At 34.9% G+C, this 57,671-nt stretch carries 47 protein-coding genes, 2 riboswitches and 1 other annotated feature (1 of these 50 running past the window's edge); of the genes, 12 read left to right on the forward strand and 35 right to left on the reverse strand.

Going from position 1 to position 57,671, the window contains the following annotated elements:
* Nucleotides 1-269: 269 nt before the first annotated feature.
* The gene (locus tag DFR80_RS09525; RefSeq protein ID WP_076546172.1) at nt 270-1,286 is read left to right on the forward strand and encodes a mechanosensitive ion channel family protein; all 1,017 of its coding nucleotides are present in this window, start codon (nt 270-272) and stop codon (nt 1,284-1,286) included.
* 53 nt (nt 1,287-1,339) lie between these two features.
* Here the strand turns inward: DFR80_RS09525 and DFR80_RS09530 are convergent, their stop codons facing one another.
* From DFR80_RS09530 to DFR80_RS09565, 8 genes are all read right to left on the reverse strand, one after another.
* On the reverse strand, nt 1,340-2,410 hold the full coding sequence (locus DFR80_RS09530; RefSeq protein ID WP_369862720.1) for a cyclopropane-fatty-acyl-phospholipid synthase family protein: 1,071 nt from the start codon (nt 2,408-2,410) through the stop codon (nt 1,340-1,342).
* 135 nt (nt 2,411-2,545) lie between these two features.
* The gene (gene recQ / locus DFR80_RS09535) at nt 2,546-4,321 is read right to left on the reverse strand and encodes a DNA helicase RecQ (RefSeq protein ID WP_114489863.1); all 1,776 of its coding nucleotides are present in this window, start codon (nt 4,319-4,321) and stop codon (nt 2,546-2,548) included.
* A gap of 32 nt (nt 4,322-4,353) precedes the next feature.
* Entirely contained in the window at nt 4,354-5,019 is a 666-nt protein-coding gene (locus DFR80_RS09540) for a hypothetical protein (RefSeq protein WP_199505801.1), read from the reverse strand.
* Between the two features lie 225 nt (nt 5,020-5,244).
* On the reverse strand, nt 5,245-5,973 hold the full coding sequence (gene pflA, locus DFR80_RS09545) for a pyruvate formate-lyase-activating protein (RefSeq protein ID WP_076545172.1): 729 nt from the start codon (nt 5,971-5,973) through the stop codon (nt 5,245-5,247).
* A gap of 72 nt (nt 5,974-6,045) precedes the next feature.
* On the reverse strand, nt 6,046-8,274 hold the full coding sequence (gene pflB, locus DFR80_RS09550) for a formate C-acetyltransferase (RefSeq protein WP_114489864.1): 2,229 nt from the start codon (nt 8,272-8,274) through the stop codon (nt 6,046-6,048).
* Nucleotides 8,275-8,545: 271 nt separating this feature from the next.
* Nucleotides 8,546-8,630, reverse strand: a riboswitch (ZMP/ZTP riboswitch).
* Between the two features lie 57 nt (nt 8,631-8,687).
* Nucleotides 8,688-9,305 (reverse strand): cyclase family protein, encoded by a 618-nt coding sequence (locus DFR80_RS09555; protein ID WP_076545175.1) that lies wholly within the window; start codon nt 9,303-9,305, stop codon nt 8,688-8,690.
* A 38-nt stretch (nt 9,306-9,343) separates the two neighbouring features.
* Nucleotides 9,344-9,850, reverse strand: a complete 507-nt coding sequence (locus tag DFR80_RS09560; protein ID WP_327077772.1) for an HAD hydrolase family protein — start codon at nt 9,848-9,850, stop codon at nt 9,344-9,346.
* An 18-nt stretch (nt 9,851-9,868) separates the two neighbouring features.
* The gene (locus DFR80_RS09565; RefSeq protein WP_114489865.1) at nt 9,869-10,405 is read right to left on the reverse strand and encodes a macro domain-containing protein; all 537 of its coding nucleotides are present in this window, start codon (nt 10,403-10,405) and stop codon (nt 9,869-9,871) included.
* A 400-nt stretch (nt 10,406-10,805) separates the two neighbouring features.
* On the opposite strand from DFR80_RS09565, the gene nadE (DFR80_RS09570) reads away from it, so the two are divergent.
* Nucleotides 10,806-11,600, forward strand: coding sequence for an NAD(+) synthase (nadE, locus tag DFR80_RS09570; protein ID WP_076545180.1), 795 nt, complete (start codon nt 10,806-10,808; stop codon nt 11,598-11,600).
* Nucleotides 11,601-11,777: 177 nt separating this feature from the next.
* Here the strand turns inward: nadE (DFR80_RS09570) and msrB are convergent, their stop codons facing one another.
* Nucleotides 11,778-12,977, reverse strand: coding sequence for a peptide-methionine (R)-S-oxide reductase MsrB (gene msrB / locus DFR80_RS09575; protein WP_114489866.1), 1,200 nt, complete (start codon nt 12,975-12,977; stop codon nt 11,778-11,780).
* Nucleotides 12,978-13,205: 228 nt separating this feature from the next.
* Here msrB and nhaC point away from each other — a divergent pair, with 228 nt between their 5' ends.
* Nucleotides 13,206-14,585, forward strand: a complete 1,380-nt coding sequence (gene nhaC, locus DFR80_RS09580) for a Na+/H+ antiporter NhaC (protein ID WP_114489867.1) — start codon at nt 13,206-13,208, stop codon at nt 14,583-14,585.
* Between the two features lie 80 nt (nt 14,586-14,665).
* Here the strand turns inward: nhaC and DFR80_RS09585 are convergent, their stop codons facing one another.
* The 4 genes from DFR80_RS09585 to DFR80_RS09600 all read right to left on the reverse strand — a co-directional run bounded on the left by DFR80_RS09585 (nt 14,666) and on the right by DFR80_RS09600 (nt 17,035).
* Nucleotides 14,666-14,917: a hypothetical protein gene (locus tag DFR80_RS09585; protein WP_114489868.1), complete on the reverse strand. Its 252-nt coding sequence runs from the start codon at nt 14,915-14,917 to the stop codon at nt 14,666-14,668.
* 2 nt (nt 14,918-14,919) lie between these two features.
* Nucleotides 14,920-15,315, reverse strand: a complete 396-nt coding sequence (locus DFR80_RS09590; RefSeq protein WP_114489869.1) for a metallophosphoesterase — start codon at nt 15,313-15,315, stop codon at nt 14,920-14,922.
* A gap of 76 nt (nt 15,316-15,391) precedes the next feature.
* On the reverse strand, nt 15,392-16,156 hold the full coding sequence (locus tag DFR80_RS09595) for a Mut7-C RNAse domain-containing protein (protein ID WP_114489870.1): 765 nt from the start codon (nt 16,154-16,156) through the stop codon (nt 15,392-15,394).
* A 27-nt stretch (nt 16,157-16,183) separates the two neighbouring features.
* On the reverse strand, nt 16,184-17,035 hold the full coding sequence (locus tag DFR80_RS09600) for a GGDEF domain-containing protein (RefSeq protein WP_114489871.1): 852 nt from the start codon (nt 17,033-17,035) through the stop codon (nt 16,184-16,186).
* A gap of 159 nt (nt 17,036-17,194) precedes the next feature.
* On the opposite strand from DFR80_RS09600, the gene DFR80_RS09605 reads away from it, so the two are divergent.
* Nucleotides 17,195-17,866 (forward strand): DUF3159 domain-containing protein, encoded by a 672-nt coding sequence (locus DFR80_RS09605; protein ID WP_114489872.1) that lies wholly within the window; start codon nt 17,195-17,197, stop codon nt 17,864-17,866.
* 75 nt (nt 17,867-17,941) lie between these two features.
* Here DFR80_RS09605 and DFR80_RS09610 read toward each other — a convergent pair whose 3' ends face one another.
* The 6 genes from DFR80_RS09610 to DFR80_RS09635 all read right to left on the reverse strand — a co-directional run bounded on the left by DFR80_RS09610 (nt 17,942) and on the right by DFR80_RS09635 (nt 27,561).
* On the reverse strand, nt 17,942-20,614 hold the full coding sequence (locus tag DFR80_RS09610; RefSeq protein WP_114489873.1) for a glycoside hydrolase family 31 protein: 2,673 nt from the start codon (nt 20,612-20,614) through the stop codon (nt 17,942-17,944).
* Between the two features lie 231 nt (nt 20,615-20,845).
* Nucleotides 20,846-21,124 (reverse strand): HPr family phosphocarrier protein, encoded by a 279-nt coding sequence (locus tag DFR80_RS09615; protein ID WP_076545190.1) that lies wholly within the window; start codon nt 21,122-21,124, stop codon nt 20,846-20,848.
* 51 nt (nt 21,125-21,175) lie between these two features.
* Nucleotides 21,176-22,435: a zinc-binding dehydrogenase gene (locus tag DFR80_RS09620; protein ID WP_076545191.1), complete on the reverse strand. Its 1,260-nt coding sequence runs from the start codon at nt 22,433-22,435 to the stop codon at nt 21,176-21,178.
* A gap of 90 nt (nt 22,436-22,525) precedes the next feature.
* Nucleotides 22,526-23,455 carry a 1-phosphofructokinase gene (gene pfkB, locus DFR80_RS09625; RefSeq protein ID WP_076545192.1) on the reverse strand — a complete coding sequence of 310 codons (930 nt, stop codon included), beginning with the start codon at nt 23,453-23,455 and terminating at the stop codon, nt 22,526-22,528.
* Between the two features lie 98 nt (nt 23,456-23,553).
* Nucleotides 23,554-25,446 (reverse strand): PTS mannitol transporter subunit IICBA, encoded by a 1,893-nt coding sequence (locus DFR80_RS09630; protein ID WP_114489874.1) that lies wholly within the window; start codon nt 25,444-25,446, stop codon nt 23,554-23,556.
* Nucleotides 25,447-27,561 (reverse strand): BglG family transcription antiterminator, encoded by a 2,115-nt coding sequence (locus DFR80_RS09635; RefSeq protein WP_076545194.1) that lies wholly within the window; start codon nt 27,559-27,561, stop codon nt 25,447-25,449.
* A gap of 496 nt (nt 27,562-28,057) precedes the next feature.
* Here DFR80_RS09635 and DFR80_RS09640 point away from each other — a divergent pair, with 496 nt between their 5' ends.
* Both DFR80_RS09640 and lipA read left to right on the forward strand, forming a co-directional pair.
* A complete protein-coding gene (locus DFR80_RS09640; RefSeq protein WP_199505802.1) occupies nt 28,058-28,876 on the forward strand; it encodes a biotin/lipoate A/B protein ligase family protein in 819 nt (272 codons plus the stop codon).
* A 25-nt stretch (nt 28,877-28,901) separates the two neighbouring features.
* Nucleotides 28,902-29,777, forward strand: a complete 876-nt coding sequence (gene lipA / locus DFR80_RS09645; RefSeq protein ID WP_114489875.1) for a lipoyl synthase — start codon at nt 28,902-28,904, stop codon at nt 29,775-29,777.
* Nucleotides 29,778-29,836: 59 nt separating this feature from the next.
* Here lipA and DFR80_RS09650 read toward each other — a convergent pair whose 3' ends face one another.
* The 3 genes from DFR80_RS09650 to thrC all read right to left on the reverse strand — a co-directional run bounded on the left by DFR80_RS09650 (nt 29,837) and on the right by thrC (nt 34,179).
* Nucleotides 29,837-31,792, reverse strand: coding sequence for a fructose-1,6-bisphosphatase (locus tag DFR80_RS09650; RefSeq protein ID WP_114489876.1), 1,956 nt, complete (start codon nt 31,790-31,792; stop codon nt 29,837-29,839).
* 3 nt (nt 31,793-31,795) lie between these two features.
* Nucleotides 31,796-32,305: a GNAT family N-acetyltransferase gene (locus DFR80_RS09655; protein ID WP_076545198.1), complete on the reverse strand. Its 510-nt coding sequence runs from the start codon at nt 32,303-32,305 to the stop codon at nt 31,796-31,798.
* 380 nt (nt 32,306-32,685) lie between these two features.
* Entirely contained in the window at nt 32,686-34,179 is a 1,494-nt protein-coding gene (thrC, locus tag DFR80_RS09660) for a threonine synthase (RefSeq protein ID WP_114489877.1), read from the reverse strand.
* A gap of 227 nt (nt 34,180-34,406) precedes the next feature.
* Here thrC and DFR80_RS09665 point away from each other — a divergent pair, with 227 nt between their 5' ends.
* Together DFR80_RS09665 and DFR80_RS09670 are read left to right on the forward strand one after the other, a co-directional pair.
* Entirely contained in the window at nt 34,407-35,102 is a 696-nt protein-coding gene (locus DFR80_RS09665) for a hypothetical protein (protein ID WP_114489878.1), read from the forward strand.
* Nucleotides 35,103-35,107: 5 nt separating this feature from the next.
* The gene (locus DFR80_RS09670) at nt 35,108-35,479 is read left to right on the forward strand and encodes a GerW family sporulation protein (RefSeq protein ID WP_114489879.1); all 372 of its coding nucleotides are present in this window, start codon (nt 35,108-35,110) and stop codon (nt 35,477-35,479) included.
* 77 nt (nt 35,480-35,556) lie between these two features.
* Here the strand turns inward: DFR80_RS09670 and DFR80_RS09675 are convergent, their stop codons facing one another.
* The 11 genes from DFR80_RS09675 to ilvB form a co-directional block, all read right to left on the reverse strand.
* Nucleotides 35,557-36,513 carry an aldo/keto reductase gene (locus tag DFR80_RS09675; RefSeq protein WP_114489880.1) on the reverse strand — a complete coding sequence of 319 codons (957 nt, stop codon included), beginning with the start codon at nt 36,511-36,513 and terminating at the stop codon, nt 35,557-35,559.
* Nucleotides 36,514-36,587: 74 nt separating this feature from the next.
* Nucleotides 36,588-38,114, reverse strand: coding sequence for a phosphomannomutase/phosphoglucomutase (locus DFR80_RS09680; protein WP_114489881.1), 1,527 nt, complete (start codon nt 38,112-38,114; stop codon nt 36,588-36,590).
* A gap of 107 nt (nt 38,115-38,221) precedes the next feature.
* Nucleotides 38,222-39,949, reverse strand: coding sequence for a bifunctional diguanylate cyclase/phosphodiesterase (locus DFR80_RS09685; RefSeq protein ID WP_114489882.1), 1,728 nt, complete (start codon nt 39,947-39,949; stop codon nt 38,222-38,224).
* Between the two features lie 205 nt (nt 39,950-40,154).
* Nucleotides 40,155-40,619, reverse strand: a complete 465-nt coding sequence (ribE, locus tag DFR80_RS09690) for a 6,7-dimethyl-8-ribityllumazine synthase (protein WP_114489883.1) — start codon at nt 40,617-40,619, stop codon at nt 40,155-40,157.
* Between the two features lie 54 nt (nt 40,620-40,673).
* Nucleotides 40,674-41,864, reverse strand: a complete 1,191-nt coding sequence (locus DFR80_RS09695) for a bifunctional 3,4-dihydroxy-2-butanone-4-phosphate synthase/GTP cyclohydrolase II (RefSeq protein WP_114489884.1) — start codon at nt 41,862-41,864, stop codon at nt 40,674-40,676.
* Nucleotides 41,865-41,958: 94 nt separating this feature from the next.
* Entirely contained in the window at nt 41,959-42,612 is a 654-nt protein-coding gene (gene ribE / locus DFR80_RS09700) for a riboflavin synthase (RefSeq protein WP_076545207.1), read from the reverse strand.
* A gap of 35 nt (nt 42,613-42,647) precedes the next feature.
* Nucleotides 42,648-43,802 carry a bifunctional diaminohydroxyphosphoribosylaminopyrimidine deaminase/5-amino-6-(5-phosphoribosylamino)uracil reductase RibD gene (ribD, locus tag DFR80_RS09705; RefSeq protein ID WP_114489885.1) on the reverse strand — a complete coding sequence of 385 codons (1,155 nt, stop codon included), beginning with the start codon at nt 43,800-43,802 and terminating at the stop codon, nt 42,648-42,650.
* Nucleotides 43,803-44,016: 214 nt separating this feature from the next.
* Nucleotides 44,017-44,133: riboswitch (FMN riboswitch) on the reverse strand.
* 54 nt (nt 44,134-44,187) lie between these two features.
* A complete protein-coding gene (locus DFR80_RS09710) occupies nt 44,188-45,579 on the reverse strand; it encodes a hypothetical protein (protein WP_114489886.1) in 1,392 nt (463 codons plus the stop codon).
* Nucleotides 45,580-45,699: 120 nt separating this feature from the next.
* On the reverse strand, nt 45,700-47,415 hold the full coding sequence (locus DFR80_RS09715) for an LTA synthase family protein (RefSeq protein WP_233493811.1): 1,716 nt from the start codon (nt 47,413-47,415) through the stop codon (nt 45,700-45,702).
* A 331-nt stretch (nt 47,416-47,746) separates the two neighbouring features.
* Nucleotides 47,747-48,217: a GNAT family N-acetyltransferase gene (locus DFR80_RS09720; protein WP_076545211.1), complete on the reverse strand. Its 471-nt coding sequence runs from the start codon at nt 48,215-48,217 to the stop codon at nt 47,747-47,749.
* A 14-nt stretch (nt 48,218-48,231) separates the two neighbouring features.
* Nucleotides 48,232-49,989, reverse strand: a complete 1,758-nt coding sequence (ilvB, locus tag DFR80_RS09725; protein WP_076545212.1) for a biosynthetic-type acetolactate synthase large subunit — start codon at nt 49,987-49,989, stop codon at nt 48,232-48,234.
* 100 nt (nt 49,990-50,089) lie between these two features.
* Nucleotides 50,090-50,357, reverse strand: a binding site (T-box leader).
* 242 nt (nt 50,358-50,599) lie between these two features.
* Here ilvB and glnA point away from each other — a divergent pair.
* From glnA to DFR80_RS09745, 4 genes are all read left to right on the forward strand, one after another.
* Complete coding sequence (glnA, locus tag DFR80_RS09730; RefSeq protein ID WP_076545213.1) at nt 50,600-51,934, forward strand: type I glutamate--ammonia ligase; 1,335 nt, start codon at nt 50,600-50,602, stop codon at nt 51,932-51,934.
* A gap of 243 nt (nt 51,935-52,177) precedes the next feature.
* Complete coding sequence (gene nadE, locus DFR80_RS09735) at nt 52,178-52,963, forward strand: NAD(+) synthase (RefSeq protein WP_076545214.1); 786 nt, start codon at nt 52,178-52,180, stop codon at nt 52,961-52,963.
* A gap of 110 nt (nt 52,964-53,073) precedes the next feature.
* A complete protein-coding gene (locus DFR80_RS09740; RefSeq protein WP_076545215.1) occupies nt 53,074-54,414 on the forward strand; it encodes an ammonium transporter in 1,341 nt (446 codons plus the stop codon).
* Nucleotides 54,415-54,428: 14 nt separating this feature from the next.
* Nucleotides 54,429-54,767, forward strand: a complete 339-nt coding sequence (locus DFR80_RS09745; RefSeq protein ID WP_076545216.1) for a P-II family nitrogen regulator — start codon at nt 54,429-54,431, stop codon at nt 54,765-54,767.
* Nucleotides 54,768-54,881: 114 nt separating this feature from the next.
* On the opposite strand, the gene DFR80_RS09750 is transcribed toward DFR80_RS09745, so the two are convergent.
* Nucleotides 54,882-56,780, reverse strand: coding sequence for an HD domain-containing phosphohydrolase (locus tag DFR80_RS09750; RefSeq protein WP_114489888.1), 1,899 nt, complete (start codon nt 56,778-56,780; stop codon nt 54,882-54,884).
* Between the two features lie 58 nt (nt 56,781-56,838).
* Nucleotides 56,839-57,671: the end of a ribosomal protection-like ABC-F family protein gene (abc-f, locus tag DFR80_RS09755; RefSeq protein ID WP_114489889.1), read on the reverse strand. The gene runs 1,102 nt beyond the window's last position; only the last 833 of its 1,935 coding nucleotides appear in the window; the start codon falls outside the window, past its right edge; it ends in the stop codon at nt 56,839-56,841.

The raw sequence follows: 57,671 nt of genomic DNA on the forward strand, positions 1-57,671 counted from the left end.
ATAGGGGTGTTTTTGTATTTTTTATGACTACTTTTTTGAGCTTCTTCCTATGTTTATCAAGGTTTTATTACTAAAACCTAACGCCGAAAGTTGAGTAAATAATATTATAACAAATTTAAATAAAAACTTTAATCTAAAATTAGGAAAATACAATATATTAGTAGAAAATAAAATGGGATTGTTAGTGTAAAATAAAAGTGGGATTTAAGAATTTGAATTTTATCCGTCTGGGATTTATAATTATAGTAATTGAAAGAGGTGGTGACTCAATGTATTTAAATTTTTTATTTTCGCTTGTGGCTTTTACAGTTATTTATTTTATTTTACTCTATTCAACCAGATTTATTTTAAAAGACTTAAGTGAAAAAAGATATAAACAGATCAGAGAAAATCTTAAAATTCCGCTGCTTTACCTATTTTTAAATGTTGCTCTTTTAATCCCATTTTATTACCTTAATCAGAGCAATGAAATTCTTGCTTTTTTAAATCATCTTTTACGAATAACAATTATATTTCTAATTAGCTGGTTTATTATTCGATTGATGCATTTAATCAGGCTTTATCTTGATGACACTCACAAAATTGATGTCAGCAATAATTTAAGAGCCCGCAAAATACATACTCAATACAGAATCTTAGAAAGAGTAATTAAAGTATTGATTATTTTTATTGCAGTTGCTGCTGCTTTAATGACCTTTGATTCGATTAGACAGGTTGGAATCAGCTTATTTGCTTCTGCCGGGGTGGCCAGTATTATTATTGGTTTTTCAGCTCAGAAAATAATTGCCTCAATAATTGCCGGGATTCAGCTTGCTATTGCCCAGCCAATTAGGGTTCAGGATGTAGTAATTGTCAATGGAGAGTGGGGTTGGATTGAAGAAATTAATTTAACCTATGTTGTAGTTAAGGTCTGGGATCGCAGAAGATTGGTTGTTCCCACCACCTATTTTATCGACAATATTTTTCAAAATTGGACTCGTAAATCCTCTTTCATTCTGGGAACAGTTTTTTTATACACAGATTACACAATTTCTGTTGATGCGGTTAGAGAAGAACTGGATCGCCTTTTAGAAGATAATAAACTCTGGGATGGCAAGGTTAAAGTGGTTCAGGTTACAGATGCCAGCGAAAAATCTATGGAATTAAGAATTCTGGTTAGTGCTGATGACTCTCCAACTGCCTGGGAATTAAGAGTCTTTTTGAGAGAAAAACTCATCAAATTTATTCAAGAAAATTATCCAGAAAGTCTGCCCAGAACCAGAGTTGAATTTCCCGAAGATAAATAAAAACCATACACAAATAAATATGTATGGGTACACTTTATTAATAGACACTACATTTATTTCTGGAATAAATAATGGCTAATAAACCACTCATCTCCACCATTGTAGCCAAAAAATTCAGCTGAAGACATGAAAAATAGCCGCCAGTAATTCCACCACTTCTCAGCTGCCTGAGCTCCATAGGTTGATTCTAAAATAGGATAAATAGACTGTTTTTTCTGATCCATAATTGCAAGCCAGGCCTCTAAAGTTTTTTGATAGTGAATACCTGATACTACCCACTGCTTTTCTAAGCTAAGATCACTGCTGAAATAATGGAGCAGATCCTGACTGGGCATTGTACCTCCACTGAAAAAATAACGGGCCATCCAGTCAGTATTTTTGCTGTCCTGATAGGTAAAGGGATAAAATTGATGCGTAAAAATATGAATAAATAGTTTGCCTTTATCAGTTAAAAAGCTGCTTACCTTCTGCATTAACTTCTGATAGTTACGCATATGTTCGAACATCTCTACCGATACTATCCGATCAAATCTGGCATCTGTAGTAAAATTATTGATATCTGCTTTAACTGCCCTTAGATTCTTAATTCTGTTTTTGGCCGCCAGCTGATTAATATAATTTATCTGCAGCTTTGAATTTGACATGGCAATAATCCTAGAATCAGGAAATTTCTTTGCCAGATAAAAAGAAAGTGAGCCCCAGCCGCAGCCAAGTTCTAAAATATTCTGTCCGTTTTCAATTTCTGCTCTTTCTGCTGTCAGTTTGAGCATCTCATCTTCAGCCTGATCAAGCCTCTGCTGCAGATCATCTTCTTTTTTTAACTTTTTATAACTTAAATCATCATTCCAGTAGCAGCAGCTGTACTTTAAATTTCTGCCCAGAATTTTCTCAAAAAACTCTGGTGGAAGTTCATAGTGCTGCTCATTGGCAGCTTCAGTCTGGACAGCAATCGGCTGTGTTTTTAAATTTTCTATAAAACTTTTTAAGTAATTAAAGCGAGCTTCAATTCCAATCTGATTCTGCTTTTTTATTCGCTTTTTAATAACCCTTCTAATTCCTCGCCTCAATAAAAAATCGGGTACTCTTCCTTTTGCCAGAATTTTATCTAAATCCAATTTTATCACCTCAATAAGTGATTTTTAATATTATTAGTAATATTATACAGTATTTTTATTAAAATTATATTAGCTGTAAGTTATTTTCTAATAAAATAAATTAAATTTTTCTTTGTTTTATCGGTCACTATGTCCACCCATTTATTAAGAAGTATTTTCTTTAATTTTATCTAAAAAATCCTGACCGTAGCGCTTAAACTTAACTTCGCCAACACCACTTACTTTAAGCATTTCTGCCTGATTCTGCGGTAGAATCCTGCACATATCCTTTAAGGTGCTGTCGTGGAAAATAATATAGGGAGGAACTCCCTCCTTCTGAGAAATTTCTTTACGCAGCTCTTTTAAGATCATAAAGAGTTCACTTTCCTCACTGACCTGTTTTTGTTCTGCTTCAACTCTTTTTTCCACTTCAAGCTCACCATTCATAATCTGATAAGATTTTTGATTTAATTTTAACAGCGGATATTTAGCTCCTGACTGACTCAAATAATCATCAGCCACCAGCAGATTAATCAGATTTTTAATCTCTTTAATTGTATAATCCGGCATGATTCCATAGGTTGAAAGCTGATCAAAATTTGACTCTAAAATTTTCTGGCTTTTTGAACCGGCCAAAACCTTTGCTGTAACTGTGATTCCCCAGCGCTGATTTAGTCTGTAAACACAGGATAAAATTTTCTGGGCTTCAACGGTTATATCCTTTAAATCACGCTGGTCGTTACAGCTGCTGCAGTTATTACAGCTTTTGGACACCTCTTGATCTCCAAAATATTCTAAAATATAAGCACGAAGACATTTACTGGTATGACAGTAATCAACCATCTGCTGCAGTTTTTTTAAATGTTCTTCTTTTCTTTCCGGGGAAGTTTCTACCTGATCAATTAAAAATTTCTGAATATGTTTATCTCCCGGTGAGTAGAGTAAAATACAATCTGCTGGTTCACCATCGCGACCGGCACGACCAGCTTCCTGATAATAGGATTCCATATTTTTGGGCATATTATAGTGGATTACAAAACGAACATTGGACTTGTCAATCCCCATCCCAAAGGCATTTGTGGCCACCACAATTTTAAGCTTGTCATAAATAAAATCCTCCTGGACTGCTGTCCGCTCCTCTTCGGTCAGACCGGCGTGATACCTGCCGACTTCATAATCCAGCTCAACCAGCAGCTTATAAATTCTGTTGACTTCTTTTCTAGTTGCAGCATATATAATTCCCGGCTGCTCTGAATTAACTTTTAGATAATCCTTCAAAAATTGATCCTTATCAATCCCTTTTCGAAGCTTAAAGCTCAGATTAGATCTATCAAAACCACCTGTATAGATATTGGGGTTTTCCATCTGGAGCTGACTGCTGATATCCTCTCTGACTGTCGGGGTAGCTGTGGCTGTAAAAGCACTCAGAATAGGCCGCGGACTAAGTTTATCAATTACCCGCGAAATATTTAAATAGCTGGGGCGAAAATCATGTCCCCACTGTGATACACAGTGAGCCTCATCAACTGCAATCATCTCGATCTTTATCTGCTGCAGAAGCTGCAAAAAACGAAATGAATTTAATCTCTCTGGAGCAATATAAAGCATTTTATATTCTCCCCTGGAGGCAGCATTAATTCTGGCCTCTAATTCCTGGTTTGAGATCGAGCTGTTGATAAATGCTGCCCTAATTCCCATTTCTTTTAAGGCATCAACCTGATCCTTCATCAGAGAAATCAAAGGAGAAATAACAACTGTAAGCCCTTCAAAAATAAGGGCTGGGATCTGGTAACAGAGTGATTTTCCTGAACCTGTAGGCATCACGGCAACTGTATCTCTGCCTTTAAGAATGTTTTCTATTAATTTCTGCTGACCTTTTCTAAAACTGCTGTAACCGTAATATTTATTTAAAATCTCTTTAATATCTGTATCTTTAGACATAAAAAATCCTTCCTGCAGATTAATTTTTTCCTTTAATCCTGGACAAATATTTCATAGTCCCTGCCAGCAACTTTCAAGCCGGAATAATAATAGTCATTCCAGTAAATAACAGCCGGATTATCCTGAAAAAGTATATAGGCATAACCAAGTTCTTTATTGGTAATAATGGCATCACGGTTAAAATCTCTTTCTTCTCTTTCTATATCATGGTTTGATAAAAAGTTAACCCTGTTTTCCTTGGAAACTCCTTCTAAACTCTGCACCGGAAAAAACGGGTCCATACACATCTCCTTGATGCTGTAATAAAGGGGAAAGTTAAATAAATTTATCTGACTGTGGTCTATAAATTCTTCCAGAATGCGGTCATCACCATGCCAGAATTCACCCACCATAAAGGTGTTATCCCTGAAATGATCAGCGAATTCCTTCGCAAAATCCCAGCGCATATCTTTGAGATTATCCAGCCTGAAGCTGTCAAAACCAATTTCATTTTTCAGCCATTCAGCCCAGTTGATCAGTTCATTTTTCATATAGTGATCATCTGAGTAATAACAGATTGTTTCCCCAAAGCTGTTGCGGCTGCTGCAGCCACCACATTCATGACAGAAGTGCTGATGATTTTTGGGGAATTTTTCTTCTTCAAACCTGGTAAAGGTTTTTTCCTCAAAGTAGGGATTCCATTCTTTATTTCCTCCCACCAGTCATCAAGACAATTCCAATAAAACGCCTGTAAAATAAGCATATATTTTTATCTCCTAATTTTATTAACTTTTATAATTTACTTTTATTTTAAAAATTATTATTTAAATTTAGTGTTAGATTATTATAACATAAATTTCGACATAAAAACAGAAAGACCCGATTAAGAATACTCTCAATCGGGGAATTTAGAAAATTTGACAAAATAGCTTATTTCAGGCTGTTCAGGCTATATTAATTTTATAGTTTTTAAAAATAGCATTCAGCTCTGCCATTTTCTTTTCAGAAGGTGGTTTTACAGCAGCCAGCTTATACTCCAGCCCTAAATTTTCCCACTTATATTTACCTAATTCGTGGTAGGGAAGCAGTTCAATTTTTTTTAAATATTCTTTTGGCTGCAGATATTCTGCAAATTTTTTCATTTTATTTAGATCATCTGTGATTCCAGGTACAATAACCTGTCTGACCCAGTAAGGCTGTTCTTCTTTCTCCAGAAACTCTACTAATTTAAGAGTCTTTTGATTGCTGACTCCGGTTAATTTTTGGTGAACCAGATCATCCATTGTCTTAATATCCAGGAGTACCAGATCCAGATAGGGCAGAAATTTCTTAAATTTTTCCGGGTCCACAAAACCAGATGTATCTATGGCCGTGTGCAGCCCCTCTTCCTTTGCCTTTTTTAAGAGATCAATAGTAAATTCTGGCTGCATTGTCGGCTCACCACCAGAAATTGTGAGGCCACCACCGGAGCGTTCAATATATGGTTTGATCTTTCTTATTTTCTCCATCAGTGCTTCTGTACTAACTTTTTTTCCTTCCTTTAACTTCCAGGTGTCAGGGTTATGGCAGTACTGACAGCGCAGGGGACAGCCCTGAGTAAAAACAACAAAGCGGATTCCCGGTCCATCAACAGTGCCCATACTTTCAGTGGAATGAATATATCCTTCAGCCATTTTAACCTCCTTTGTGGTTGATGGTACCGGGTGCTTGGAAATAATCTCCAAGTAACCGGTACCTATCTACCATTAAATACTTTTATGGAAAGTCCTCGCGATTACTTCCTGCTGCTGTTCAGCTGTCAGCTTAATAAAGTTAACTGCATAACCGGAAACTCGAATAGTGAGCTGTGGATACTCTTCCGGATGTTCAACCGCATCAAGCAGAGTTTCGCGCTTTAAAACATTTACATTTAAGTGATGTGCACCCTGACCAAAATAACCGTCCAGAATCGAAGTTAGATTCTTAACCTGGGCCACCTCAGATTTACCCAGTGCTTTTGGCACTATGGAAAAGGTATTAGAAATACCATCCTGGCAGTACTCATATGGAATTTTAGCCACAGAGTTTAGTGAGGCTAAAGCACCTGAAGTATCTCTGCCGTGCATTGGATTTGCTCCCGGAGCAAAGGCCTCTCCTGCCTCTCTACCATCTGGAGTAGCACCTGTTTTTTTACCATAAACTACATTTGAGGTAATAGTCAGCACTGACATTGAATGAATAGAATCACGATAAAGCTGATGCTGTTTTAATTTATTAATAAAGAGTTTAACTACTTCTACAGCCAGCTCATCAACCCGATCGTCATCATTACCATATTTAGGAAAATCACCGTTAATTTCAAAATCAATGATCATCCCTTCAGCATTTCTAATCGGCTTAACTTCTGCATATTTAATAGCACTTAAAGAGTCAGCAATTATTGAAAGTCCTGCCACTCCAAAGCCCATAATTCGCTGAACTTCTGTATCATGAAGGGCCATCTGAACCGCCTCATAGGCATATTTATCGTGCATATAGTGAATAATATTTAAGGCATCTACATATTTTTCGCTCAACCAGTCGAGGAAGCGGTCAAAGTTTTCCATCACCTGATCATATTCCAAAACCTCACCCTCATAGGGTTTGAATTCTGGTCCTACCTGAGCTCCTGTTTTCTCATCTTTACCACCATTGAGTGAGTAAAGTAAGGTTTTAGGCAGATTACAGCGAGCACCAAAGTACTGAATATCTTTACCCGGTGTCATTGCTGATACACAGCAGGCGATTCCGTAATCATCGGAAAAATTGCGGCGCATCAAATCATCATTTTCATACTGCAATGAGCTTGTATCTTTAGAAACCTTTGTACAGTAGTTTTTAAAACTCTCAGGCAGCTTATCTGACCAGAGAACAGTCAGGTTTGGTTCCGGTGCCGGACCGAGATTATAAAGGGTGTTTAAAATACGGTAGCTGGTCTTAGTAACTAAAGGTCTGGTATCAATTCCGATTCCACCAAGTACAATTGTCACCCAGAGTGGGTCACCACTAAAAAGCTCATTGTAGGCTGGAGTCCTCAGCTGGCGGGCAAGCCTCAGTTTAATCACAAAATCATCAATGATTTCCTGAGCCTCTTTTTCAGTCAGTCTACCAGCTTCAATATCTTGTTCAATGTAAATATCAAAGAATTCTGCCACCCGCCCAAAGGACATTGCAGCACCATTATTTTCCTGAATTGCAGCCAGATAGGCAAGATAGGTCCACTGTACCGCCTCTTCTGCATTTTCAGCCGGACGTGATAGATCACAGCCGTAGGTTTCCCCGAGCCCCTTTAACTTTTTCAGAGCTTTAATCTGATCACTAACCTCTTCCCGCAGACGAATAGTCTCTTCTGTCATCGGACTTTTTAAATTGGCTTTATCCTCTTTTTTGGCTTCAATCAGTCTATCGACTCCGTAAAGAGCTACCCTTCTATAATCACCAATTATTCTACCACGGCCATAAGCATCAGGGAGACCGGTAATTACCCCGGAACGTCTGATCTCTCTAATTTCTGGAGTATAGGCGTCATAAACTCCATCATTGTGGGTCTTTCTATATTTAGTAAAAATCTTATCTATTTCGGGATCTACCTTTTCCCCGTAAGCTTCTGCTGCCTGACGGGCCATTCTGATCCCACCATAGGTGTTTAAGGTTCTCTTTAAGGGTTGATCGGTCTGCAGTCCAACAATTATTTCTTTATCCCGGTCTATATAACCGGCATCATAGGCGTTGATATCTGCAACTATTTCTGTATCAATGGCCAGAACACCATCATTTTCTCTTTCTATTTTTAAAAGTTCGGAACTCTGCCGCCAGAGATCTTCAGTTCTTGAGGTTGGACCCTCTAAAAAATCTGATCCTCCTGTATAAGGAGTATAATTTTGCTGAACAAAATCTCTAACATCAATTTCTTCTTCCCATCTTTGACCCTTTAATTCCAAAGTATCAAAATCCATTAAAAATCCTCCTCTTTTAGTCTTATAATCTTATTGGCTGCTTAAAAGATATTTATGAGTAAGCAAATTTATCCGACCTTCCCAGTAAATTGATTTTCATCTTTTAAGCTGAATTTCATTCTAATCTTAGCAGAAAAAATTACCAACGTCAAATCCTGAGTATTTTACTATGCTTTGTTGTAGGAGCGTAATTGTAAATTAGATTACATTAGCTTTCTTTTAGTCTAAAATCTATATAAAAACAAAAAAATCGCCCCCCGGATAAAGAATTACTCAATATCCAGGCGGGCGATTTACTAAAGATTATATTCCCCTATGGTTAGATCCATATTTATCCGCCAGTCATATAATCCAATTATTTAAATTTAAAACTACATTTTATAGTTTAGCAGATTGTTTTTTGAGTGTCAAATCTAAATTTCTGCTGCAACTCGACAGGGAGCCGCTTCAGCTCTAACTTTAAGGGGAAAAACAAAAATTTTAAATGATTTTAATCCCAGCAGTTTTTCTAAATTACAGAGATTTTCGAGAATAAAAATATCATTTTCAAAAAATTTTTGATGTATTTTAAATGGGCTGTAATCAGGTGATGGCATATCAAAACCCAGCAGTTTTATTTCTTTTGCAATTAAAAAATCAGCAAATTCTTCGGAAATGATAGGATGCTTACTATAATATTGTTTATTTCCGTATTCCTTCTCCAGACCTGTATAAATAATAACAATATCATTTTTTTCTATAACAGATTTATATATATCCTTTAGATTAATAACCTCTTTACTTACAGCATAGATCATTTTCGCCTGACCAGAAATTGAATTAAGAGAAATATCAGCTGCATTACGAACATCTTCCAGCATATGAGCCGGTAAATCAAGATGGGTCCCGGCATGCATTCCAATTTTTAAATTATGATTACAGTAACCATCGCGGACAATTTTCTTATTATTAACTAGCTCAACTTCTATATCTCCTGGATATACAGGCATTCCGTTATAAATTTCATAACTTAAATCAATCAATTCTGACACAATTAACCTCCCTTTTATGCCGTCTTAAATTGGTCAAACTATTTTCTTAAAGTTGCCTTAATCCGGTCCGGATTAAAAATTAGATCAAAAACGTCATTAATCTCTCTACTAATTAATTCTGCTCCCAGGAGTGCAGCCCTGGCAGTACCCTCAGGACCGATAATTGCTATCCCAAGCTCAGCGTTTTTAAGCATCTGAGCATCATTATTGCCATTACCAACAGCTATAACCCGTTTTCTGCCCAGTTTTTCTACAAAATCAGCCTTAAATTTGCTGCCATCATTACCTTCAATTATTACCACTTCTGCCTTTAGATCCCGAAGCAAACTTTCTGCATTTCCAAGTGTATCTGCAGTTAGAATATAAATTTCAAATTCTTCTGACAGCCTGTTGATGCTCTCTTTTACCCCTGCTATTAGTTTACCATCACAGGCTAAAGTTCCATTAAGGTCGAAAACAATTTTTTCTACTTTTAGATTTTTACATCCTGGTATATTGAGATCTAGCATATATTCCTCCTTAGATAATTGAAGTGCGACCCCCACCCGTCTGCAAGTTTTATCTTATTGAGTTAAAATCTTATTCGCCTGACTTTCAAATGTTCTGAGATCATCTTTATTATAAAGTACAAATCTAATTATCTTAATATTTTTTAATTCTGATGTCATTTCTTTGACAGTTCTTATACTTACTTCAGCAGCCTCTTCTGTAGGATAGCCAAAAGCACCCGTAGAAATTGCAGGAAAAGCAATACTTTTAATTCTATTGGCTGCAGCAAGTTTCAAAGAATTTTTATAGCATCTGCCAAGTATATCAGCTTCTGGTTTATCACGACCATAAACAGGACCCAGAGTATGAATTACATACTGATTTGGCAGCTGAAAAGCCTCTGTTATAACTGCTTCTCCTGGATTTATTGGTGCCAGATTTCTGCAGGCTTTTTCGAGTTCGGGCCCAGCCGCTCTGTGAATAGCACCGGCAACTCCTCCTCCAATCTTTAACTGAGCATTTGCTGCATTGACTACAGCCTCAATGTCCTTCTGATCTGTTATATCTCCCTGAATCAGCTCCAGTAAAATTTCCTCAATTTGAAAGTTCATAAAAATCCTCCTTTCAAAATATAATTTAGAAACCTTAACTGTTTTACAATTATTAAAATATTAATAAATCTACAGGCTTCAAAATCTTTATTACCTGTTACTTATATAATTCTTTAACTGTTTATGATTTCCTTTTTAAACAGAACAAAAAGTTTGAATTCTTAATTTAAATTTTCTGATAATTATAAAAATAAATAAATATCATACAGTATCAATTTGCAAGTTAGATTAACTTAATGAGATTATTTTAGAGTATTAGTGCTTTAATAATAGCTAATAGTTTATAAATTTTATTTTTGAGTCTATATATTTTGACACAACTTCTAATCTTTCCTATAATCCATAGTGGAATTAATCTTAAAAGATAAAAAATTACTTTCTCTGGGAGGTAATAGTAAAAATGATTGATGAAAATTTAGCAGACGATATTCAGAAATGGATGCAGGAACAGGTTGAAGCAAGAAATGCTGATGGAGTTGTAGTTGGACTTAGTGGAGGGATCGATTCCTCTGTTGTTGGGGCTCTTGCTAAAAAGGCTTTTGGAGAAAATGTTCTGGGAGTTATGCTACCAGCAAATGGTACAATCACTAAAGATGTAGAATATGCTGAGCTGCTGGCTGATAAGTTTGATATAGAGACTCTTAAGGTAAATATGAAGGAAATTAATAAACCTCTTGAAAATACCTTAAAGAACATAGACATTGAAGAAAATGAACAGAATCACTGGCCTCAGACCAAAATTCCCACTCCAAATCCGGCAGAACAGAATATCCAAACAAGATTAAGAATGATGACTCTCTATTATATTGCTGAGAAAAAGAACTATGTAGTTATGGGAACCAGTAATAAAAGTGAAATTCTAACCGGATATTATACTCTTTATGGTGATGGTGGAACAGATATGAGACCAATTGGTGATTTAAATAAAACTCAAGTCTGGGAACTGGCAGAAGTTTTAGGAATTCCGAAAGAAATTATCAATAGACCCCCTACAGGTGGCTGCCGCGGAGATGAAAGTGATCGTGATGAAAAAGAATTTGGTATCAGTTATGAAAATTTTGATAAAATCTATGAATCAATCAACAATCATGATGATCTCTCCAAATTTGAAGAGGGAGATGTCAAACGGGTTAAAGAATTGATTGATGCTGCCAGGGAAAAAGAAAATGTTCCAACTTTTCAAATTGCTGAGTAATTTTAATACATTTAAAAATAATTTCAAATGACAAATAATCACAAAAACTGACAGGTACACGGCACCTGTCAGTTTTTGTAGCTTTTTATTTTATTTTGTTGAATTTAACGTGTTTTCGACAAAATAACTTATATATCGGGTTGTTCACGGTACCTGTACATACCTGTACATTAGTTTTTAGAATAAATCTTTATATTCTTCATAACCTTCTTCAGCCAGATCTTCAGCTGGAATGAATCTTAAAGCCGCAGAATTAATACAGTATCTCAAACCTGTTGGCCCCGGGCCATCTGCAAATACATGCCCTAGATGAGAATCTGCTTTTTTGGACCTTACTTCTATTCTGGTCATCCAGAGTGAGTTATCTTCAACTTCAACTAGATTATCTTCAACCAGCGGCTTGGTAAAACTGGGCCAACCAGAACCAGATTCAAATTTATCGGTTGAAGAAAAAAGAGGCTCACCTGAAACAACATCTACATAAATACCGGGCTCTTTGTTATCCCAGTACTGATTGTTAAAAGCAGGTTCTGTTGCATTAAGCTGAGTCACCTTATATTGAAGGTCAGTAAGGCGGGCTCTTAATTCCTGATCACTTTCTTCTTCATTAATTATTACATTTTCCGCATCTTCAGTCTTACAGAAAGTTACACATTCAGCTGGATCAATACTATTTTTTTCTAAAAGCCTTTCCTGAAGTTCAGAAGTTAAACCAAGTTCAGCAATATTTTTTATAATATTATCTCGCTCACCATTACCGGTAATATATCCGTTTACTTTCGTTACTGAAGGAGAGTTAATAAACTCTTTCATAGTCATTTGTTCTAAATAATGATCTCTAAAAGCTACCTGCTGTTGAAGTCTAAATTTCTGATGATAATCTTCAGCCAGATAGAATCGATCTAATTTTTTAATCTCAGTTTTTATTTCTTTTCCGCTTTCAGCCTCCAGTTTTTCTTTCATTTCCAGAGCTATTTGCTTCTGTTCTGAATTATGATAAAGAATCAAAGAAGCATACTGTCTGGAATAAGCCTGACTATAGGGGTCATGACTGTTAAAGAAAATCTGGAGCAGTTCTCTGTAAGATATAATCTCCGGATTATAATCAATTTCAATTGTTTCTGTGTGATCACCAATCATCTTATAACTTGGGTTCTCTGTAGTTCCACCGGCATAACCAACTCTTGTTCTAACAACACCTTCGAGAGCACCAAAAGACGCATCAGGTCCCCAGAAACAACCAAGAGCAAATGTAGCAGTTTTAGTATCTACCTGATTCATTTGCTGATCATAGGAAATTTCAGTCTGAGCCAACCCATTCAGCGTCATACCCAAAACACTTAGCAAAATAATGAAAACAACTAATAAATAATTCATCTAATCTACCTCCTGTATATAAAAAGATATAATATCCTGCCCTGCTAATGCTATAATAAGATTAATATTAATAAATTAATAGTAAGTAGATTACTCAAGATTAAATTTAAATTATTTGCCTTCTTAAAAATCCTAAAATAATTTGATTTTAATTAAAAAAATAGTTATGATATAAACAATGTGCATATTATAAATAAGATAAATACATAATAAGGAAGTTGATTAAAAATGAATAAAGCAAAAAGAAAAAAACCAGATTCCAAAATTGCAGTTATCATTCTACTGTCAGTAATTGCCGTTATTTTAATTTCGATTAGAACAGCTTTAGTTCTGGAGACAGCTTTAGTCCTGGGAACAATGACTGCTGCCCTGGCAGGGCTCTATCTTGGTTTAAGCTGGAATGAAATTGAAAATGGAATGATTAATGGAATAAAAAACGCACTCGGAGCCTCATTAATTTTAATAATTATTGGCATGGTAATTGGCAGCTGGATTTTATCAGGTACTATTCAGACTATGGTTTACTATGGGCTGGAACTTTTAAGTCCAGGCATCTTTTTACCGGCCGCCTTTCTTCTGGCAGCCATTACTTCCATTTTAATTGGGAGCTCTTTTGGAACAATTGCTACAATGGGGATTGTACTGCTGGGGGTTGCGGAAGGACTGGGAGTTCCAAAAGCAATTACTGTTGGAGCAATTGTCTCTGGAGCTATGCTGGGAGATAAAATTTCGCCAATGTCCGATTCTACAAATTTAACTGCTGCCATGAGCAGCACAGGACTTTTTGAACATATTAAATCTATGCTTTATGTCTCAGCCCCAGCCGCTCTGATCAGTTTAAGCTTATATGCTTTTCTTGGAACATCCTATCTGGAAAACGGTGCTAATCTGACTAATATTAATCAAATTTTAAACAGTCTGAGCCAAAATTTTAATATTTCTCTCTGGACTTTAATACCACCTGCTCTAATGCTCTTGCTTTCACTATTTAAGGTGCCTGCAATCGCTTCTCTTTCAATTAGCTTTCTTACAGCTTCTCTTTTTGCTATTTTAACTCAGGGGGCAAGCTTTGCAGAAATTTTACATGCAGCTGCCAGTGGTTATCAGGCTGATACTGGAATGGAACTTTTAGACAGCCTTTTAACTCAGGGCGGAATTAATAATATGATGAGTACAGTTGCTATTATTATGGCCGGAACCGCAATGGGAGGAATTTTAGAAAAAGCAAGAATTTTAGAATCAATTTTAGATTCACTGCTTAACTTTATTAAAAAACCAAGGGATTTAATTTTAATTTCTCTCACTTCAGCTTATATTATGCTGCTGGCTACGGGAGAAATGTTTGTTTCCATTGTTATCCCGGGGAGAACTCTAGCTCCAGCCTATCAGGAAATGAAGGTTAATAATAATGTTCTTTCACGTACTCTGGAGACTGCCTCAACTCTCGGTTGTGCTATCCTGCCCTGGGGAGTTGTTTCTGTTTATATTCAGAATGTAATGGATATCGGTTTTAGTTATATACCCTATACTTTCTTATCTTTTCTGGCACCAATTATTGCTGTATTTTATGCCTTTAGCGGTAATTTTATTTTTCAAAGTGAAGAATAATAGTTTAAAAATTTAAAACTGGCTCATTAACTATACTATTTTTGAGCCAGCTTCTTTATTAAAAGTTAATTTATTTTGTTTTAAAAGAGTAGTGAAGCAATTGGATTTTTTTCTGCAGAAGTATATACTTTTTTAGTTTTTAAATTAATGGCACTTAATATTCCACCTTTACCAGCCCCAGTATCCATTAGGATCTTATTTCCTTGAAATTTAACTTCTGCTACTGGAGTATGTCCGGCAACTATTGTTCTTTTCTCTTTAAAATTTTCTGCTTCTGCCTCCAGAAATTTATATCGAATCCAGACTAGATCGTGTTCTGACTGTTCTGTCAATTTTAGATCAGGTCGAATACCGGCATGAACAAATATATAATTCTCATCTGTATATTGATAAGGTAGAGAATCAAAAAATTAGCGGCCTCTTCCAGCTCTGAATAATTGGGAAAACTTCTTTCTGTTGCCCGGCCTCCATTATGATACCAGAGCCCCTTGTTATTTTTATTCAAAACTGCATCAATCATCATTTCTTCATGATTTCCTCTAATGAAAATATTGCTTCCATTATCAAGTTTTTTAATATATCGATAAACCTGGTAGGAATCAGAACCTCTATCTATATAGTCTCCAAGAAATATTAACTTATCCTCTGTCGAGTCATAATTAATTTTATTGATGATTGTTTTTAAAGCTTCTATTTCTCCGTGAATATCACCTATTACATATTCACCCATTTAAGCCACCTCCACTTACTACTTTCTTTTATTATAACACAGCTGTTTAAAATTATTAATCATTTAAAATTAGAAGTTAATCAGGAGCTATTTTTTCCAGCAGTTTTTCCGTTTTTTCATAATGTGAGCCTCTCCAGTAAATTTTGTCACATTTACTGCAGTATCTAAAGTCATTATAATATTTCTTTGTTTTTGGCTCCAGTCTTTCGACTATTTTCTTTTTATCAACTTTTTTTAATTCACCATTACAGTTAACACAGCGACTTTCTCCTTGATAATAATTAGATAAACTGTATCGATCAAATACCTCTTTTAGCTGTTTTTGGGGGTCATCATCCCGGATAAAACTGGCCCACTTGACTCTTTTTCTCATTAAAAGGCCGAGATCTCTGCTTAAAATAATTCTTTTTTCTTTAATTGAAATTTCTACAATCTGTCGATCCAGATAGTCATTTCTATATGCAGTATCAAAACCAAAACGCCTCAGATAGCGAGCAAGTCTACCTAAATGAACATCTAAAATAAATTTTGGTTTAGCAGGAGGATATTCAGGCTGCAGAGATTTTTCAGGAGAGAGATCGAAGTTATATAGATAAGGAAAGATTGAAAATGTATCATCCGGCTGAACCAGATAGGAAAAATCAACCGCTTCACCATTTTTTAAAATCAGGGCCACTTCCGGATGGGGTACACCAATACTTTCGATTCTATCTTTAATTGTCTGCCGGCCGCGGTAGTTATGAAGATAATAATGCTCATCTATAAGTTCAAGATTCTTGCTCTGATCTACACTAATAAAATCATTTAAATATCCATAAAATCTTAATTTGATTGTTTTCATTTAAAACACTTCCTTAAGAGCAGTTAATCACTCCCAGATCTCTTTTCTCTCTAAATCCAGATTCAGCCTCTTTTTTATTTTTTTCTTATTATGATACATTTTTCGATCAGCAGCATTAATCATCTCTTCCAGAGTATCATATTTATGACTTTCATATATATGACCAAAAGCAATGCTGAAAAATTTTTCTGGATGTCTTTTAACCTTTGTCTTAATTCTTTTTATAATTCTTTTACAGTCGTTTTTATAAGTATCCGGTAAAATAATGGCAAATTCGTCTCCACCAATTCTGCAGATAATATCCTTCTGCCTCAGCTCAGATTTTAAAAGCCCGGCAGCAGATTTGATATACTGATCTCCTTTTTTATGACCGTGATTATCATTAATTACCTTCAGATTATTAATATCAGCTATAATCACAGAGAGATTATGCTTTGCAGGATTATTTAAATCTTCAAGCTTGTTTTCAAAATATCTTCGGTTGTAGAGACCTGTCATTTCATCGTGAAAACTTAAGTATCTAATTTTTTTGTTCTGTTTTTTGAAAGTTTGAATCTGTTTACCACTTGATATAACCCCAAAAAGGACCTGAAAAAGAATAAAAAATTTAATAACTGTATAATATTCTAAAAACAAAAATATTACATATAATAATATCTGTAAGAGCCAGATTAAAAGATTCTTTAGGTCATCTGTATTTTTTAAGAAATTATCATAGATAATGAAAAAAATCAAAAAGTAAGAAAACGCAAATAGATAATCTATTCTATCATTAATACCCCCAGCATTAAATTTTGAAATTAATATTAGAACAATCATAAATAAAAAAAGATAAGTTAAGATGTTAATTATTTGATTTTTATTTGTTTTCAAGTCCATAACTCCTCACCCTTAAATCATTATAGTGATAAACCTTATTAAATAGTTCAAGATTAAATTACAAAACCCTTTTTATTTTGCCTAAGTAAAGATTTTTTTATATAATGATTTTAGAATAAATAACTTAAGTTTAAATAACTTATAAAGGGGCGATCAAAAATGGATGTAAATAAAGAAGAAATCCTGGAAGAATTACGCTCTGTTTTTTTAAATAAAACTTTTGATGCACTGTTGCCACCTCTGGTTTATGCTGTCAGCAACTCTATTTTTGGACTGCTGCCGGCAGTTATTTTGGCTGTAACTACAGCTTTATTTAATTTTACAAGAAGGCTCATCAAAAAAGAAAACTGGAAGTATTCTCTGGGAGGTCTTGTGGGGGTTATTTTTGCTTCTTCCCTGGCCTATCTGAGCAATAATGCCAGCAGTTATTTTATACCTGCCCTTACTTCTTCAAGCCTATTTTTGCTGACTGCTCTGATTACCCTTTTGGTCGGAAAACCCCTTGCAGCCTGGGCGAGTCATCTGAGTCGGGGCTGGCCTTTAGCTTGGTTCTGGCGGGATGATGTTAAACCTGCCTACAGAGAGGTCACAATTTTCTGGGCAATTTATTTTGGACTGAGGCTTACAATTCAGCTCAATCTATTTTTTAGTGAAGCTGTGCTCAACCTGGCCTGGGTTAATATTATACTTGGCTGGCCTGCGATTTCAGTGGTTTTAATAATCAGCTACATCTATGGAGTCTGGCGCCTGAATAATCTTGGGGGACCGGGAGTTGATGAATTTAAAAAAGAAAAAGAACCACCCTGGGATGGCCAGAAAAGGGGATTTTAATAGTTGCATACTTTTATCTTAAATCAAAAAGGTCACGCAGCTGCAAATTTTTTGCAGGCGTGACCTTTTAATATCTTAATTGGTGAATCTCTCTTTAATAAAATCAGTGTAATTAATTTCCAAGCTCCACTGATCTGAGTTAATATTTTTGAGTTCAATCAGCTTGAAATCTTTGATCTCCTCTTTTTCTCTTTTCATTTCTGCCCTGTGATGTCCTTTTGTTAAAGCAGCCTGAGAAAAGTTAAAGCTCATCTTTTCTAAATCACCTTTAAAAATCAGGAGCTGATCTGTATCTGCATTCTTAATTCTGCTTGAGCCGCAGCTGTAGAGCATTTCAATTAAAGTTTTCATTTGCGAGCTCGAAAGCACAGCTTCAAAACGCTCTAAGAATTCTGCTCCTATATTATCGGCAGCAGCTTTTTCTATACTTTGAGCAAGCTCAGTTTTAACTACTGTTTCCAGCTTAAAGTTTTTGAGCATTCTTTTGATTTTATCTACTCGTAAATCTTTTTTATCTATTAATTCATTGTTATTTTTTATTTTAATCTGATAACTTTTTTCTGGATCATAATCAAATTCAAGCTTTAAAGTTCCTACTTTTTGATCATAACTACTTTTGAAGTCAATTTTTTTGCCATCAGATTTTATCTCAACTTTAGGACTTCTAAGATTTCTAAAATTAAGCTGCAGACAGCGGTCTCTCGGAATAACTTCTGCCTCACCCTGAAGTTGCTCAATCTCAAAAATTAGCAGATCCTGCTGCCAGCTATTTTTGAAAGTGGTTTTGGCTGTTTTTAGCTCAGATTCTGCTGCCGCTCCATTATCTTCATAGAGTTCAAACTGATTATCTGCCCCTGGAAAAATCTGTACTTCAAGAATTTCAGGATTGGAAGTATTACCAAAATCAGTCTGAGCAGCCAGCGCAATAATCGCTCCGGCTTTTGCAAATAGTGGAAAATCTGAGAGTTCTCCATAGATCTGATACCAGCTATCACCTTCGTAATATTCACCGCTGAAGAAATCAAACCATTCTCCTTCAGGTAGCCAGACTGTCTGCTGACTTAGATTGGTCATTTCATTAGCCGGTTTTAAAAATGGAGCTGCAATCAGTTCACTGCCAAAGTAGTACTGATCTGGAAGTGAATATGCCGGCTCAGACTTTTCCTGATAGTACATTGGTCTGATTAGAGAAAGAGCAGTTTCTTTTGCCCTGTAGCTATGGGTATAAAGATAGGGAATCAGCTGATGTCTGAGCTGCATATATTTCTTTGCAATCTCAAAGACCTCAGCCCCGTGGCCCCAGGGTCTCCGGTCAAGATAAGGGTCTTTGGTGGAATGAAGTCTCATTATCGGGCTGAAAACTCCAAACTGCAGCCAGCGGGTATATAATTCAGGATCTTCAGTTCCCATACAGTGACCGCCGATATCATGACTCCACCAGCCATAAAGCACATTGGAAGCAGTGGCAGTGAAGTACGGTTGAAATTTAAGCGAATCCCAGCTGACTACTGTGTCTCCAGAAAATCCGATTGGATAGCGATGACTCCCCAGACCACCCCAGCGAGAAAAAATAAAATTGCGCTTGTTAAGATTTCGGGCCAGATCGTAATAATGAAGATGATTTAGACCCCAGAGTGGATCAACCCCTTCCAGACCACTGTCTTTCCCCTGCTGCCAGTCCAGCCACCAGAAATCAATTCCCTCTTCATCTTCCAGCGGATTATGAAGAAATTTAAAATAGCCATTGATAAAATCAAGATCACTCAAGTCAAATTTAATTCCCTCTTCACTTTTGGGGTCAAGCTGCATAAATTCTGCAAATTGTTGATACTGCTCTTCATGGGGATGAACTCCATCAGCAGGGTGAAGATTAAGGGCAGTTTTTAGGCCTCTATTATGCAGCCAATGAATAAATTCCTTTGGTTTTGGAAAAAATTCTCGATTCCAGCTGTAGCCTGTCCAGCCACTTGTATATTTATTTTCGACCTGATGCCAGTCCATATCAATAATACAGACTGAAAGTGGAATTTCCTTTTCTTCAAACTCCAGCATCAATTCTTTTAGTTCCTGAGCAGAATACTCCCAGTACCGACTCCACCAGTTACCTAAAGCCCAGCGAGGAAGTAGGGGAATATCTCCGGTAAGTTTAGAAAAATCATTCAATATTTTCTGATAGTCATCTCCATAGGCCAGAAAATATAAATCCTGATATTCATCTCCTTTATTACGAGCCTCCAGCCAACCAGTGTCATTAAAAACCAAACTTGCTGTATCATCAATTAGAGTCCAGCCTGATTTTGAAAGCAGCCCCTCTTCTAATTCAACTGCCCCCTCAATTCCATCCAGAGTTCTGTAAGTTCCCTTAAGATTCTGATCATCTTTCTTTCCATAAAACCAGTTTTCATTATTTGCTTTAATATCTATCTTTAAATTATCTTGAGATAATTCTTTACTATCTTTTTGATATTTCAATTTTAAATTTCTGGTTTCTACTAATAACTCCTGTTCATCCTGCTGATAAGAAAAATCAGGTAATTTAAGTTTCCTTTGCCAGATAAGCTGTGTTGGACGGCTGTCAAATTCTTTTTGCGGGTCAAACTCCAGCCGCAAAATTTGATCGGTTAAAACAGTAATTTTTAAATTGTCAGCTATAACGACAGCTTCTTTTGAAGCTTTAGAATTAAAATCAATCTGAAAATGATCGGCAAGTTTCATAATATATATTTCAGCTCCCATTAGTTTTTTCATTTATTATTTTTTTCAATTACTTTTTCATTATAACACCCACTGATATATCAAACAAATTTATTCTAAACTAAATATTTCAAAGTTGTTTTTTTAGCTATTATTTTATTTTGAATACAAAAACCCCTCACCTGTCCAAAATGAGGGGTTTTTGCCTATTGTTGCTGTATAGTATTTTAATCAACTGAATTCAGCCCCGTAATCTGGAAAACCATCCAGATATTCGGTTACCTTCTACTCAGCTAATTTAAAATCATTTTCTACCAGTTCAAGAAGCGAACTGACTGCTTCTTCCTCATCACTGCCATCTGCCTGAATGGTAATTTTATCATTCTGAGTTGCACCCATAGTCATAATCGAGATTATACTTTTAGGATTATATTCTTTTGCCTGATTTTCATTTTTAAAGAGTACAATATCTGCCTTAAATTTACTGGCCAGTTTCGAAAAAACTCCTGCCGGTCTGGCGTGAAAACCTTCTTCATGTTCTAAAATGAATTCTGCTTTTTTCATAATAATTCACTCCTGTTAATTTTATACTATAAATATTTGATCATCTTTTGCTTATTTTGTAAAATTTTCAAGCAAATATTTTTCTGCTTCAGCTGACCAGAGTCCATTATTTTTTGCAATAATTTCTGCCAGATCAGCATATCTGGGATCTTCTTCTCCCTTTTTAGTAAAATCATCTAAAGCTGTCAATTCCATATCAATTGATGTATAAATTAATTTTTTCCCGCCCGGAATTCCTGGTAAATTTTGAATGGTATCAGCTGCACTGTCCAGACCACCAATATGAGTAATCATTGTAGCTGGATTTAATTTACCCTCTGCTGACATTTTAAGAGATTCTCGCATATCATCATCATTACCACCAGTTGACCCCATAATATGTGTTGGGGAATAATGAATATTGTACAAATTAAATTCTGCAGATAGTTCCTTATCACTGGGGCCGGCAAAAAAGTTCATGCAGCCGTCCTTACCGAGTATTTGATCTCCCTGTTCTGCCAGTTCTCTTACCGGTGCATAAACAAAAACATCATCATATCCTTCACCACCAACCAGATCATTTAATTCTTTTGGCACATCTTCCATTTCAGCCGTATTGACAAAGTGAAGTTCAACCCCCTGCTTTTTTGCCTCTTCCTGAGTAAATAAGGAAGCTGCTCTGTCTAAACGCTCCTGATTAATGTCAGTTACAACCACTACTGAAGGTCTGCGTTCTGCATGTAGAGCATAATCAACTGCTCCTAATCCCATTGGTCCTGCAGCTCCCAGTAAAGCAAGCTTTCCACCTTCTACAATTCCCATTTTGTGAATATAATTGTTGCTTTCTGTATGATAAACAGCGTGATAACCACCTAAAATACAGGACATTGGTTCTGAAAGTGAAGCTTCGTAAAAACCTTCTCCCTCATATTTTAAAAGATATCCCAGTTCCATAACTTCCTGGGGAATAATTGTATATTCAGTATTTCCGCCAAAGTATTTATAAGAATATCCCGGAGCATAGGGACTTCCTTTATAATTTAGAGCGGGCTGCACAGCAAATTTATCCCCTGGTTTAAACTGTTCCTGCCACTTTTTACCAACTTTAATGATCTCACCGGCAAATTCGTGACCGGTTATTGTTGGATTTTCAGCTACATCGTCAGGTACACGCTTATGACGAGCTCCCTGAATTACAGCTTTATACGTTGACATACAGATACTGTTGGAGACTATTCGAGCTAAAATCTCATCGTCTTTAATTTCTGGAAGTTCAAATTCTTCCATTCTAAGATCATTTTCACCATATATTCGAACTGCTCTTGTTTTCATTACTTTAATCACCCTTCTTATTTATAATTATTAATATCATCTTCAAAAATTTTAAAATTTTTTGGACCGACTTTCAAAAAAACTGATACTTTAAATTTCAGTGATTCTAATTAATTTTTTGAGCCTTTTTAAATCCTTTAGGCTTCCCATTTCTGTACCATCTCTTAACAGTGTTGCACTGCTGGCAGCGGCTGCAAATTTAATCATTTCCCTTAAATTAAGGTTATTTTCCAGAGCATAGGCCAGTCCACCGACCATCGCATCTCCAGCTCCAACTGTGCTTTTTACATTTAACTTTAATGGATCAATTTTATATTTCCCCTGCTCTGTAATAAATACTGCCCCATTTTCGCCCAGAGAAAGCATAATCATTTTAATACCATTATCTAAGAGACTTTCTGCTTTTCTAATCATCATCTTTAGATCCTTAAAGTCTTTTTTAAAATAAAGTTCCAGCTCATGTTCATTGGGTTTAATTAATGTGGGTGCTGCTTCTATACCTGCTTCAAATAGTGGTCCATCTGCATCCAGTATAGTTTTAATTTTTCTATTTTTAGCTTCTTTAATGAGTTCAAAATAAATATCATTATCAACTCCAGCTGGAACACTACCTGCTAAAACTAATATATCATCTGTTTTTAAATTAGTAAAAAGTTTTGTCTTTAATTCTTCAATTTGTCTGAAAGAAATTGGAGAACCTGATTCATTAAGATCAGTAAATGTGTTATTAACTGGATCTACTATTTTAGTATTTGTTCTAGTTTCCCTACTAGTTTTAATAAATTCTGTTTTTATACCTAAGCTTTTAATTTCATTTATAATAAAATTTCCGGCTGCTCCACCTAAAAGACCGGCAGCTGTGCTCTGCTGACCTAAGTTTTTAAGCATTTTCGAAACATTAATCCCCTTACCTCCAGCATCTTTGTGTACTTTTTTGATGCGGTTTAAATTATTAATTCTAAAACTTTCTATAATTATGGTTTTATCTAAAGCTGGATTTAAAGTTAGTGTTTTGATCATTATTATCAATCCCTATTAATTATTTTAATTTGCTCCCCCGCTTAGAGCTTCTCTTAAAGACATTCTAAACAGGGGAGCCTGCTTATTTATTAATATTTTTAAAGTGTAAATTCTTCGTAGATATAGTCAATATCATCTGTAGTTCTTAATTTTTCAGCTGTGGTATTTTCTTCTATTAATTCCGATAAATTAGCCAGAATCTTGAGATGTTCATTACCTACACCTGCAATTGCAATTACCAGATAGGCTGTCTCACCTTCAAAATTTACTCCTTCCGGAAACTGCAAAATTGAAATTCCAGTCTTTTTAATTTTCTTTTTAGCACTTCCCACACCATGAGGTATTGCAACCCCCTGACCAATATATGTTGACATTTCTTCTTCTCGATCCAGCATTGCATTAACATAATCCTGGTCAACATAACCGCTGTCAACAAGAAGCTGACCTGCCATTTTAATAGCCTCAGTTCTTTTGACACTGTCTAAACCCAGTTTTATATTTTCTTTTTTTAAAATTTCTTGATTGACGAAAGCAGCAGACTGAGCTTCTTTTTTTTCTACTGCTTTACTCTGCTTTTTTTGATCATCTTCTCCTGCCTGCAGTCTTTCTACTAGCTGATCATAAACAGGAGTCTGCAGAAAGTCCTGTATTGAAATATGTTCAGCCTGAGGTGCTTTCTGTTTTGCTCGTTCAGTTAAATTCTGATGAGTAATTACTATCTGAGCATCCTGAGGGATTTCATCAATTGCCTTATTGACAACTTCAATATCCAGTCCGGCTGCTTTTATCTTCTTACGCAGTCTTCCTGCTCCCATTGCACTGGAACCCATACCTGCATCACAGGCAAAAACAATTTTACTTACTTCTGAGGCACTTAACTTTTTATTAGCTTTATCCATGTGTAAATCTCTACCCTTTTGCTCTCTTACCCTAGACTGGGCTGATTCAAACTCCATAGTATCTCCGCGGGCAACAGACCTTTTAATTAAAACAGAGGCTATTACAAATGATACTGCTGTAGCAGCTAATATTCCGGCAAATACACCTAGATAATTTCCTCTTGGTGTCATTGCCAGATAGGCAAAAATACTACCAGGAGAAGGTGTTGCTACAAGACCAGTGTTAAATAGTCTGAAAGTAAAGATCCCGCTGGCTCCACCACCTATAACTGCTAATAAAAGAGAAGGCTTCATTAAAACATAAGGAAAATATATTTCGTGAATTCCACCAAAAAAGTGAATTATTATTGCACCAGGTGCAGACTCTTTTACCATTCCCTCCGCCGAGAAAATCCAGTAAGCTAAAAGAATTCCAAGTCCGGGACCAGGATTTGTTTCCAGCATAAAAAAGATTGACTTACCCGCTTCTTCTACCTGCTGAACTCCTAAGGGACTTAAAATACCATGGTTGATTGCATTATTTAAAAATAAAATTTTTGCAGGCTCAATAAAGATTGAAGCCAGAGGTAAAAGACCACGATTTACAAAAAATTCTACTCCTACCCGTAAGACTTCATTTAAGTTGCTTACAACAGGACCAATAATTTGATAAGCAAAGATTGCAAGCAGACCACCAACAATACCGGCTGTAAAGTTATTAATCAGCATTTCAAAACCAGGTTTTATCTTTCCTTCAAACTGCTGATCAATATGTTTAATAACCCAGCCTCCAAAAGGACCTAAAATCATTGCCCCAATAAACATTGGAATATCAGTACCAACAATAACTCCCATTGTAGCAATAACACCTATTACACCACCTCTTTTACCAGCTACCATCTGCCCACCAGTAAAAGCTATCAAGACAGGCAGCATATAGGTTATCATAGGACCAACTAAACTTGCCAGTCCTTCATTTGGAATCCAGCCTGTTGGAATAAAAAAGGCCGTAATTAAACCCCAGGCAATAAAAGCACCAATATTAGGCATTACCATCCCACTTAAAAAACGACCAAAATTCTGCACCTTATTCTGAAAACTACTTTTCTGCATTTAATTTTCCTCCTTGTGATATTGAACTGTACTTTTTTGTTGTAAAAAATAATCAAAATGTTCTGCCAGTCCATAATAAATTTCTTCCCTACTGCCGCTATTAACAGCATCGATAAAATTTTGATTTTCAATTAATAAATGACTGATTTCACTTAAAACTTCTCTGCCCTGAGTACTTCCCTTAAGAGGGGCAGCCATTAAAACAACAAGATTTATTGCTGTTTTATCTTCATTTTCAGCCTCAAGTTCAAAGCTTTTCTCAGGTCGAATAACTGCAAAATATAATTCATTAACTGCACTGCTCTGGCAGTGGAGCAGCATGATCCGATTATGTTTTAAAACTGTACTTCCCTTTTCTTCTCTTAAATTCAAATCCATTTTAACTTTATTTCTTTTGGCTGGTTTTTCGGCCAGGATAGCTGCAGCATCTTCAATTAATTTTTCTATATTTTGAAATTGATAATTACTTTTTAACTGAAAGTTATTTAAAACCTCCAGTATTCCCTGATTGTAATTATTAATCATTTCCAGTTTTTCTTTTAAAGTAATTTTATTATTCCTTCTCCGGCTTTTAGCCCTGTTTTTGAGGAGAAAATCGCTAATTTCCTGCTGCTGCTTTTCATTTAAGAGAGGATTAACAACAATTACCGGAACTGTACTCTCAGGGATTGCAACTGTCGAAATAATAAGATCAAGATTCAAATTTTCAATTTCCTGCCTGTCAAAATCTAAGGTTGAAATTAAAGATGTTACTTCTATATTTTTAAATTCTTTGCTTAGTCTGGATGCCAAGAGCCTGGAGGCACCGATGCCGCTTGTACAGGCAACTGCTGCTCTATATTTTTGCTGTGGCTTCCTCTTTCTTTCCACAGCAGAACCAAGATGCATTGCAATATAGGCTGCCTCAGAATCAGGAACTTCAATTTTTTCTTTTTCGGCCAGAATAGCTGCACATTTTTTTGAAACTTCAAATAACTCAGCATATTTTTCTTTTATTTCCTCTAAAAGAGGATTTCGAATATCTAACTCCAGCTTAATCCGATTAATTGTTGGCTCAAGGTGCCGGACCAGCCCAATTAAAAGTTCTTCATCATCTTCAAGATAGATTCCAAGCTCTATTTCCGCTTTTTCAATCATTTTTCTTGTTATATTAACCAGATGGTAATCTTCGGTCATCGAAATTTCGTCATTATAAATTCCACCACGACCTTTACTCCCCATTAAATGCATTGTCACATAAGCGATTTCTGCTTCCGGTATTTCTACTTTAAAGGCCTCTGCGATTGAAGAAACAAGTTCGCTGGCTATTAGAAATTCCTTTTTCCCTTTTAAATTATCCAGTATCTCTGGATTAATAGTTATTTGTTCACCATCCTTAATCCTCTTTAAAGCAATTGCCAGGTGTACCATCAGTGCAGCATAGGCATCATCAGCAAGCTGATAACTCATTTTGTTTTCTAATTTTTTGATATATTCATCTAATAAATTAATTGTATCAAGTCCAATTAGATTTAAGAGCCTATTTTTTGATATATTTTTTCTCAGTTTTTTTTCTGGCTCAGAATACTTATCCTGAAGCATCAGTAAAATTTCTTCCAAATTGAAATTCTGATAGAGCAAATTAATACTTGCCTTTCTGATCTCCCTCTCCTTACCCTGTAAAAAAACTCCCAATCCTGGCTTTCTGACCAGTTTGATCTGATATTCTTTAAGCCAACCTTCAATTTCATCTAAATCGTGACTGATTGTTGCCTCAGAGACATTACAAATCCTGGTAAAAGTATAAAGTTTATTGGGCCTCTGATCTCTTAAAAGCTCGGAAAGAATAATCATTTTTCTTTCTTCAGGTGTAAAATGTCTGTCAACAGCCTCAAACTCCAGCAGTTCTGCAATTCTGGTTTTATCAGCTGGCAAACAGTCCAGGCGAATCCCTGTACCTTTTTTCTTTTCCAATTTAATATCATTACTTCTCAACCATTTTTCTACTTTTTTGAGTTCTCTCAAAACCGTTCTGGAGCTGACATCTAACCTTTCTGCAATTTTCTCAGTCACAATGTAATCCTCATTTTTAATTAAGATCTTAATAATCTTTTTAGTTCTAGAACTAATTTTCATAACTGATACTCCTTTGGCCAAAATTCCTGTTCAGGTACCGTGTACCACCCGATTTTTGTCAAACTATGTTGAAATAGTTCAAATTAAGAAAAAGCAGATTATAAGCTTATGCCATTCTTATTAAATTATGTCACTTAAATGCAGATTTATTTTATAGCTTTTCTCAATTTCTAATTTAATTTTATTCTCTTAAGACTTAAATTACAAGGAAAAGAAAAATAGTTCTGGCAGCTTTTATAAATGACAGAATTTATAATCTTTAATTTTGTCTTATTTACATCCAGGTGCCGTGTACCACCCGATTTTTGTTAAACTATGCTGAAAAAGACCTAAAAACAGGATCTTTCGATAAATATATACATAATATGACAAGTGCCAGGCACATGTACATGTACATAAAAGGATAAAATAAAAAAAGGACCTCTATATTTTAAATAGAATATATTAATTAGCGATAAATAAAATAGAGTAAGAATTCAATAATGGAGTGATGACTTTGCATAAATGGCGGCTTATAATTGAGAACAAAAACGATGCCTACTATAATATGGCAGTTGATGAAGCGATCATGAAAATCCACAGTCAGGGTGAAACTCCTCCCACTTTACGTTTTTATGGTTGGAAACCTGCTGCTCTTTCGTTGGGCTATTTTCAGCAGGCTAGAAAAGAAGTTAATTTTGAGAAATGTCAGCAGCAAGGAATCGATCTTGTCCGGCGCTTAACTGGGGGTAGGGCAATTTTACATGATAGAGAACTCACCTATAGTATTGTAATTAGAGAAGATTATAAACTGCTGGCTGATTCTATAGAAAAAAGTTATCAGCAGATTAGCAGAGGTCTTGTTGCTGGCTTAAATCAGCTGGGAATTGAGGCAGAGTTAAAAGCTGTTGAAAAGGGACAAAAAGCCCCACGTGGTCATTCTGCTGCCTGTTTTGATGCTCCATCCTGGTATGAAGTGATTTTAAATAATAAAAAGTTGATTGGAAGTGCTCAAAGGAGAAAGAATAATACAATTTTGCAGCATGGCTCTCTTCCACTTGAAATTGAAGCAGATAAAATTTTTAAATTTTTAAATTATGATTCTGAAAGACAGCGAGAAAAAGCCCGGAGAGTGTTTGCAGCTAAATCAACCTCATTGAAAAAAGCCGGATATTATTTCTCTGAAAAAAAACTAAAAAGAGCTTTAGCTCAGGGACTGGAGCAGGCACTGGAAATCAATTTAGAAAAAGATAAATTAACTGAATCAGAAAAAAAACTGGCTTTAAAACTGGCTGAAGAAAAATATAAAAGTAAAAAGTGGACCTATAAGAGATAAATTAATCCTGAAAGGTGGTAATATAATGATAAATAAAAATGCTCGCAAAAGATTACCGAGCTGGTTGCGTCAAAAAGATCCTCTGCAGAAAGGGATGCTGGCAACCCGCAATATGCTTAAAAATTTAGAATTAAATACAGTCTGTCAGAATGCCCGCTGTCCTAACATTGGTGAATGTTACAGCAAAAAAACAGCTACTTTTATGATTCTGGGCCAGTACTGTACTCGCAACTGCCGTTTCTGTTCTGTAACTCATCATAAACCGGAAGCTGTTGACCTTAAGGAAGCTGCTAGAGTGGCAGAAGCTGTTGCAAAACTAAAGCTTAAACACGCTGTTATTACTTCAGTAACCCGTGATGACCTTGAAGATGGTGGTGCAGAACAGTTTGTAAGAGTAATTAATGCTATTAGAGAAAGAACACCGTCAGTTTCTGTAGAAGTATTAACTCCTGATTTTAACAATAATCAGGCTGCTTTAGACAAAATTATTAAGGCAAAACCTGAAATTTTTAATCATAACGTGGAAACTGTACCTGCCCTTTATCAAAAGGTAAGACCACAGGCGGATTATCAGCAGTCACTAACTGTTTTAAATGCGGTAGCGGAAAGAGATTCAGAAATAATAATTAAATCAGGTATGATGCTTGGGCTTGGAGAAAGTGAAGAAGAACTTACTGCAGTCTGGAAAGATCTGCTGGCAGCTGGGGTGGAAATATTAACGATGGGACAATATCTTCAACCTACAAATAAAAATATTGAAGTAGCAGAATATATAAGACCGGAGCAATTTGAAGAATTTAAAGAAAAAGCTCTTAAACTTGGCTTTAAATCAGTTTCCTCCGGTCCTCATGTGCGAAGTTCTTATTTAGCTGAAGAAACTTATGAAAATTTAAATTCTTAAATATTTAAAAAGCAATAAATCTCTAAAGCTATAGTAACTTTAACAGTAATTTAAAAATTTTAACCAGGGTATTTTTCCTTGATGATTCCATCCTGATAGGCGGTAAGAAGCTGTATTAAATACTTGACATCTTCTCCCAGCTTTTTACCAATATCTGTATCAGCTATTTTTTGTGGTTTCTCAAATCTCAATACATCTGTTGCTGAAATTGTGTCCCTGCTATCTTTATGCAGGGCATTTTTTTTGCTAATAAAAGGTTCATGAGATATCAACCGCATTTTAGTATTACTATAAGTTAAGGTATAGCCTGCTATTCCAGTTTTTTCATGGTAGGCTGCAGAAATACCGCCATCAATTACTAATAGTCTTCCATTTCCCTTAATTGGACTTTCTCCCTTTTTTTCTGCTACCGGAGTATGACCATTAATAATATGTCCGGTTTCCGGATTAAGTCCAAACTCAGCCAAAATCTTTTTGCAGATATATTCTTTCTCTCTGGCCTGATAGTAAGGGTTTTTCTTTTCCAGATAAAGCTCCGATTTATCTTCCTCAGTAAAGTAGCGGAGAAAAGTTGTCATTTTCTCTTTACCAAATAATGGGGACAGCTCACCCCGCCAGAGGTACCAGAGCCAGTCTTTAAAATTATGATTACTGTCCGGATTAGAATAACTGCGCCGAATAACATCATCGAAAAAATCCATTAGATTTTTTCCACTGTATTTCTTGCCCTCAACTTCGATTGCAGAAAAGCTGCCCTCTTCATTCATCGGCAGGCAGCCATGAAAAAGCAAATTACCATTATATTTTCTGTACATATTGCCATTATTAAAAAGAAAACGTATGTCAGCTTTCAATCGATCATTATTTCTAAATGAATAACGAAGCTGTTCTATAACCTCTTCCTCCCAGCTGCTCAAGCGATAGGGATCCTGAGGATCAATAGTTGGAAAATCAGAATCAGTTAATTTATACTCTTTGCCATTAAGAACAATAATACCTTTTTGATAGTCAATTTTTTCTAAATATAAAGCCTCATTCATTTTAAATTCAGGCCTCTTTTTTATCAGCTGTCCTTCCAGTTTAAATTGAATAACAGCAATTGCCTTATGCATCTGGGTCATTATATTTATTTCATCCTGATCCAGCTCTCGTTCAATTAACTTAGGTTTAAAAATTTCCGAATTAACTTTTTGATAGTTACTCATGGCGAATCTGGCCAGTGGCCTCATGTTAATTCCATAACCCTCTTCTAAAAACTCAAGATTACCATAGCGAAGTGCAATTCTTAAAGCAGTAGCAATTAAAGATTTCTGACCCAGAGCTGCTCCCATCCAAAGGATATCGTGATTTCCCCACTGAATATCAACATTATGGTGATTTTTTAAAACATTCATAATCACATCAGGTGCCGGACCACGGTCAAAAATATCACCAATAATGTGCAGTTTATCAACTGCAAAACTCTGTATTAATTCAGAAAGAGATATAATAAAATTTTCTGCCTGATCGATTTCGATAATTGTTGTTAAAATCTGATCCTTATAGTCTTTTTTATTGGGATCGCCTTTTTTTATATGTAAAAGCTCTTCAATAATATAAGCAAATTCTTCCGGCAGAGCCTTTCGCACCTTAGAGCGAGTATAAATTGAAGAAACTTCCTGAGAAATTCTGACCATATAATCCAGGGCCTCTTTATACCACTCAGGTGGAATTCCTCCTCGTGCATGCAGTTCTTTCATCTTTGATTTAGGATAAAATATTAATGTAGCTAATTCTCTTTTTTCTGTATCGGTTAAACTGTCAGAAAAAATCTGATCAATCTTATACTCAATTACTCCTGAGGCAGTTTTCAGCATATACTTAAATGCCTCAGCTTCTCCGTGTAAATCAGTTAAAAAATGTTCGGTACTTTTTGGCAAATTTAAAATCGCTTTTAAATTTATAATTTCTGTGCTGACAGCCGGTATATTTGGAAATTGATCTGCTAAAAGCTGTAAATATTTTAAATCTTTCATCAACTACCTCCCAATTAATCTTTCGTAAGCCAGTCTTTTACTACCATCTTTAGTATAAATAATGCCACAGTATTTAAAACCTGCTTTTTTTACTGCCCGCTGCATAGAACTATTATCCTGATGAGTGTCAATGCGAATACTTTTGGCCCCAAGATCTAACCCCATTTGAAATGTTTTTTTAAAAATTAGAGAAATAATCCCCCGACCTCTATACTCTGGTGCAACTGCTGCTCGATGGATCACCCCATATAGACCTTTAGAAATCCATTCCCCGTTTTCAATTAAATTATAAGTAGGATCTTCTCCGAAAATAATTGCAGCGGTAGCAATTATTTTGTTCTCCTTTTTAATTAAATATGAATTTTGATTATTAATATCATTTACTAAAGTCTCTGGATTAGGATAATTGTTCTGCCACTGATCTATCCCCTCCTCTTCTAGATATTTTTGGGCATTTTTAATGATATTCATAATATCAGGTATTTCTTTGATCTCAGCTTTAACAAAATCCATTTTTTATAGCTCTCCTTTCAAAATTTAACCTGACTGCAATATGTAATAATTGCCTGCTTATTCTTTTTTTATTTTAAAATTATGGATTATTATTCTGACTTCTTCTTTCAGAAATCATAAAATTGACTTCTTCAATCCAGTCATCACTCAGATATTTGCGGCTAACCCAGAGAGCTCTTCCCAAAAAATCAGCAGGAAGTGCAATAAAAACCCCAGAAGACCAAGCTTAAAATAGACCCCGAGCAGATAGCTCAAACCAAGTTTTATCAACTTTTGAGAAAAAAGATTACCGAATAAAGCAGATTGCGTATTACCAGCACTATTTAAATGTCCAGCCAGAACCCCATAGATTGTAATTACCGGACCACCAATCCAGTTAATTAGATATTTAAAATCTCTGCTATTTTTGCTTTTACCTCATCTTTTTTGCAATTTTGCTGATGTTTGATCTCCATTGTTTCCAGACCCTCAAGTCCACGATGAATTTTTGTTGAAGTTAATTGTTCCAGTTCCTCAATTATTCGGTACTCATCCTTAACAATATCTTTTTCTTTTAATGATTCCAGAACTGCTCTGCTAAATTTATAAGGGCTGGCAGTAGAGTCAACAACAGCATTTTTCTGGTCAGCACTCTGACTACGATACTTAACCAGAGAGTTTATTCCTACAGCTGTATGAGGATCAATTAAATAATTAAACTTCTGAAAAACATTACGAATTGTTTTTCGGGCTTCATCTTCAGTGGAATACTGACCAACAAATAAATCTTTTATTGCTGACAGAGTTTCTCGGTCTATTTCAAATTTGTTTTCCTGCTGCAACTTTTGATACCACTGATTGATTCTGTCACTATCATGGCCGGTTATCTCAAAAAGAAAGCGCTCCAAATTGGATGAAATTAATATATCCATTGATGGACTAATTGTTTTTTTGAATTCACGTTCAGTATCATAGAGGCCTGTTTCTAAAAAATCTGTCAGCACTTTATTGTCATTGGAAGCACAGATAAATTTATTAACTGGCAGTCCCATCCGATAAGCATAGTATGCTGCCAGTATATTACCAAAATTACCAGTTGGAACAGCAATATTAATTTCTTCGCCAGCCTTAATTTCAGTTTTATTTAAAAGATCAAAATAGGCTTTAAAGTAATATACTATTTGTGGTAAAAGTCTACCCCAGTTAATCGAATTAGCTGAAGAAAATTGATAATTATTAGCTTCCAGCTTTTTTTTAAAATCCTGGTCTGCAAAAATATTTTTTACTGCAGTCTGACAGTCATCAAAATTACCTTTTAAAGAAACTACTTCTGTGTTGCTGCCTCCAGTTGTTTTCATCTGATCTTCCTGGACTCTGCTGACACCACTCTCAGGATAAAAAACAATTATTTTTACTCCTTCAATATCCTTAAAACCCTCCAGAGCAGCCTTACCTGTGTCTCCAGATGTTGCAACCAGAATTACTATTTCTTTTTTTACTCCTAATTTTTTAACTGAGCGGACCAGCAGCTGGGGCAGGATCTGCAGAGCCATATCCTTAAATGCTGCAGTCGGCCCGTGCCAGAGCTCCAGAATAAAAGTATTACTATTTAACTTAACAAGTGGTGTTTTAGCAGCAGGTGGAAAACTTTCTTCTTTATAAGCGGCCTCAACAGCTTCTTTAATTTCTTTTTTACTAAAATCAGTTAAAAATTTATCAAAAACCCAGCTGGCGAGCTCCTGATAATTTGCATCCCTTTTTGCCAGAATTTGATCTAAATTTAACTCTGGTATTTTTTCAGGAACAAAAAGACCTCCTTCAGGAACCATCCCCAGACTGATGGCTTCTGCTGAACTCACACTTCTGTAATTTTCTCTAGTACTAATATACTCCATACTCTCTACCTCCACTAAAATTTATTCTTAATACTGATTATTTAATAACTATAAATTATTATATCGAAAGTAACAGTTGATGTCTATTAAATAACAGATTTCTTTTTAAATAATTAAATTACTAAAAATAGATTTTTATCACATCTAACCGCAAAACATGTTAGAAAAATCACTATACAAATCAAGTTTTTTTATGTATAATATTATTGTGTAAAGGAGGGAAAAAATTGATTCAGATTTTATTTTTATTTATAATATTCTTAATTTTCTTTCTATTGATTCTTCTTATTATTCCCTACTACTACAGCTTTAGTTTTAAATATCAACAAAAATTTACTTACAGCCTCTCTCTCTTATTAATATTTATAAAAATTAAATTTAGTAGTACAGGAAAAAATCAAATACTATTAATTGAAATTTTAAATTTTAAAAAGAGAATTAAACTTAATAAAAACAGCAAAAGAAAATCAACAGAAAAACAAGCCAGAAAATTTCCCGGATCTAAAATTAAACAAGCCGTTTCTAAAAACGATAAAGTAAAAAAACCAAAAAATAAATCATCTTTAAATTTTGATTATAAATTGATAAATAAAGAAAATTTTAGTCATTTGTTTAAATTTATACTGGATATAATTAAAATATTAAAAGCAGATTATTTAAAATTAAATTTATTATTCTCTTTTGAGGATCCCTACTATAATGGTCTTTTCCTGGCCTACTACTATACTTTTAAAGAAGTGTTTGATTATCCGAATATTAAAGTTGAAGTTAACTGGCAGGAGGTGATTTTTGAGGCAGATGGTTCAATCGGGGGTAAAATTAGACCTGGAGAAATTATCTACCACATATTAAAGTTTATCTTTTCGTTAAAAAGTCTTAAAATTTTCTGGCATTTATATCAATCAAATTCTAAGAAAGGGTGATTTTGATGCAAAGTACTGAAAAAGTTATGGAAAAAATGTATGATAAACTTGATAATTTTTTGAAGACTGAAACAGTTGTTGGAGAAATAATTGAGGTAGGAGAAGTAAAGTTAATTCCAATAATAACTGCTTCCTTTGGTCTTGGTGGAGGTATTGGGGAAGAAGATAAATCGGGCGGCGGTGGAGGTGGAGTTGGCTGTAAGATTTCGCCTGATGCAATCCTGGTTATTAGAGGCAGTGAAGTAGAAATGATGCCCGTAAAAAATAAAAATTCACTTGATAAATTAATAGAAAAAGTTCCTTCCTTAATTGAAAAAATTGAAGCAGCTAAAGAGAAAAAAGAAAGCACAAAGGAAGAAGCTGAAAAAGATGAATAATTTATAAAATATAATTATTCTAACTGTATTAAACTGTATTAAAGTCCTGAGTTAATTAACTCAGGACTTTAAAATACTTAATAATTTAAATTTTTAATGACATTATCCGACTCTGCTGCCAGAGCATCCATTTCCGCTTTAGTTAAATCAAAATCTGATGCTTCAGCATTTTCTCGGGCCTGCTTTTCAGTTTTTGCTCCAACTAAGGCTGTAGTTATTCCAGCTCTATTAATTGCCCAGTTAATTGCTACCTGAGCAGGAGATTGATTGTGAGCAGCAGCAATTTCTTCAAGTAAACTGATTAAACTTCGAGTCTGAGGCCAGTTTTCTTCTCTAAAAAAGGGATAAAATCCAGCTCTGTTATCTTTTTCATCTTCAAACTCCGGTCTTTCTTGATATTTTCCGCTTAATATACCGCCCCCAAGAGTTCCATAACTCAAGGAACCAAAATTATTTTCAACTAAATAGGGTAATATCTCTGCTTCAACATCCCTTTTTAAAAGCGAGTACTGTGGCTGCAGTGATATTATATCAGTCATTTCAGAAATATCTTCAATCAATTCTATTCCAAAATTACAGACACCCAGATACTTAAATTTACCTTCCTTTTTTAACTTTAAAAGTTCTTCAACACTTTCTTCTAAAGGAGTATCTGGATCCGGCCAGTGAATCTGATAAAGATCAATCTGTTCAACATTTAATCTTGTCAATGAAGCTTCCATTTCTTTTCTGATTCTTTTTGGACTTAAATCTCTAACATATTTTGAGCCATCACGATGAGTTCCGCACTTTGTGGCAATAACTACTTTATCTCTTATTCCCTCAATTGCTCTCCCAACAACTTTTTCAGCGTGTCCTGCCCCATAAGCTGGAGCAGTATCAATCAAAGTAATTCCCGCTTCCACAGCAGCTCGGATGGCTTTAATCGACTGCTGATCTTCAACTTTACCAAATGTGTCATTACCATAAGCCCAGGTTCCCAGACCAACTGCAGAAACTTTCAAATTAGAGTTTCCAAGATATCTGTATTTCATTATTTACCTCCTCTTAAAATCTTGATTACAAGCTATTAAATTTTAAACTAATAAATAATTGACTTTTAAAGACATTATTTTAAAGTTTCAGCATTCACACTGCTGTAATTATCCAAAAATACCTTTAGTTTTTCTAAAATATAATCCAGACTTTCTTTTTTATCACATTCAACATTTAAAACTAAAACCGGATCATGCAGTGACATTCTCAATAAAAACCAGTCATTATCACCACAGTTTACTCTAACCCCCTGATAGTTTTTAGGTGCGATTACCCAGTTATCTATATCCTGAATGTAATCTTTTAAATCTCTAAGAATCTGCTGTCCATATTCCTTAAAATCATCAAGTTGGATTGTCATTCTATATTCCTCTTTAATTTCTGCTTCACTAAGCTCTGAAATAAGATCCCCGATCTTTCTGCTTTCTTCCGCTTTTAAATTAGCCATTTTAATCAGAACTTTTGCTACCAGATAGGCACCATCATCAAGAAAATAATTTTCTTTAAAAGCTGCATGACCGGAAGTTTCTATAGCAAGTGGTGCCTTAATACCTTCACTTTCCAGCCTTTTGGCTTCATTAATCACATTTTTATATCCCCTCTTAAAGCGGTGGTGAACTCCTCCCAGCTTATTTTCAATAAAATCTTTAAGACCAACTGAAGTTACAGAGTCGGTAACAATAGTTGCACCTGGATTTTTTTCTAAAACTATAGCTGCAGCCAGTGCTATTAATTTATTCCGGTTGATTTCCTGACCACTGCTGTCTACTACCGCTGCTCTATCAACATCAGTATCAAAAATAATTCCTAAATCAGCTTCATTTGCAAGCACAGTCTGCTGAATTGAATGCATTGCCTCTTTATCTTCAGGATTAGGCGCATGATTAGGAAAATTACCATCAGGTTCCAAAAATTTACTACCTTCAGTATCCGCACCCAGACTTTTAAGAATTTTGTCAGTAAAAAATCCACCCGAACCATTTCCTGCATCCACTACAATTTTAAAATCAGCAAGGGGTTGTTTTTGGTCAACCTTCGGGCTTAGATTTTTGCGAATAATACTTTTTATATGTTCAGCATAATCAGATATTAAATCAATTTCATTTATTTCTTCAGGATTTGTAGCTTTACTGTTTAAAAATTCACTTTCTCTCTCAGCTGCCAGGTTAAGAATTTCAATAACATTTTCTTTTTCCAACCCTCCCTTACGAGTAAAAAACTTAAATCCATTTTTATCATAGGGCAAATGGCTGGCTGTAATCATTATTGCTCCATCATACTGATGACCTTCTAATAAAGTTGACATAAACATTGCAGGAGTAGAAGCCAAACCGGTACTATAAACTCTGGCTCCCGCCAATTCCATCCCACAGGCAAGAGCATCTTTAAGCTTTTCGGCACTCAACCTGGAGTCATGACCGATTGCTACTTTAAGCTTCTGCTGTTTTTGATCTAAATTATCTTTAAGCCAGCTGACAAAAGAAAATCCTATTCCCACTGCCACCTCTGCAGTTAAATTAGCTTCTTCATTTTCGGTCGCAATTGCCTTACCTCTTACATCAGTACCACTAAGTAATTTTTTCCAGTTAATATTTGACATTATAATCACTCCAGTTTAATTTTTTTTCTTTTCTTGATTGTCAGATCAACTTATTTGTTAACTACCTATCTGCTCTTAAAAAGTCTGCAAAAGAGAAAAATTAACGATCAAAAAGTTCGCGATATCTGATATTCACTCAAGGGTCTATTTAAAAGGAAACCCTGTAAATAATCACAATTATGGTCTTCTAAATAATGAAGTTGTTCTACAGTTTCCACACCTTCCGCAATAACCCTGATTCCCCACTGATGAGCCATCTCAATTATTGGAGGGACCATCATCTTCTCACTTTCCTGGGTTTGAGAAATTAAATCGATAAATACCTTGTCAATCTTTAAAATATCAAGTGGAATATGCTGCAAATAACTCAAAGAAGCATAGCCAGTTCCAAAATCATCCATTGCAATACTAATTCCCAGTTCTTTTAATTTATATAAAACATCAATTACATATTCCTGATCAGAAATAAAAAGTGATTCGGTTATTTCAAATTCAAGTTTAAATCCTTCAATTTTTTCCTGACTTATAATTTCTGTAATCTGCTCGATAAAATGAGGATCTGTTAGCTGAACAACAGAAATATTGATTGAGAGAACCGGTTCATCTTTAAATCTACCATTGAGAGATCTAAATTTATTAATGGAAGTTTTTATGACCCATTCTCCAATCTCTTTAATCAAACCTGTTTTTTCGGCAATCGGAATAAAACGTCCTGGACTAATTGTCCCCTGTTCTGGAGAATGCCATCTGATTAATGTTTCAAAACCTCTCAACTTTTCTCCATCGATTTGATACTGAGGTTGAAATAATAAATGAAATTCTTCATCTTTAATTGCTTTTTTAAGAGAATCTTCCATCTGTACTCCGGCTACAACGTCTTTTTCCATATTTCTGGCAAAAAACTCGATTTCTTTATCAATACTAGTTTTAGCCTTATAGATAGCTATATCAGCACTTCTAATAATTTCTTTACTGTTTTTGCCATCTTTAGGATAAGATGAAACACCAAAATTACTGTTTAAAGTAATTTCTCTACCTTCACATCTGTATGGTCTTTCAAGTTCTCTTTTTATTTTTCTAATATATCTTTTTAAATTTTTTTCGGACAATTCTCGCTGAACAATTACAGCAAATTCGTCTCCACCCAGTCGAGCTGGAAGATCATTTTCATCCAGACACTTTTGAAGTCTAAAAGCTATTTCCTGTAAAATATAATCTCCAGTTTCATAACCCCAGGAATCATTAATTTTTTTAAAGTTTTTAAAATCCACAAATATTAATTTATAATTAATTTTTTCAGTTTCTGACATAGAAGAAAGATAGTCAAGTCTTTCAATTAGCATTTCTCTATTAGCTATTTCTGTTAAATTATCATAATAAGCCATATATTGCAGCTTTTTCTTTTCTTTTTTTAACTGGTTGACTCTTAAATTTATTTCCTGCTGATAATCAAAAATCAAATACATAATAATCAGGATTGTCAAATACCCGATCAGAGCTGGTAAAAGAAAGATTGATTTTTTAATAATCATTACTGTGGCAAAGGAAAAAACAGAAAAAACATTTAAAATCAGTGCAGAAATAAAACCTCCCGCAGCAAAATTAAAGGTTAAATAAAGTAATATAATTATTTGTAGCTGGACAATTATTCCCCGCAGTGTATCTGCAGAAAGTGCAAAATTGTTTAAATTTATAGAATTACTGAGTATTAAAAAAATTGCAAAGAAAATATATAAAACATTTAAAATGATTAGGAGTTTATCATTTATATAATTATTGATTTTTATCTCTTTGATTTCATCTTTTAAAAAACTCCACAAAGATCTTTTTGTCATCTTCTAACCTACCTTTATTATTAATATTATACATGTTATAGTATATCGAATCCTGCTCTTTAAATCAATAAAAATTAATCATAAAATTTTTCCAATAAAAAAATCCCCTTTAGAAAAATATTACAACTAAATTCTAAAGAGGATAAAACTAAAAATATTATATTACAAACTTTTTCAGTCTATAAATTTAACAAATTACAGGATATTAATCAATTTCCTTAAATAAATTAACCATTTCGATCAAAGAAACTGCTGCATCATAACCTTTATTGCCGGCTTTCGTACCTGCTCGAGAAATCGCCTGCTCAATTGTATCTGTTGTCAGCACACCAAAAATCACCGGTTTTTCTGTATCCAGTCCCGCCTTAGCAACTCCTTTTGCAACCTCTGCTGCTACATAATCAAAATGAGGAGTTTCACCTCTAATAACTGCTCCCAGTGCAATTACCCCGTCATAATCTTTTCGGGCAGCTAACTTCTTTGCAGTCAGAGGGATTTCAAATGCTCCTGGAACCCAGGCTACATCAATATGATTTTCATCAATTCCATGTCTTTTTAAAGCATCAACTGCCCCTTCAAGCAATTTACCGGAAATAAATTCATTAAATCTGCCAACAACAATTGCTGTTTTCATTCCCTGCGCATTTAATTTTCCTTCAAATTTTTTCATATTTTATCATTCTCCTTTTGTGAATAGTTTCTTCTAAATTGGTAAAATAATTACCTATAAATCCAGAAGGTGACCCATCTTATCTTTTTTTACCTTAAGATAAAACTCGTTTTCTTGGTTAGGATCAATTTCTAATGGTACTCTCTCAGTTACTTTGAGACCATAACCTTCAAGCCCCACAATTTTAGTTGGATTATTTGTCAGCAGACGGATAGTTGAAAGTCCCAGTTCAGAAAGAATCTGAGCTCCGATACCATAATCTCTTAAATCCGGGTCAAAGCCGAGAGCCACATTGGCTTCTACAGTATCCATCCCCTGATCTTGAAGTTGATAGGCTTTAATTTTATTGGCAAGTCCAATACCGCGTCCTTCCTGCCTCATATATAATACAACTCCTCTACCTTCCGTTTCAATTAACTTTAAGGCTGCTGCCAGCTGTTCACCACAGTCGCACCTTCTGGAAGCAAAGATATCTCCTGTAATACACTGAGAATGTACTCGAACCAGAACATTTTTTTTATTTCTTATATCACCTTTAATAATTGCAATATGCTCTTTATCATCAACTCTGGTAGTAAATACTTTGATTCTGAATTCACCAAAGTCTGTGGGCAGTTTGGCTTCAGCGGCCATTTCAATTAGCTTATCTTTTTCTTTTCTATATTTAATTAAGTCTTCAATGGAAATTAACTTTAAATTATGTTTTTTAGCAAATTTCTTTAGATAAGGCAGACGCCCCATCTCTCCATCTTCCTTGATAATCTCACAGATTACACCTGCAGGCTTTAACCCTGCCAGTCTGGCCAGATCAACTGCTGCTTCAGTGTGACCGGCTCTTCTTAAAACTCCGCCTTTTTTAGCAATTAAGGGGAACACATGGCCCGGACGCATAAAATCATCTGCTTTTACACTGGATCTGACAAGCTGCTGAATTGTATGGGCTCTTTCCTGAGGTGAAATGCCTGTTGTAACATCTTTATGATCAACAGAAACTGTAAAAGCAGTACCGTGTGTTTCGGTATTATTTTCTACCATCATTGGTAAACCAAGGCTATCAACTGTCTCTTTTTCCAATGGAGTACAGACTAAGCCCCTGGCTTCTTTGATCATAAAATTAATGGCCTCTTTATCAACTTTCTCTGCTGCCATTAATAAATCACCCTCATTTTCTCGGTCTTCATCGTCAACTACCACTACCATTTTACCAGCCTTAATATCTTCTACTGCAGCCTCTATTTTATCCATTTCAATTCTCCTTTCGGACAAATATTTGCTTTTATTATTTCTATGCTTTTACTATTTCTATAAAGATTAATTGTTTTATTGATAATTTTAAAAATTAGAAAAAACCATTTTCAGCTAAGAATTCTGCTGATATTTTTGACTTTTCATCTTTTTGATTGCTGATATTTCCAAGCAATTTATAAACATATTTTCCCAGCATATCTGTTTCAATATTGACACTGTCACCTGGATCCAGCTGAGAGAGATTTGTCTGAGACCAACTTTCCGGGATTAGCGAAATTTTTAAAATACCACTTTTGATCTCCATCACTGTCAGACTGACTCCATTTATAGCCACAGAACCTTTATCTACAATAAATTTTTCAAGCTGCTCATTAACTTGCAGATTGATAATTTTTGCATTAGCTTCACTTTTTATTGATCTGACAGCAGCAGTACTGTCGACATGACCGGTAACAAAATGACCACCAATAAAGTCATCCGGTTTTAAAGATTGTTCTAAATTTACAGCTTCAGACTGTTTTAAATCACCTAAATTAGTAGCCTTAAGAGTCTCCGGCATAACATCCGCTCTAAAATAATCCTGACCAAAATCAACAACTGTCAGGCAGACACCATTAACAGCAATGCTATCCCCTTTTTTAATATTATTTAAAACTTTATCTGCCTTAATTTCCAGCTGATAGCTGCCACTGCCTTTAAATCTGCGCAAAAAATATCCTTTTTCCTGAATGATTCCAGTAAACAATAGTTACACCTCCCGTTAAATGAGATTAACCATAATTAGTTTTCCTTCTGATCGTGCATCTTTTCGGCTATAAATAATAGATTATCTCCCAAATTTTTCTGTTCAATTATCTTAAGCTCTACTGCATCTGCCATCATTTTTGGGCCACTGCCCCAAAAGGCAGCAATTCCATCACTGCCTCCATAAATTTTGGGAGCAATAAAATAATAAAATTTATCCACCAGCTTTTCTTTTAGAAAAGTATGACTCAATCTGGCTCCTCCTTCAACTAAAATACTGCTAATATTATGGTCATGCAGAGTTTGCAAGAGATCTTTGAGTCTAAAATAATTATCAGCTCCGGTTTTAAAACTCATTACCTGGACTTTCTCTTTTTGGGCTAAAATTTCTTTTTTTTCAAGAGCCTCGACAGCTCTGGCAGGAGGAAAATTTTCGGCACAGATAATTAAAGTATCTGCTCTAGATTTCTGGTTGATAACTCGGGCATCCATTGGAATATCAAGCATTGGATCCAGGATTATTCTAAGTGGATCAATTCCATTCTTTGCCTCCAGTCTGGCAGTTAAAGAAGGATTATCAGCCAGAACTGTCCCAATTCCAACCATAATTGCATCGACTCGATGCCTTAGTCGGTGACCTTCCAGTCTGGCTCTGGAATTAGTGATCCATTTGGAATCTCCAGTACTGCTTGCTATATAACCATCAAGAGTCTGAGCTTTTTTTAAATAAACAAAAGGATAGTCACTTTGAATATATTTCAAAAAACTTTCATTTAGTCTTTGAGCTTTCTCTTCTAATAGTCCTACTTCAACTTTAATTCCTGCTTCTCTTAACATTTTTATTCCTCTACCAGCAACTTCAGGATTGGGATCAATCATGGCAATTACAGCCCTTTTTATCCCTGAATCAATAAGCTTTTGAGCACAGGGAGGTGTTTTACCGTAATGACTGCAGGGTTCCAGAGTGACATAGATATCTGCTCCGGCTGCTGCACCTCCTGCAGCTTGAAGTGCATAAACTTCAGCATGAGGACCACCATATTTATGATGAAAACCCTCACCAATAATTTCTCCATTTTTAACCACAACAGCACCTACCATAGGATTGGGCGAAGTGCTACCCTCTCCCTGCCGGGCAAGATTTAAAGCTCTTGCCATGTATTTTTGATCATCAATCGAAAAATCTTGCATTTTATACCTCCAGTCTTCTAAAATTTTTTCATTTCAGTAGTTATTATTAATCTTTTCTTTCTAATAAACATCCTTTAAAAAAGAAAAAGTCCCTCCAGTACTGGAAGGACTTAATAATCAAAAATACCTAAACTAAATTTATCAAAATATAATTTTGCCCACTAATGAACAAATTTGCCCATTATTAAACAAAATAAATTAGATTAATAAATTTATAATCTAACTCCCTTCCAGACTTTACTGTCGGTTCTGCATTTCATCAGATCAATCCCAAATGGACTTGTGGACTTTTACCACCGGTAGGGAATTTCACCCATCCTCGTTAGTTATATTCAATTTTCTATTTATATTTTAGCATTTTAAAGTTGAGTTGTAAAGTTAAACTTTATTCAAACTTCAAATTATCCAGGCTTCCCCAGCTTTCAATATAATAATAACCTTCATCATCCTGTTTAAAACTATCTCCATATAAAAGTTGGGCAAAAAGCAGTAACTGTTCTACAGATTGATTTTTGGACTTGAATTTAAGCAGCGAATTACTAATATATGGAATTTCATTATTCAAATTAAATTCAGCATTTAAATCGGCATCAATTAAATTTGATTTTAAGTTTAATTGACTTTTACCCTGAGGATGACTGTAATTCTGTTGATAATTCAGGGAATCAATATTGAGCTGAAATTGTTTGTTCTGAGCTAAAATACCAAAACTGCTTTCATTAACTCTTTGACTTAAATTTTCCTGCAGACCCAGCTTAAAATCACTCAAATCAAAATCCAGATCAAATTTCTGGAACTGATAACTGCTGTTTTTAGAGTTTAAATACATTTCAAAATCAGAATCTAGATTTAGCTCCGTAAACGAAAATTTATTAAAAAAATCATTTTTAGAAATATTTAAAAACTCGCCATTTAGAGCAAGACTATAATTGCTTTTTAATTCCTGGAGGACAATTTTTTCTGCTTTATCACTGTAAATAACAATTTCCTCAAAATCAGCTGCTGTTTTATTTGAAGTATCTTCTGCTCTTTGATTTTTACTGTCTTCTGCCTTGGTTTCAAGATTGGTGGCACCAGTATCATTTAGTCTTCTTTCGATAACAGTCTCAAAATTAAGCTCATAATCAATAAACTCATTTTTAAGCATAAAATCATTTATCAGCAGCCTATTGTTCTGACTCTGATAATCTGCTGCAAAAGCAAAATTGTTAAAAGTAGAAATTTGTTCCCAGTTGTTTTTATCAATTCCATAACTACGATAAAAAGGATAATCATAATTTAATTCTTCACTTAAAACTGTCAACTTATGATCATTTTTTATAAGTTCCAGCGGTTTTTTTAAATCTTCAGAGTTAAACCCCCCCTGATAGCTGAGTTCAGTATTAAAAAAGTCAAAGTGGTTATTCCGCTGTAGGTCATAAAAACTAAACTTATCTATGTCAGCTTTAATATCTTTTTTTGTCAAAAATTCTCTTTCTTTTATATAATTAAATATTTGCTGCCAGCTAAATTCTATTTTTGCTCCGTTAATTTCATAGCTTTGCTCATTATTTTTTAATAAACTCAGAGTATCAATATCCACCCTTCTTAAAAGAGGATTAGATTTAATACTTAAGTAGCGGAGCTGATAGTTATTTTCTGCAGCAATCTCTTCAATCTCATTCTCCAAATCACTGGTCAGTCTGTGACCTAAAAAATAATTTAAAGAAAATACTCCTGCCGCAATTAAAAGTAGTAATAAAAGATAAACCGAGGCCTTTTTCAGGAATTTTTTCATATTTTGCCCCTTTCTTTAAATTCTTATAATATTTTTACGAAAATTCTATTAATATTATAACATAAACTTAAGTAAATAAAAATCTCCTCAGACATTAATTTGCAGCTAAGGAGTTTTATATTATTCACTTAAAAATCTATTCATTACTTCCTGCATATAATTAATTGTATTATTCAAACGCTCTTTTTCCTTCTCTGGAAGCTCAACATTTAAATCACCTGTGCTTTTTTTATAGGAAATTTTTTCAAACTCACTTTCTTCTTCTGGACCAGCTGGAACTCTAATAAAAAGCTGATCTTTATAAATGATCTGAGGTATCTCATGTAAAAAAAACAGCGGATTTTCAATTTCTTTTAAAAGAGATACTCCTAAAAAACCTTCTGGTTTTTCCTGATAACCCATGATGTCAAGAATTGTAGGTGCAATATCAGTATGAGTGCCGCTTTTTTTGATTACTTCTGGTTCAATATCCTGATGGTAAATAAAAAGTGGTATCTGCTCAGGTTCTTTAATGTTTCTGTTGTTTGCAAAATTGTCACCAGATTTATACTCCTCTCGATTAATGTCAGCTATATGATCAGAATAAATAACAAAGAGGGTGTCCTCCATCATTGAATTTGCTTTAATTTTTTTAAAAAACATCTCCAGTGAATGATCAACAAAATGCATGGAATTAAAATAATCTCTGACTATTGTGGTTTCAATATCTGAGAACTCTTTTACTTTATATTCTTCTGGATAAAAAGTAAAGGGGGTATGACTGGTCACCGTAATAAAAACTGATAAAAATGGTTCTTTTGCCTGGTCTAGATAATCAATTGACTGGTCAAAAAGATCATAATCATTAATTCCTAAATAGGTATCTTCACCAATGACAGCCTCACTAACAGAAAAATCTTCTCGACTGTAAAAACGGTCAAAACCCATTTCTAAATATCCCTTATCCCGGTAGAAAAAACCTTCTTTATTCCCGTGAAAAGCATAGGTGTTATAACCATCCTGCCGAAGAACATTAACTATCGTATTAAATTCACGCATGTCATTACTTCTAAAAGTATAATTTCTATTAATTGGGTAAAGTGAGGTAAAAAAAGAAAATTCGGCATCAAAACTTCCATTAATATGATGTGCATAAATATCAGAAAAATATTTAGACTTATCTTTTAACTTATTTAAAAAGGGAGTTACTTCCTGACCATTGTATTTATAATCAATAAGTTTAGCGTCCAGTGATTCCAGCTGAATAATAATTACATTTTTAATATTATCCAGCTCTGCTTCACTGCTTAATTCCTTTTCTGTTTCCACTTTTCTCAGATCAATTTCCAGATCTTTATTAGAGATTTCTCTGGACCGCTGACTCTTATGTTTCAGTTCCTGATATTCTGCCAGATAAAGAGGAATAATTCCATAGACATTAACAAAAGCAGGCGTACTGTGATTAAAAAGTTCCATTAAACTGTCAGCTGGAAATAAACTATAGCTGTAGATAAGCTGAGTAAAAAAAAGTATTATTATTAAAAGTACTAAAATAAAATTATTCTTTAGTAAATTTTTTCTGCTAAATTCTGATTTTTTTAAAATTGGAGTTTCGGCTTTTGATTTTACAGTTAAATATATTAAAATTGGGATATCAAAGATAAAAAAAGGATCAAGCTTCCAATTAATTAAATGTCTGGTCAATACTCTAAATGGTCTAATACCCTGTCCCATTATCATATCAGTCAGACTCAGATAATTACCAAAATAACGATTATAATATAAATTAGCTATAAATAGAAAAGAAAAAATAAGATAAGTGACAAGTGTTATAATTTTTCTTCTTTTATTTTTCAATATAATACCAGAAAGCAAGATGAAAGCCATAAAAATAATCAGATTTTTTAAAAGTAATATTTTTAGAGACGGCACATTAAAAATATACCAGTTAAAATAGTTATATTTTATTAAAAAACCAATTAAGAGAAAAATAAAAAATAATTTGTCCCTTTTTCGAAACTTGAGACTGCTGAACATTTTAGTCCCTCCTTAAGAAAAAAACTTCCCCTGATATTTAATTATAACAGAGAAAGTTTTGCAGAATTCCTAGCTAACTATATCTTAAACTATTTATTGATAATTATCAATAAATAGTTTTTTAAATCCTGGGAAGAGACATCTCTACAGTTTATTTTAACATACCCCGATAAATACTCTTTCCACTACCTTTAATAACCTGAGCCGAACATGTTTTTTGGTAATAATCTACTGGTCCGGCATCTCCAATCACTGCATAGGCATAGCCATCTTCTTTTAAGGCTTCCATAGATTTCAATAAAAGTGAAGTTCCAATTCCTTTTTTACGGGCTTTTTCGCCAACTCCTGTTGGACCAAAAAAACCTTTTGCACTGGTGTCGTAACAGGCAAATCCGAGAAGCTCCCCTTCTTTAACCGCAATAAATATTTTTGCAGGACTGGCTGACATTGCAATATCAGCCTCAGAAACCCAAGTCTCTGAAAAGTTTTCTCTAATCCAGCTTAAAATATAGTTTTTTTCAGGTGGAATAGCTCTTCTTATTACAACCTCATCATCTTTTAAAGATTTTAGCGGATTTTCTAAAGCTTCTAAATCATATAATTTAACCAACATATCTGACATAAAAATTTATCCTCCTATTTGTTGTTATTATCTTTGCGCAAAATCATTTCTTCAAGACTACCACCGGCCGAAACCATGGGAAAGACATTCTCCTCTTCCTCAATCATAAAGTTGAGAATATAACTCTCATTTGCCTTAATGGCATTTTTTAATGCATTTTTAATTTGACTGCGTTCAGTTACTGTTTCTCCTTTAATTCCATATCCTTTTGCTACCTGAATAAAATCTGGTATCATTTCCGGACAATCCTGACCAGGAGCAGAACAATGGGGTGGACAGTTCTCCTGACGTCGGAGACAGGTTGCAGAATATCGCTTATCGTAAAATAATTCCTGCCACTGACGCACCATTCCCAGATACTGATTATTAAAAAGTATAATTTTAACTGCTACTCTATTTTTAGCAGCAGTTGCCAGTTCCTGAATATTCATCTGAAAACTGCCATCACCAACCAGGGCAAAAACATCCCGATCGGGATTGGCCAGTTTGGCACCGATTGCTGCCGGAAAACCATATCCCATTGTTCCCAGACCTCCAGAACTAATAAAAGTTCTGGGTTTAGAATATTTATAATATTGAGCAGCCCACATCTGATGTTGGCCTACTCCCGCCGTTATAATAGCATTTCCCTCTGTTAGCTGATATAAAGTTTCTATTATCTCTGAGGGAAGTAATTTCTCTGCCTTTTTTGGATCAGCCGGCTGATCAATTTTTCTCCATTCTTCAATTTCTTTAAGCCATCCCGGTCTTTTTACTTCCCTGATCCGGGGGAGAAGTTCTTCCAATGCCATTTTAACATCAGCTGTAATTGGAACTTTAGTTTTAACAATTTTAGCAATTTCTGCTGGATCAATATCAATATGAATAACATCTGCATTAACGGCAAAATCTTCTAATTTGCCAGTTACCCGATCATCAAAACGGGCACCTAAAGCAATTATCAAATCTGAATTTGAAATTGCCAGATTAGCTTCAGTCGTTCCATGCATCCCAAGCATTCCCAGAGAAAGATATGAATTTTCATCAAAAATACCAATTCCATTTAAGGTTGTTGTGACAGGAATTTCTGCTCTCTGAGCCAGCTCTTTAATCTCTTGATCAGCACCAGAAATTATACTACCTCCTCCAGCATAAATTACTGGCTTAACCGCTTGATTAATTAATTCGGCTGCTCTTTTTAACTGCAGTTTATTGGCCCGATAAGTTGGGCTGTATCCGGGTAAATCAACCTGGGCAGGATAGTTAAATTTCGCTTTAGCTTTTAAAATATTTGAAGGTATATCGACCAGAACCGGACCCGGCCTTCCTGTTGAAGCAATATGAAAAGCTTCTTTTATTACTCGCGCCAGATCCTCTACATCATTGACAATATAATTATTTTTAGTAATTGGCATCGTAATACCCTTTATATCAGCCTCTTGAAAACCATCTGTACCAATCATGGTATTTGGAACCTGCCCTGTAAAAGCTACCAGAGGAACCGAATCCATATTAGCTGTAGCCAGCGCAGTTACCATATTGGCTGCTCCAGGTCCTGAGGTTGCTATACAAACACCAGTTTTCCCACTCGAACGGGCATAGCCATCCGCTGCATGTACTCCTCCCTGCTCGTGATGGGGCATAATATGCCTAATTTTTGAATCGTAGAGTTTATCATATATATCAATTACTTTAGCACCAATATAACCAAATACTGTATCTACACCCTCTGCTTCCAGTGACTTTACAAAGATTTCTGCTCCTGTTATCCTATCATTTTCCTTAATGCTCATACTGCTCACTCCTCTTTGAAATACAAAATTATAAAATAAATGTTATAAAAAATAATCTAATAAAGAAAAAACTCTCATCTCAACTAATAGCTAAACTATTAATCGGGACGAGAGTTCTCTCACGCGGTACCACCCAACTTGCTGTTTAAACAGCCTCTCAAAGTACTGAACCAAAATTAGATATAATTAATTATCAATACCTCTGCACTAGATAACGGGTGCAAAACAAACTGGATTCCGGCAGTTCCTACTTTATTCAAAACTACAGTTCAAAGGCTACAAAAATAATTTTTCTGGGACTCGGCTCTCAGCTAATCCGATTCTCTGTAACCAGTCAAAATTATTTTCCTCCCTCTCACAACTTTTAAATTATTTATTTTGTATATTATACATTAATGTTAGAAAATTGTCAAGAATCAGTCGCAAGAATATTATATCTGTATACAGGTATTTAAAATACGACTTAAAGTAATTATTTTTTTAACAAAGACTGTTATGTCGGCTCTGACGTGCTTTATTTTGCTAATTTCGGTTCTATTGACGAATTATTAAAAAGGCACTATACTGAAATCAGAAGTTAAAAAACGAAAATTTTAGGAGAGTGATTATAATGTCAAAGTACAGCAAAGAAGATATTTTAAAAATGGCAGAGGAAAAAAATGTTAAGTTTATTAGAATGCAGTTTACTGATATTCTGGGAATAGTAAAAAATGTTGCAATAACAGCCAAACAGCTGGAAGATGCTCTGGATAACAAAATTATGTTTGATGGTTCTTCCATTGATGGTTTTACCAGAATTCAGGAATCTGATATGTATTTAAGACCTGATTATGATACCTTTACTATTTTTCCCTGGCGTCCTGAAGAAGGTGGCGCTGTTGCACGTTTAATCTGTGATGTTTATACTCCTGATGGCAAACCTTTTTCTGGTGGTCCCCGTAATGTTTTAAAAGAAGCTTTAAAAGAAGCTGACGAAATGGGTTTTGATATGAATGTTGGCCCCGAACCTGAATTTTTCTTATTTCAGTTAGACGAAAATGGAGATGCAACTACTAAAACTCATGATGACGGTGGTTATTTTGATCTAGGACCAATTGATAAGGGTATCAACGCCCGCCGCAGTATTGTTTTAGCTCTGGAAGAAATGGGTTTTGAAGTTGAGGCCTCACATCATGAGGTAGCTCCCGGCCAGCATGAAATTGACTTTAAATATGCTCCAGCTCTTAAAACAGCTGATAATATTGCAACATTTAAATTTGTAACAAAAGCAATTGCCCATGAACACGGTTTACATGCAACCTTTATGCCCAAACCTATTTTTGGAGAAAATGGTTCAGGAATGCATGTTCATCAGTCATTATTTAAAGATGGAGAAAACGCATTTTATGATGAAGATGATCGACTTGGTCTAAGTAAAACTGGTTATCACTATATAGGTGGCTTATTAAAACATGCTAAAGCAATGGCTGCAATTACCAATCCTTCTATAAATTCTTATAAGCGTTTAGTTCCGGGATATGAAGCTCCTGTTTATCTTTCCTGGTCAAGTGCTAACAGAAGTGCTTTAATTAGAATACCTGCAGCTCGTGGTAATGGAACCAGGGTAGAATTAAGAAATCCTGACCCAACTGCCAATCCTTACCTGGCAATTGCAGTCATGTTAAAAGCAGGTCTTGACGGAATTAAAAATGAAATTGAACCTCCAAAAGAAGTATTGGAAAATATTTATGAAATGTCATTAGAGCGAAAAAATGAACTAGGTATTGAAAGTTTACCTGGCAATATTAATGACGCTGTGAAACTTTTACTAAAAGATGAAGTTATTAAGAGTGCACTGGGCGAACATGTGATGGAGCATTTTGTAGCAGCTAAAAAAGTAGAATGGGATGAATATAGAACCCAGGTCAGCCAGTGGGAACTGGATAGTTATCTAACTAAATTTTAATTAACGCCAGACTAAATTAAAATTAGAATATTAAAGATTTGTTTTACTGAAAAATGAAATAGAGAATAGAGTATCGGAGTAATGAAATTTCTACTTTTTAAAGAGTACGAAACAAGAACTAATAACTCCCCTATAATTAATGGCCTCCCAGTTGAATATTTCCTGGGAGGCTAATGCTTTTAGATATTTATTCTCAATTTACATGTTGATAATTAATTAAATTCTTAAAATGAGGTGTTAAAATTGTTAGATAGAGATTATAAAGAAATAGAAAATAATTTAGTTGAATGGATCCAGGAAAAAGTTAATAAAGCCGGCTGTCAGGGAGCAGTAATTGGTCTATCCGGAGGAATTGATTCCTCAGTTACCTCTCTCCTCTGCCAAAAGGCTTTTCCGAATAATACCCTGGGATTAATTATGCCCTGCCAGAGTAGTCCAGAGGATCGTATTGATGCAATTAAACATGCTGAAAAATTTAATATAAAATATAAAGAAATAAATCTAAGTCAACCATATCAGCAATTTTTAGAAACTATAAATAATAGTGATTCAGAAATTAATTTAGAAAAAGCAATTAATGGTCAGCGGCAGCTGCAGGATGCCCAAGAAAATTTTAAGCTAGCTTTAGCAAATATGAAACCCCGACTTAGAATGACTCTACTTTATTTCTATGCTAATTTAAATAATTATCTAGTTGTAGGGACTGACAATCGCAGTGAACTCAAACTTGGCTATTTTACAAAATTTGGTGATGGCGGTATAGATATCGCACCCTTAGGCAATTTAGTTAAACTTGAGGTTCGTGGATTGGCTCGAGAGATGGGAATTGACCAGAAAATAATTACCAAGGCACCTTCGGCAGGTCTCTGGGATGGACAGAGTGATGAAGATGAAATTGGCTTAAGCTATAGAGAAATTGACTACTATATTGTAGATGGAGAAGCCGAAGCAGAAACAGCCGCCAGGATAGAACAAATTTCTTCCGCTAACAGCCATAAATTAGAGCTGCCTGCAATACCAGATTTTTAATTGAATTACTGTATACTGTTATATAAACCTGAGATCACTTGCTTTTTATGTTAGTTATATATATAATCTACTCATAGTTAACATATACCTAACACGAGGAGGAAATTATTATGAGTAGTAGAGTAATGAGTAATGATATTTTCAGGGTGATTATGACGGCATTAATGATGGTAATACTATTTAGTGGGCTGGCTTTTGCCCAGGGAGATCAGGCAGCTGCCAACTCAGTTGCAATTGATACTATCTGGACTTTAATCGCGGCGTTTTTAGTTTTCTTTATGCAGGCTGGATTCGCTATGGTTGAGGCCGGTTTTACCCGAGCTAAAAATGCAGGTAATATAATTATGAAAAATATGATGGACTTTGCTTCCGGTTCTTTAGTTTACTGGGCAGTAGGATTCGCCTTTATGTTTGGAGCTGGAAATGGATTTATTGGCAATACAGGTTATTTTCTTCAGGACACATTTGCAAATTTAGGACTTGACATCCCGATTGCAGCTTTCTTCATTTTCCAGACTGTTTTTGCTGCAACTGCAGCAACTATTGTTTCAGGTGCAATGGCTGAAAGAACTAACTTTTCTGGCTACTTAGCTTACAGTGTTGTGATTACTGCATTTATTTATCCTGTTGTAGGACACTGGATCTGGGGTGGCGGCTGGTTAGCAGAAATGGGCCTTGTTGATTTCGCCGGTTCTACTGTTGTTCATTCAGTTGGTGGCTGGGCTGCTTTAGCGGGAGCAATTGTTCTGGGACCCAGAATTGGTAAGTATAATAAAGATGGTAGCGCGAATGCTCTTCCAGGACACAACCTTTTAATGGCTGCTCTGGGTGTCTTTATTCTCTGGTTTGGCTGGTTTGGATTTAATCCTGGTTCTACTGTAGCTGGTACCGATTTGTCCATCGCCTCAATTGCAGTAACAACTAATCTGGCGGCGGCTGCAGGTGCAGTTATGGCAATGATAGTCAGCTGGATTAAATATGGCAAAGCTGATGTTAGTATGACTCTAAATGGCGCTTTAGCTGGTCTGGTGGGTATTACAGCCGGTACTGCAGCTGTTGGAAACCTATCCGCTATTATCATTGGAGGAATTGCTGGTATTATCGTTATTTACTCGGTTGAGTTTTTTGATAAATTACAGATTGATGATCCTGTTGGAGCTGTTTCTGTCCACGGTGTCTGTGGGGCTTTTGGAACAATCGCAGTTGGGTTTTTTGCTACAGAAGGCGGACTCTTATTTGGAGGCGGATTTGATTTATTAATTACCCAGATTATTGGTGTTGGCGCTGTTTTCTTCTGGGCCTTTGGACTGGGATTTGTACTTTTTAAAGTAATTGATTCAGTTATCGGACTGAGAGTATCCGAAGAAGATGAGATCGAAGGTCTTGATTATTCAGAACATGGTGCAGAATCGTATCCGGACTTTATGGTTAATATTAAAGCTCAAAATTAAAGGAGGAAGCTAAAATGAAACGAATCGAAGCGATTATTAGACCTGATAAAACAGATCGATTAATTGACAGACTTGAGGAAATAGGAATTAGTGGTTTAAACATTACTGAAATTAAAGGTTATGGAGCTCAAAAAGGACATTCCGAAACCTACCGGGGTGTAACTTACCGAATTAGACTCCGTAAAAAAATAAAGGTAGAAATAATTGTTGAATATACAGATGTAGATAGAATTGTTGAAGCGATTAAAGAAGCTGTACAAACCGGGGAAGTTGGAGATGGAAAAATCTTTATTTCTGATATCGAAAACGTAATTAGAATTAGAACCGGCGAAGAAGGTGCAGTAGCTCTTTAATTAAATTTGATAATATTATTAAACTATCACATAAATAATATTATACTACAAGAAAAACCTGTCCGATTGATTTTCCTTCTCTCGGCAGGTTTTTCTTCATTTATTATAAAAATTTTACTCTGACATAAGTTCAATAAATTGCTCTGCCAGTTCCGGATCAAACTGGCTTCCGGCTTTATTCTGAATTTCTCTCAGAGCTTCTTTTTTAGAAACTGATTCTTTGTATACCTGATCAGTAGTCATTACATCATAGGCATCAACAATTGCTATGATTCTAGCAAGTAGGGGAATCTCTTTTCCTTTGAGACCGCGCGGGTAACCACTTCCATCCCAATTTTCGTGATGAGATAAAACCTCTTCGGAAATATGAGAAAATTCCTCAGTTGCATTTAAAACCCGATGGCCGACTGCTGGATGGGTCTGAATTTCCTTCCATTCAGCTGCTGTCAACTGATCTTTTTTATTTAATATTTTTTCTGGAATTACCGTCTTTCCTATATCATGTAATTTAGCAATAAGAGTTAACTTATTAATTTCAGTCTGACTCAAAGCAATTTTTTGAGCAAGTTTACAGGCTAGATCAGCCATTCTATTAGAATGACTGGAAGTTTCCTGACTTTTTTCGCTTAAAGTTTTTAAAAGGGTGTTTAAAATATTACTTTTAATACTTCTGCTCTCTGTCAGTTTATTTTTATACATCTGAGATTCAGCGTCAGTTAAAATTTCAAAAATATCCTCAAAATAATGCTTTTTTACCCCATAACCAAGAGCTGCAGAAAGTGGTAGTCTGCTGCCATCCTCAAATTCTAAAAATGTATTGGCAATTTTTTTATTAATCCGGGCTACTATATTTTTTGCTGCTTCTCCGTCAGTTTGAGGTAGCAGAATAACAAATTCATCTCCACCCCAGCGGGCAATCAAATCATTATCACGACAGCTATCTTTTAAAATGGCAGCCATTTTTTTTAGTAATCTGTCTCCCTCATTATGACCATATGTATCATTAACCAGTTTTAATCCATTTAAATCTGCCATAATCAATGAAACTGGATATTTGTTTTTCTGATTCAGATCCTGGATTTTATTTTCAAGATAGGAACGATTATAAAGATCTGTAAGACTATCATGATAACTTGCATATTTAATTTTTTCTGCATTTTGAATTTTATCAGTAATGTCACTCTGAATTGAAATAATTCCTTCTTCATTGTTGGGCAATGTTATTTTTCTTTCCTGAAGCCTGATAAATCTTTCTTCTCCTCTGCGGTTAGCTGAGGGAAGTTCATGAATCATCAGCTCCCCATTCAGAATTTTTTTAATATTTTCTCTAGCTATATGCTCCTGCTCTTCCGGAACTACAGTTTCAAAGACTGTGCTTTTTAAAAGTTCTTCTCTTGCATAGCCACTAATTTTCTCCATTGCCTTATTAACCTTTAAAATTTTCCCATTTTGATCTTCAATCATAACTCCCACAGGTAAATTATCAATTAATTCTGCATAATATTTTCTAAGACTAATATTTAAATGATTTTGATATATTATCTCCAGATCACTTTCAATCAAATTTTTTATAAACCCAAGCTGTTTTTTTACTAAATCAGCAAAAACTAGCTGCTGATTTGCGTGGAGACAAACTGTACCATAAATCTCGCCCGTGGGCCATAAAATCGGATAACCCAGATAAGCAATTAAACCCTTTTCCAGATAAATTGAATTCTGCCATTTTTTTATACTGGCTGCATTGTTGATTTCGAGAGCTGTTTTCTTATCAATAACCTGATTACAATAAAGCTGTTCAACTTTAAAACGATCACCCTCAGAAAAAATATTATCTGGATTGGAACTTCCTTTTTCTATTCGCAAATATGGTTCCTGATAGCTGGTAATCAGTGCGTCCTGAGCTTCTGAAAAATCCATCAATAAATCCAACAACTGCTGCCACTGCTGCATAACAGTTTCAGCAATCTTAATATTATCAACCTTAATTTTTATTTTATCTAAAATATCCTCCATTATCCCTACCTCACATTTTAAAATTCGGTTCCCATTCCGACATAATGCTCAGTTTAATTTAAATTAGCTGTTCCCACTCCTCATACAACTCTTCCAGTCTCTTATTTTTAGTATGATAATCATCTTTTAACTGCTGCAGAAGTTCATAATCATCAATATTTTTTTCAGCAGTCATCTCTGTTTCCAGAAGTGAAAGTTCTTTTTCCAGTTTTTCTATTTCAGATTCAAGCTCTTCCAATTTTTTTTGCCTTCTCAACTCCTGACTTCGGGCTTCTTTTTGTGCCTCATAATCAAGTTTTCCCTCGCTTTTTTGCTGCTGTTCTTTTTGCTGTTCTGTAGAAACTTGCTGCTGTTTTTTTTCTTTATAATAACTGTAATCACCTAAATATTTATTTAATTTCTTTTCTTCAAGTTCATAAATATAATCAACAACCTTATCCAAAAAATAGCGATCATGAGAAACAATCAAAACTGTACCTGGATAATCCTGCAGCGCTTCTTCCAGTACCTCACGGGAAGCCAGATCTAGATGGTTGGTTGGCTCATCTAAAATTAAAAAATTATAATTACCACTCATCAGCTGCAGCAGACGTAATCTACTTTTTTCGCCACCACTTAGCTGTTTTACTTTTTTAAAAACATCTTCTCCAGTAAACAAAAAGGAAGCCAGCATATCTCTTGCCTGAGAATTGGTAACAGCTGTTTCTCTCTGGAGAGCACTAATCAGATCATCTTCAGGATTAAATCCTTCAAATTCCTGTCGATAATAGGCAGGATAGACATTGGTACCAATCTTTACTCTCCCCTGATCCGAATTGATTTCTCCCATAATAATACGTGAAATAGTAGATTTTCCGGTTCCGTTATCACCAATAATAGCCGCCCTATCAG

The organism is Halanaerobium sp. ST460_2HS_T2 (genome assembly GCF_003337665.1).
Taxonomy (GTDB): domain Bacteria; phylum Bacillota; class Halanaerobiia; order Halanaerobiales; family Halanaerobiaceae; genus Halanaerobium; species Halanaerobium kushneri.

Bases quoted from the DNA above. Each gene is read 5' to 3' on its own strand.
- ilvB (WP_076545212.1), bottom strand. From the start codon at position 49,989: ATGAGCATTAAGGAAAATGATAGGATAACAGGAGCAGAAATCTTTGTA.
- nadE (WP_076545180.1), top strand. From the start codon at position 10,806: ATGATTGATGAAAATTTAGCAGACGATATTCAGAAATGGATGCAGGAA.
- DFR80_RS09595 (WP_114489870.1), bottom strand. From the start codon at position 16,156: ATGAAAACAATCAAATTAAGATTTTATGGATATTTAAATGATTTTATT.
- DFR80_RS09525 (WP_076546172.1), top strand. From the start codon at position 270: ATGTATTTAAATTTTTTATTTTCGCTTGTGGCTTTTACAGTTATTTAT.
- DFR80_RS09615 (WP_076545190.1), bottom strand. From the start codon at position 21,124: ATGAAAAAAGCAGAATTCATTTTAGAACATGAAGAAGGTTTTCACGCC.
- recQ (WP_114489863.1), bottom strand. From the start codon at position 4,321: ATGTCTAAAGATACAGATATTAAAGAGATTTTAAATAAATATTACGGT.
- ribD (WP_114489885.1), bottom strand. From the start codon at position 43,802: ATGCAAGATTTTTCGATTGATGATCAAAAATACATGGCAAGAGCTTTA.
- DFR80_RS09635 (WP_076545194.1), bottom strand. From the start codon at position 27,561: ATGAAAATTAGTTCTAGAACTAAAAAGATTATTAAGATCTTAATTAAA.
- DFR80_RS09745 (WP_076545216.1), top strand. From the start codon at position 54,429: ATGAAACGAATCGAAGCGATTATTAGACCTGATAAAACAGATCGATTA.
- nhaC (WP_114489867.1), top strand. From the start codon at position 13,206: ATGAATAAAGCAAAAAGAAAAAAACCAGATTCCAAAATTGCAGTTATC.
- DFR80_RS09600 (WP_114489871.1), bottom strand. From the start codon at position 17,035: ATGGACTTGAAAACAAATAAAAATCAAATAATTAACATCTTAACTTAT.
- DFR80_RS09685 (WP_114489882.1), bottom strand. From the start codon at position 39,949: ATGACAAAAAGATCTTTGTGGAGTTTTTTAAAAGATGAAATCAAAGAG.
- lipA (WP_114489875.1), top strand. From the start codon at position 28,902: ATGATAAATAAAAATGCTCGCAAAAGATTACCGAGCTGGTTGCGTCAA.
- DFR80_RS09695 (WP_114489884.1), bottom strand. From the start codon at position 41,864: ATGGATAAAATAGAGGCTGCAGTAGAAGATATTAAGGCTGGTAAAATG.
- DFR80_RS09720 (WP_076545211.1), bottom strand. From the start codon at position 48,217: ATGTCAGATATGTTGGTTAAATTATATGATTTAGAAGCTTTAGAAAAT.
- DFR80_RS09610 (WP_114489873.1), bottom strand. From the start codon at position 20,614: ATGAAAAAACTAATGGGAGCTGAAATATATATTATGAAACTTGCCGAT.
- ribE (WP_114489883.1), bottom strand. From the start codon at position 40,619: ATGAAAAAATTTGAAGGAAAATTAAATGCGCAGGGAATGAAAACAGCA.
- DFR80_RS09565 (WP_114489865.1), bottom strand. From the start codon at position 10,405: ATGAACTTTCAAATTGAGGAAATTTTACTGGAGCTGATTCAGGGAGAT.
- DFR80_RS09650 (WP_114489876.1), bottom strand. From the start codon at position 31,792: ATGAAAGATTTAAAATATTTACAGCTTTTAGCAGATCAATTTCCAAAT.
- DFR80_RS09620 (WP_076545191.1), bottom strand. From the start codon at position 22,435: ATGAAAACAAGAGCAGTTCGAATATATGGTGAAAATGATCTTAGAATG.
- DFR80_RS09630 (WP_114489874.1), bottom strand. From the start codon at position 25,446: ATGCAGAAAAGTAGTTTTCAGAATAAGGTGCAGAATTTTGGTCGTTTT.
- pflB (WP_114489864.1), bottom strand. From the start codon at position 8,274: ATGGATTTTGATACTTTGGAATTAAAGGGTCAAAGATGGGAAGAAGAA.
- DFR80_RS09710 (WP_114489886.1), bottom strand. From the start codon at position 45,579: ATGAAAAAATTCCTGAAAAAGGCCTCGGTTTATCTTTTATTACTACTT.
- pflA (WP_076545172.1), bottom strand. From the start codon at position 5,973: ATGGCTGAAGGATATATTCATTCCACTGAAAGTATGGGCACTGTTGAT.
- DFR80_RS09655 (WP_076545198.1), bottom strand. From the start codon at position 32,305: ATGGATTTTGTTAAAGCTGAGATCAAAGAAATACCTGATATTATGAAT.
- DFR80_RS09590 (WP_114489869.1), bottom strand. From the start codon at position 15,315: ATGGGTGAATATGTAATAGGTGATATTCACGGAGAAATAGAAGCTTTA.
- DFR80_RS09675 (WP_114489880.1), bottom strand. From the start codon at position 36,513: ATGAAATACAGATATCTTGGAAACTCTAATTTGAAAGTTTCTGCAGTT.
- glnA (WP_076545213.1), top strand. From the start codon at position 50,600: ATGTCAAAGTACAGCAAAGAAGATATTTTAAAAATGGCAGAGGAAAAA.
- pfkB (WP_076545192.1), bottom strand. From the start codon at position 23,455: ATGATCAAAACACTAACTTTAAATCCAGCTTTAGATAAAACCATAATT.
- DFR80_RS09680 (WP_114489881.1), bottom strand. From the start codon at position 38,114: ATGTCAAATATTAACTGGAAAAAATTACTTAGTGGTACTGATGTAAGA.
- thrC (WP_114489877.1), bottom strand. From the start codon at position 34,179: ATGGAGTATATTAGTACTAGAGAAAATTACAGAAGTGTGAGTTCAGCA.
- DFR80_RS09605 (WP_114489872.1), top strand. From the start codon at position 17,195: ATGGATGTAAATAAAGAAGAAATCCTGGAAGAATTACGCTCTGTTTTT.
- msrB (WP_114489866.1), bottom strand. From the start codon at position 12,977: ATGAATTATTTATTAGTTGTTTTCATTATTTTGCTAAGTGTTTTGGGT.
- DFR80_RS09740 (WP_076545215.1), top strand. From the start codon at position 53,074: ATGAGTAGTAGAGTAATGAGTAATGATATTTTCAGGGTGATTATGACG.
- DFR80_RS09670 (WP_114489879.1), top strand. From the start codon at position 35,108: ATGCAAAGTACTGAAAAAGTTATGGAAAAAATGTATGATAAACTTGAT.
- DFR80_RS09750 (WP_114489888.1), bottom strand. From the start codon at position 56,780: ATGGAGGATATTTTAGATAAAATAAAAATTAAGGTTGATAATATTAAG.